We start from the raw sequence: 57671 nt of genomic DNA, 5'->3' as shown, positions 1-57671 counted from the left end.
AGTTTACTAAAGCATTTAGCGAATTGTAATGACAGTGCCGATATTGCTGAACTGTTCCGCGCGCTGTTGACGGATAAAGAACAGCTTGAGATTGCCAACCGTATTCGTATTTTTGACGCTTTAGATCGTGGCATCACCCAACGTGAAATCTCTGAGCAGTTAGGCGTCGGTATCGCAACTGTCTCGCGCGGTGCTAAAGTTATGCAAAGTCATGACGTCAGCGCCCTATTAGCGACACACAGACAAGACTCTTAATATAGTCAATCCACTATATACGACACCATATTATTTGAATTTCTCCTATTTTTAACTGACACATATTTGAACTATTTCGGACTTTGTTATGACCTCTCCTACATTACAGCATAGCCAACCTGCGGCGATTGATATTCCTAGCAAGCCACAGCGTATCAAGCTCACTCAAGATATTGATTTTTTTGCGCTATTTAAACGCATCGAAAGCACTTTTGATACCTGCTATTTACTCGAATCTTTAGGCGAAGACAGCCATATCTCACGTCATCATGCCATTGGTTTTGATCCAGTTATGACCATCGCAGCATTAGACTGCACTACCCTTGCGATTACTGATAACAAAACTACCCAAACCAGCCACTACCAAACTGAAAACCCATATCAGTTACTACGTCAGATTACCCCTCAGCATGTCATCGCTCGCGATCAAAGCGGTGGTCTGGTCGGCTATTTAGGCTATGACAGTGTGAATTTCTTTGAGCCCAGCCTAAATGCCAAGTCTAGCGACGACTTTGAACCATTTAAGTTTGGTGTGTATTTAGATGGCTTGACGCTCGATAAAATGACTGGTGAAATTTTCTACTTCTACTACCCAACCGCGCAGCAAGAAAATCGTATCGAACAGATCAAAGCCTTATTTGATATCGACATTCCAAGCTATGAGAAGCCTACGGTTGAGTTTTTGGGCGATGGTATGAGCCAAGAGGAACATGCCAAAGTAGTAATGAAGGTCAAAGAAGATATTGTCTCTGGGCGTATCTTTCAGTGTGAAGTAGGGTTCAAGTCTAAGTATCGTATCGCGGGCGATAAGATGCCAATTTATGAAAAACTGCGCGCCGTCAATCCTTCACCGCACATGTACTTTATGAAGTTTGCTCAGCAGTGCATCATCGGCGCCTCACCTGAACTGCTATTTCGCTTACGTCAAGGTGAGATGGAAACTTATCCACTCGCAGGTACAGCCAAACGCGGCGTCGATGTGATAGAAGACCGTAAGCTCGCCCGCGCATTGCTCAACGATGACAAAGAAATTGCCGAACACAATATGCTAGTCGATTTACATCGTAATGATATTGGCCGTGTGGCACGATTTGGCACCGTAAAAGTCCGTAGCTTGATGGATATCAAACGCTTCTCACACGTGCAGCATATCTCCTCTGAAATCGTCGGCATCTTACATCCCAATGAAGACATGTTTAGCGCGCTTGCCAGCAACTTCCCCGCCGGCACATTGTCTGGCGCACCAAAAGTTGAAGCCATCAAAGTCATCAATGAGCTAGAGCCCGATGGTCGCGGTGCTTATGGTGGTGCGCTTGGGTCATTCAATTTCAATGGTGATTGTATCTTTGCTATTCCTATTCGCAGCCTCTTTATCAGTGGCGAATCTGCATATGCACAAACCTGTGGCGGCAACGTTTACGACTCCAATCCTGCCGATGAATACTTGGAAATTCAGCGCAAGCTGTCTGCGATGAAAGTGGTATTAGACAGCTTTATGTAGCTGTCATTTGTACCAACCACAATTCGTAAATTGACCACTTTTTACCTAGCTATATTTTTACAAAAGAGTTTATGACCCATGAATGTTTTAATTATCGATAACTACGACTCGTTTACTTTCAATCTTTACCAATATATTGGTGAGATTTTGCAAACCATGGATGGTGATGAAGAAGCAAACGTCATCGTTAAACGCAACAATGAAATTACGCTGGCTGACGTGCAAGCGATGAATCTTGATCGCATCATTATCTCACCAGGCCCTGGTGCACCTGACGACCCCGCCTACTTCGGTATTTGTGCTGAAGTCATCGAAGTGATGGGCAAAACGACGCCGCTATTGGGTGTTTGCTTAGGCATGCAAGGCATCGCTCATGTGTTTGGTGGCGATGTGATACGTGCCAATGTACCGATGCATGGCAAAGTGTCATCAATTAGCCATGATGGTTCAGGTGTCTATCAAGGCCTGCCGCAAGAGATCGAAATCATGCGCTATCACTCATTAATGGTGAAAGCAGATACGTTACCAGATTGCTTAACCATCACCGCTGTAGTGACTAACGATGCCCATGTTGAGCATAGCTTGGCGGAGTCGGCGTTAGCAGGTGATGAAATTATGGGTCTTCAGCATAAAGACTATCCGATTCAAGGCGTACAGTTTCATCCGGAGTCTTTTGCTACTGAAGGTGCCAAGCGCTTGCTCAGTAACTTTTTGATGCAGGTATAAACCGGTCATATTAGGGTGATTATATTTATATCGATAACATTTCTAAGCGACCCCATAATATTTTCGTGATAGACTAAAATAACGAACAAACAAAAGACAGCCCTCAATCGGGTTGTCTTTTCTTATTTCAGTATTGTATTGCGTCAGACCATTCACAAAATTTGAGCAGTGAAGAAAGCGAGTTCAAACGCTACTTTTGGTAGGCTAAACGAGTTGGCACAGCTGACTGTATTTTTTGAGTTTGGTATATCGTCAGCACGCAATATCGATATAAGAAAACCTTATTAGCCATACGTTGGTATGGTTAACGAAGTTGCTACCCTAGCAGTTTTATAGTGATTAGATTGTAGTTACCCAAGAGGCTTGGACAGCCTATAACTTGTAAATCTTGCGACACTCAAATAAAAAAGAGAACGATATGGCGAACATGGATACAGCAGTGCCATCACCAAAATCATGGATAGGCATCATTCAAATTATCACGGCAGCTATTTGCTGGGGAACACTGGGTATATTTTCTACCTACCTTAATCAAATCGGCTTTAGTGGCTGGCAAGTGACCATACTACGGATTGTCACGGCCGCTTTTATTATATTGGCCATGCTCCCAAAATTATGGCCTGATCTGATTAAGCTGCGCCCAAAACACTGGTTAGGACTGGCACTTCAGTCACTAATAGGTGTGCTTAGCATGTCCATCTGCTATTTTTTTGCCGTCAGCTATGTTGGCGCAGGTCCTGCTGTCGCGCTGCTGTACACTGCGCCCGTGTTTAGTTTACTGTTTTCAGCCTTTTTGCTCAATGAGTCTATTACGCGAAAATCAGCACTGCTGTCACTAATGGCTGTGTTTGGCGTGGGCTTGACGATGCTAGGCGAGCAAGCACAAGTCAACTGGGGTATTTTATTGGGCTTGTCAGCAGGCGTGTGCTACTCCTTATATGGCGTACTCGGCAAGCGTGCTATGCATTATGCTCACCCTGCTCCGCTAGTATTTTTCACGTCCATCATCATCAGTGCAGGTGTACTGCTGCTATTGCCAGAGACTTACAATACTTATGAGCAACTATTTAGTCTGCCTCTGCTGACTTGGGGTTATGTCTTAGGGCTATCTTTACTCGGAACTGTGGTGCCTTTTGGGTTGTACATGAAAGCGTTAGAGAAGCTCCCTGCCAGTCGCGCATCAGTGTTTACGATTTTTGAGCCTCTGACAGCCATTGCCCTTGCCATACTATTGCTACATCAGTCACTATCCCTGATTCAGTATGTGGGTGTGGTGCTGATTTTACTGGCAGCTTTGTTTAATGCTGTGCTAAATGGTACTGCCACTCGTGTGCCACGTTGGTTAAGGTTAAAAAAACGACAAAAAGTTTAAGTGCTCTGTCTCATTATTTAACATCACCTGCTATCTACGCTTATAAAAAAAGCCCCAACCATGACATCATGATTGGGGCTTTTTTCGCTTAGAACGTCAGTTGATTGTCATAACGCTATGACTTCTCGATACGCTGTAAAAATGCCTGCGTACGAGGATGCACTGACAACTCAAACATCTGCTCAGGGCTGCCTTCTTCGACCACGTGACCATCTTCGATTAGTACCACATGATCTGCGACATCACGAGCAAAATTAATTTCGTGGGTCACAACAACCATCGTCCAACCTTCAGAGGCCAGTTGCTTCATAGTGCCTAAGACATCTTGAACCAGTTCTGGATCAAGCGCAGAGGTCGGCTCATCGAACAATAGCAACGATGGTTCGATAGCGAGCGCACGAGCAATACCAATACGCTGCTGCTGACCACCAGATAGCTGAAACGGATACAGATCCGCTTTATCTGACAGACCAACCTTCTCCAGCAGTGCCAATGCCTGCGTACGAGCTTGTGCTTTGGTCTGACCCTGTACTACTGTAGGCCCAAGCATTAGGTTCTCAATAGCTGTCTTATGTGGAAACAAGTTATAAGACTGAAATACCATGCCAGACTTACGCTGTAGTGCTAGCAACGTTTTCTTTTTAGGCTTAGTAGCAAAGTCTACTGTCAAGCTACCATCATCAAAAGCAATGACACCTTGATCGGGAATTTCTAGCGCATTGAGACAACGCAAAAACGTCGTCTTACCTGACCCTGATGGCCCTAATATCACCACCACTTTGCCTTTATTGATAGTCAAGTCGATGCCTTTGAGCACCTGATTGCCACCAAAGGCTTTATGAATATTAGTGACTTTGATCATAAAAATTCCTGTTGTACTGGTCTCTATTTGCGACTGTTTATTCTCGCGTGCTTGTTCTAAAGCGCTTGTATGACTAATGGCTATCTAGCTAATAGCTGTGTAGCTAAGAATTATTCAACCATCACTTATTTTGCCACGTAACGATCTAGCCTCGTTTCAAGCTTACCTTGAATAAAGGTCAAGAACAGACAAATACCCCAGTAGATAATCGCCGCCTCAGTATAAACCAGCATAAACTCATAGTTACGTGCTGTGATAATCTGAGCTTGTTTGAATAGCTCAGTCACCAATACAAGTGAGGCCAAAGAGGTGTCTTTTACCAAACTAATAAAAGTATTGGATAACGGTGGTACTGACACCCGAAGCGCTTGCGGCAAAATGACATGGCGGAAGGTCTGTAGATACGTCAAGCCTACCGTCGAGCCTGCTTCCCACTGCCCTTTTGGAATCGACAAAATAGAAGCACGCACCGTCTCCGATGCATAAGCGCCAATATTGAGCGAAAACGCAATAATCGCTGAAGGAAAAGGATCAAGCTTTATACCAATACTTGGCAAACCATAGAAAATAATAAATAGCTGCACCAGCATCGGCGTACCACGAATCGCCGACACATACACGCGCGCAAGCCGATAGATTACCTCATGGAACCAACTGGCACGCGGCACGATACGAATCAATGCTACTGTCAACGCAATGGCCATACCAATCGCAAATGAGATCAATGCTAGCGGTATCGAATAATAGATACCGCCTTTGAGCATCGGCCAAAATGATGAGATGACAATCTGCGCTCGATCAGGACTCATGAATGGCAATACTGCCAATAAGTCTGCGAACCATGATGCTGACATTACAGAAGCTGGCATGATAAAACCTGACATTATTTTTGTTGACTTATATCAGCACCAAAGAACTCTTCGCTAAGCTTGGTGAGCGTGCCATCTGCGGTCAATTCTGCCATCGCGTCATTTAGTTTTGCTACGACTGCATCATCACCTTTAATCAATACTAAACCTGAACCACGCATCTCGCTAGCAGGAGCCGTCAGTTTGATCTCAAGATCTGCATCTGGGAATTTTTTGAGATAGTCCAATACGGCCAAGTTGTCATTCATCGTAAAGTCAGCACGGTCTTGCTTAACCAATTGAATTGCTTGCGCCATACCATCGACAGGAACGATTTCTGCCTCATAACGTTCTGCTAGCTCACCATAGTTACTGCTGAGTGATTGAGCGGTACGCAAACCCTTTAAGTTATCCCATGAGCTATAACGAGTTTCGTTAGTCGGTGCCAATACTACTGCACCTGACCAGCTATAAGGACTGGCTTTGTCATACTTAGCAAGACGTTCAGGCGTGGTCAAACTGACTTGGTTGGCCACCATATCGAAACGTCCTGAATCCAAACCTGCCAACATCGCGTCCCATTGGGTTTCTTTGAATTCAACGTCTACGCCTAGTTTATCCGCAACGGCACGTGTCACTTCGACATCATAACCTGTCAGTTTGCCACTCTCATCATGATACGTGAACGGAGGATAAGTGCCCTCTGTACCGACGTTGATGGTGCCGCCATTATTGATACGCTGTAGCAAATCAGATCCACCAGTCGCAGCGCTGTCAGTCGCAGTAGTATCGGCATCATTAGTAGTAGACTGACCACAAGCGGCAAGGAACATAGTGCTAGCGGCAAGGGCTAAAAGAGTACGACGTTTCATAAGACGTCCTTATAAGAGTGAATGAATAAAGTGAAAACACATACAACCAATAAATAGGGAAAAGCCGATATAAGAGACCAGTACAATGACTGCCCTGCAATATTCGGCTTTGGCTGCTCGATTTGAGGTTATTTCGCCTATTTTTCAATACTGTTTCTGGTTTATTTTTGAATTTTTAACGACTGTTCAATTATTATAGCGCATTCAGTCAATGAAAATTGCTGCTCATTAAATAGCAGCTTACAAACATAGTATCTCAATTTAGACATAAAAAACGTACAAAATCCGTGAGCATGCGAAAGGTAACACCTATAAATCACCTGAAAACTGGTAGCGATCGCCAGCATGCCACATTTTGACAAAGGTGACGACCTGACCAGCCGAATAGGTTTGGCGACACAATACAAGCGTTGGTGACTGCGGTAAGACTTGTAGAAAGTTAGCAATCTCATCAGGTGCGGCCAGCGCTCGGATGGTATAACTACCACGCTCCAGTGGGCTTTTAGCGATTAGATAATCACTGGTATTGACCACACTAAAATCTTGCTCAATGAACGCTGGTACTTTGTTCGCATCCACCCAACGCTCTTCAAACTGTATCGGCTGACCATCCGCAAAGTGAATGATTTTTACTTCATATAGAACGGATGCTTCGCTACTACCATCCTTGCCAAGACCGCCATCAACCTTATTAATACCAAAATCACGCCGTAGTTCATCATCGAGCATGTCGGCCGTAATAGCACGCTTACTCACAACCTCTGCTCGATAGTCGCGATTGGCTGACTTCAAGTCCTGTGCGATATTGCGCACTTCAACAAACGTATGGTTGAACTGCTGCTGCGCGACAAACGTCCCTGACCCTTGCCGACGCTCTAATACCCGCTCCTCGCTCAACTCTTTTAAGGCGCGATTCACCGTCATCCGTGACACACCAAACTCTTCAGCCAGTGCCATTTCTGTCGAAATCGCGTTACCTGCTTGCCATTTACCAGAGTGAATATTGTCTAATATGGCATTTTTTATACGTTGATACGCCGGAATCGTCTTTGTCATGTCCGTTTTTAACCGTCAATTTTTCTAATAAAAGTAGCCACATAATATCACGAGACCGCCATGCAAGCCTTAGTCAATATGTCTAAGCGTTTAGTCTTGATCGAGTTAATAACAAAAATAATGCGGCTATCCATAAAAAATCCTTGCATGAAAAAATAAACTTTGATAATTTGTATATACAACTTTACGGCAGTATCGATAATCTAGCCAGTTTAGCAAGCAGTTGAGTGCACTCTTAGACTGATTGTAAACCACCCACTTTAATTGCCCAATCGACTTAAAAGATTTCACAAGGATTTGACCATGACTACTGATAACAATAGCAACAAACCTACTCGACGCGATGAGAGCCGTAATATCTCTGCGCCTACTGGCTCTACGCTACATTGCAAAAGCTGGCTGACCGAAGCCCCTTATCGCATGCTGCAAAACAACCTGCATCCTGATGTGGCGGAAAACCCAAAAAGCCTAGTCGTCTATGGTGGTATCGGACGCGCAGCACGCAACTGGGAAAGCTACGATCAAATCCTAGAGTCGCTAAAAGAATTAGAAGATGATGAGACGTTATTGGTGCAATCTGGTAAACCAGTAGGCGTGTTTCAAACGCATGAAAATGCACCGCGCGTCTTGATTGCCAATTCCAACCTAGTACCGCGCTGGGCAACGTGGGGGCACTTCAACGAGTTAGATCGCAAAGACTTAATGATGTATGGCCAAATGACCGCCGGTAGCTGGATTTATATCGGTACGCAAGGCATCGTCCAAGGTACTTACGAGACTTTTGTAGAAGCAGGTCGTCAGCATTATGACGGTAGCTGGGCAGGCCGTTGGATTCTGACCGCTGGTCTTGGCGGTATGGGCGGTGCGCAGCCACTAGCCGCGACCTTTGCAGGGGCAACTTCACTAAACATCGAGTGTCAGCAGTCTAGTATCGATTTCCGCTTGCGTACGGGTTATGTCGACAAGCAAGCAGATAACCTCGACCATGCTTACGAGTTAATCAAACAACATACCGATGCGGGTGAAGCCATCTCTATCGCCCTACTTGGCAATGCCGCAGATATCCTGCCTGAGATGGTCAAGCGTGCTAATGCTGGTGGCATGAAGCCTGATTTGGTCACCGATCAAACCTCGGCGCATGATTTGATTAATGGCTATCTGCCAAGTGGCTGGACAGTGGAAGCATGGAAAGCCGCACAAGAAGATTCAGAGCAACACGCAGCACTGACCAAAGCAGCCGCTGAATCTTGCGCCGTACACGTACAGGCGATGCTAGATCTACAAGCAATGGATATCCCAACGACTGATTATGGCAACAATATCCGTCAGGTTGCTTTTGATGAAGGGGTCAAAGATGCCTTTAACTTCCCAGGATTTGTACCCGCTTATATTCGTCCATTGTTCTGTCAAGGTAAAGGCCCATTCCGCTGGGTAGCGTTGTCAGGTGATCCAGAAGATATCTATAAGACCGATCAAAAAATCAAAGAGCTGTTCCCTGAAAACAAACATATTCATCGCTGGTTAGATATGGCAAAAGAGCGTATTCAATTTCAGGGCTTGCCTGCTCGTATCTGCTGGTTAGGATTGGGCGAGCGTGACAAAGCAGGTTTGGCATTTAATGAAATGGTCAAAAATGGTGAGCTAAAAGGTCCTATCGTCATCGGTCGTGACCATTTAGACACAGGCTCTGTTGCCAGTCCAAACCGCGAAACAGAGAGCATGAAAGATGGCTCAGATGCGGTATCTGACTGGGCATTATTGAACGGCATGCTCAATGTGGCAGGTGGTGCCACTTGGGTATCATTGCATCATGGCGGCGGTGTTGGCATGGGCTACTCGCAGCACTCAGGCATGGTCATCGTCGCAGATGGTACCGATGCGGCTGCCAAACGCTTATCACGCGTGTTAGTCAATGACTGCGGCTCAGGGGTTATGCGTCACGCCGATGCAGGTTATGAGTTAGCAATCAAAACAGCGAGAGATTATGGATTGAATCTGCCAATGATCAAATAGTTTACCCCTTGTCCTTATACGCTGTAACTGGGTGTAAGGATATTTTCGGCGTTTTATCAAGGAGGATAATATGATTGAGCAAAATACAACATCTGATCTGCACGATGAAAATCCAACGACATCGTCAAAAAAACTGCTATCAACCCCTATTGCTTTGATACAGCTTATCGTATTCAGTGCCATCGGTTTGGTGATGTTCTTCGTACCATTTACCATTGGTGAAAAAAGCACGATTTTGTTCGATCATGGCGCGACCTATCTAGTCACTCAGCAGCATACCTTGTCCGTGACATTACTGTTTCTACTCATGTTCTACGGTGTGAGTAAGCCTTTTATCGATGGCTCATGGCGTAAAAATATCACTCACATGATTATGACTGCTTTTAACATCATGGGTCTGATACTGGCAGTGATGTATGTGGCTGACGTAGCGCCTGCCTTTATGATGGAAAAGGACATGCTGCCGTTTCTATTTGAAAAATTGGCCTTACCGGTGGGTATGATTGTACCGCTTGGGGCGCTGATATTGGCCTTCTTGGTTGGTTTTGGCTTACTAGAAATGGTTGGTGTGCTTATGCAGCCAATTATGAAACCTATTTGGAAAACCCCAGGTTCATCAGCGATTGATGCCGTTGCTTCCTTTGTCGGTAGCTACTCCATTGGTTTGCTCATCACCAATCGCGTGTACTTGCAAAAGCAATACTCAGCGCGTGAAGCCATTATCATTGCAACTGGGTTTTCAACCGTATCAGCGGCATTCATGGTGATTGTTGCCAAAACGCTTGGATTGATGGAGTTTTGGAATGTGTTCTTTTGGTCTACGCTAGTAATTACCTTTATTGTCACTGCGATTACCGCTCGTATTCCACCTATCAGTCTCTTTGATGATAATGTCGAACGTCCCGCTTTAGATCATAAAGGTGGTACACGGCTGGCTGCAGCATTTGATTTGGGTTTGTCTACTTCACGCCGTGCCACTGACCTCAAACAAATCTTATGGTCTAACTTTCGTGACGGTCTAACGATGGCCGCCGCTATCGTGCCGTCTATCATCGCTGTCGGCTTAACAGGATTGCTATTAGCAAAATATACGCCCGTGTTCGATGCGTTGGGCTTGCTTCTTTATCCCTTTACATGGCTTGGCGGCCTACCGGAACCGCTCGTCGCTGCCAAAGGAATGTCAGCGGGATTGGCTGAGATGTTCTTGCCAGCATTACTACTGAGTGAGGCAGACATATTGACACGCTATGTGGCAGGGGTCATTTCCATTAGCAGTGTGCTGTTCTTCTCAGCCATGATTCCGTGTGTGCTTGCGACCGAGATTCCTGTCTCTGTTGGCAAAATGGTCATCATTTGGTTCGAGCGCGTGATACTCAGTATTTTATTGGCTGCGGCATTCGGACAACTGGCCATGTACTTCAACTGGATTGGCTAAAAAATTCAAACCCGATAATAGCTATTGCGTTGATTAAAAAACACTTCAACAATTTAATTTTAATAAAGACACGAAACAAAAATAATATCACCCATATGGCTTACAACCCTAGGATTACCCCTATGAACGACATCAAACAACTAACCCTACACCCTCGCCAGCTTAGCTTTAAGATACTACGTGATATCTATGAGCAGCCTCTCATATTGACATTACCAGAGAGCGCTTATAAGGCAATAGATGCCTCGCATGAAGATGTACGAACCATCATTGCACGCGACAAAAGCGCTTATGGTATTAATACTGGTTTTGGCCTATTGGCAAAGACGCGTATCAGTGACGACCAACTTGAGCTACTTCAGCGCAACTTGATCGTTTCTCATTCGGTAGGCACTGGTGAAGCTCTTCCTGCAGGCGTAGTACGACTGATTATGGTGATGAAAGTCGCCAGTTTGGCGCAAGGTGTCTCTGGTGTGCGCCGCGAGGTGGTTGATAGTTTACTTGGCTTAATCAACAATCAAATCACACCAAATATTCCAGCCAAAGGGTCGGTCGGCGCATCTGGTGACCTAGCCCCTTTGTCACACATGACACTTGCGATGATGGGCGAAGGAGATGTGTTTGTTGCGGGTAAAAAAGTGCCTGCCGCTGATGCCCTAGCCCAGCATGGACTTGAGCCTATTACTCTTGCAGCCAAAGAAGGCCTTGCACTTATCAACGGTACGCAGGTATCAACCGCGCTAGCTTTACGGGGTTATTTCTTAGCGCGTGATTTACTTGAGACTGCGACCATCGTTGGCTCGATGTCGATTGATGCTGCCAAAGGCTCCGATTCACCGTTTGATGCGCGTATTCACGAAGTACGTGGCCATCATGGTCAAATCGAAATCGCCAAAGCACACCGTCAATTAATCAAAGGCAGTGCTATTCGTGCCTCACATGACGGCGAGCAAGACGATAGAGTGCAAGATCCTTACTGCTTACGCTGTCAGCCGCAAGTCATGGGAGCCTGTCTCGATATCATCAACCAAGCAGGTAAAACGCTATTGATCGAATCTAATGCGGTAACTGACAACCCACTTATCTTTAATAACGAAGATGGCCCTGTCGCCATATCAGGTGGTAACTTCCATGCTGAGCCAGTCGCTTTTGCCGCTGATATTTTAGCCTTGGCAATCGCAGAGATTGGCTCTATGTCTGAGCGCCGTGTGGCCTTGCTGATCGATGCAACGCTATCAGGTGGTCTGCCGCCATTCCTAGTGGATAATGCTGGGGTAAACTCAGGATTTATGATTGCGCATGTAACCGCCGCAGCACTAGCCTCAGAAAATAAATCTATCGCCCATCCTGGTAGTGTCGATAGCATTCCGACCTCGGCTAACCAAGAAGACCATGTGTCTATGGCAACCTATTGCGCTCGCCGTCTTTATGAGATGGCGCAAAACACCGCGACCATCATCGGCATTGAGCTATTGGCTGCTGGTCAAGGTATCGATTTCCATCGTGGACTAGACACCTCAGAGCCGTTGACTGTGGCGCATCGAAAACTACGTGAGAAAGTGACTTTCTATGATAAAGATCGCTACCTCGCCCCTGATATTGAAGCAGCTAAGCAGTTGGTATTAAACGGCACGCTTTCTGAACATTGGCAGTCACTACGCAGCGATTGGTATGAGTCTAAATAAATATTAATGGGCGGAGAACAGCGATGACAATAGCGAGAACAACAGCAACGACTACCACACCCATTAGCCATACACCTGCTGATATGACCCAATGGACAGGACGTGCAGAGCCATTTGAGACTGCGCGTGCCCGCTATTGGTATCAGCTTGCTCAGCCTTACGAGGATCAAAATATTGGGCTAATTGGCTTTGCATGTGATCAAGGCGTCAGACGCAATCAGGGTCGCGTAGGTGCCAGAGCTGCCCCGCCATTGATTCGTCGAGCTTTTGCTACGCTGCCAGTCATCGCTGATTTACAACAACGTTTTGATGGTCAATTATCAACCTTATTGGGTGATGCTGGCGACATTCATTGTGATGATAATGATGGCTTTGCCGAGAGCGCCCTTGAGCAAGCTCAGATCAAGTATGCTGAAGAAGTCAGCACTATCGTCAAACAAGGTGGACTACCCATCGGGCTTGGCGGTGGTCATGCCATTGCTTATGGTAGCTTTTTAGGATTATGGCAGGCCTTAGAAAAGGCAAACGATACAACTATCAGCACAAACACAGCACCTACTATCGGGATTATTAATTTTGATGCTCATCTTGATATTCGTCAGTCTGACGTAGCAACCTCTGGTACACCTTTTCGCCAAATTGCTGAGCATCTTGATGCACATGGTCAGCCTTTTCATTACTGCTGTATCGGTGTCAGTCGATTCTCGAATACCGCGGCGCTTTTTGATCGTGCCGAGCAATTGGGCGTACAGGTCATTAGTGATGAAGACTGTCATTATCAGCCTTGGGATACACTTGCTGAGCGGGTCAAAAGCTTTGTAGATCAGGTCGATATAGTGTATCTGACCATCGATATGGACTGCTTACCTGCCAGTGTCGTTCCAGGTGTGAGCGCACCTGCCGCTTACGGTATTGAGCTGGGTTTCGTTGAGCGTATGGTCAAAACCATCATGGCATCAGGCAAAGTAAAAATGGCAGACATTGCTGAGATCAATCCTACCTTTGATATTGACAGTCGTAGCTGTAAAGTCGCTGCTCGCTTACTGGCCACTATTGTAGAGCAGCACTTACTTAGCGCTTAGATCTTGCCAACAAAGATCATCGACTTCACAAAAATCAGGAGCATATTATGAATGAATCAAAGAACTCCGTATTGAAAAACCCTACAGAACAGACGCTAGACGAGTCTACTATGACATCATTTGATCATATTATTATCAATGCCAATCTTGCGACTTTTTCAGCGCAGCATGGTTTTAATGTCAATAAAGGTGATGCTACAAATGAGCACGCTGATAGCATCCCATACGGTCAGCTACTTCACGCGGCTATCGGTATTAAAAACGGTAAAATTGCTTGGGTTGGCACACACGATCAAATCACTGCTCATTTGCCTAAATATCCAGACCATCAAATCACAGATGTGGATAGAAAATGGATAACCCCAGGGCTTATTGACTGTCATACGCATATCGTCTATGGCGGCAACCGTAGCAATGAGTTCGAAGCGCGTTTGCAAGGCGCTAGCTATCAAGACATTGCAGCACAAGGCGGCGGTATTGTCGCGACGGTCAGTGCTACCCGCGCCGCCAGTATTGAATCGCTATTTGCACAAAGTGAAAAGCGCTTACTCGCGCTTATGAAAGAAGGCGTCACCAGTATCGAAATCAAGTCTGGTTATGGCTTGGAGTTAGACACGGAGCGCAAAATGCTCACGGTCGCTCGTCAGTTAGGAGACAAATACGACATTCATGTGAGCACAACTTACCTAGCGGCGCACGCCCTACCTACTGAGTACAAAGACCGTGCGGACGACTATATTGAGCAAGTTTGCGAGTGGCTGCCAATTCTGTATGCAGAAGGTTTAGTCGATGCGGTCGACGGTTTCTGTGAAAACATCGCCTTTAGCACAGAACAAATCAGACGAGTGTTTGAAGTAGCTCGCTCATTGGATCTACCAGTCAAACTGCACTCTGAGCAGCTGTCTGATATAGGCGGCAGTTCCTTAGTTGCTGAATATAAAGGGCTATCGAGCGACCATCTAGAGCACTTGTCAGAAGAAGACATCAAAAAAATGGCGGCTAGCAATACCGTTGCCGTGATATTGCCAGGGGCATTTTATACGCTACGTGACACTAAGTTGCCGCCGATTGAGGCTTTGCGCAAACACCAAGTTCCTATGGCTATTTCAACCGACTGTAATCCTGGCACTTCACCGTTAACGTCGCTGTTGTTGACCATGAACATGGGCTGTACGTTGTTTTACCTGACGCCCGAAGAAGTACTAGCAGGCGCGACCGTCCATGCAGCTCAAGCTTTAGGACTACCGAATAAAGGTAAAATAGAAGTGGGCTGTGATGCTGATTTGGCACTATGGGATATCGCCCGTCCTGCTGACTTGGCCTATCAGATGGGGTTAAATCCTATCCAATGCATCATGGTTCAAGGTAAATGGCGCGAGACAATATAATCAACCTACCTTGTAATCAACCTACCTTTATTTATCGCCATCAAAAAAGCAACTAGCTGATATGTTCAGCTAATGGCTTTGGTTTGGTCTGTTTGAACGTTGCTATTACAGTTACTATTAACGTTGTTATTAACATTGCTACTAGCGCTTATATTTGTTGGCAAACGTCTCACCTGTATTAGCGTCGATGTTAATACCGACGACCTCATCACCTTTTAATAAATCCACTTTGTAATATAAAGGATGATCACTGTAATCACGGTCTGCTTCAAACTCAACTTCTAATGTCATACCGCCTATTTTCTTCTCAGCGATCCCTATCGCACTCATGACATTTACTTTCACACGGCGCTGTACGTTGTAATCGTTAATATCATCACGACCTAACCGTTCAGTATCAGTGCTGACAACTTCCCCCGTAATAGCATCAACGATCACTTCATAGCTATCGCTAGCCGTGCTAAATTCTATTTCGTATACACCGTTTTCTGTATCATCGTCGTCCTCATCATAATCAGCGCTGATGAGCATACCTGATGCATTTTTGGTTGCGATAGTGATCGCTTGCTTTAAGCCAACCTTGTTACCTTTTGCTGCTTTTACTTCGGTAGATAGATTTGTTTGAGCGGCTATGGCAGTCGTGCTCATGACACCTGCGGTTAATGCGACTGCTAGGCCTGCACCTAAAGTGGTCAACTGCATCTTTTTAGACAGCTTTCCCATGATATTATCTCCTTCACTGATGACTTACTTTTTTAGCCAAGCGCTTACTCTTCATTATCAATAAACGTTGGCTTCGTTATTCGTAGGTACATGTTAGCGAGGTTTTCTACTCACTGTAGGATGAAAAAGTATCAAAGTGTAATTACTTTGTTTGGACACTCAATCTAAATACATCACCTATAGAAACGTTCATTTTCGAGTAGCCATTGCTATTATTTCGATAAAAAAATACTGCGTTTGTCTCAAGAGGACAAACACAGTATTGGTTATTGCAATGATTAGATGAGGCTATGAGTTATATAGTAGCGCCTTAGTTTAAAATACCAAAAGCGACCAACGCATCAGCCACACGTTTGAAACCAACCATATTGGCACCAGCCATATAATCGACATAACCATTGTCAGTTTGACCATATTGTTCTGAAGCGTTCGCAGCACTGTCGTGGATATCTTTCATAATACCTTTTAGACGCTCATCGACTTGCTCAAAGGTTTGATATTGACGGACAGAGTTTTGCGACATTTCAAGCGCAGATACTGCTACCCCGCCAGCATTAGCAGCTTTACCAGGTGCATAATGGACACGGTGCAAACGGATATGATCAATCGCTTCAGCAGTGAGCGGCATATTCGCGCCTTCAACCACGTACTTCACACCATTTTCGACGAACAGTTTGGCATCAGCTTCATTGACTTCGTTTTGAGTAGCACATGGAATCGCAATATCAGCCTTAAACTGCCATGGTTTTTGCTTGGCAAGCCACTCTCCACCATGAACATCAACATACTCTGCTAACGGCTTGTTCTGCTGTTTTTGTTTTTTGAGCCAATCAATTTTTTCTTGATTAAGACCCTTTTCATCATGCAAAGTCCCTTGCGAGTCAGAGACCGTTATGGCAATACCACCAAGTGCATTCACTTTTTCGGCAGCATGGAGTGAGACATTGCCTGCGCCTGATATCAGCACCTTTTTGCCTTTTAGCGTGTCATTTTGGGCGAGAAGCATATTTTCTAAGAAATATACCGCACCATAGCCAGTCGCTTCTGTACGCATCAAGCTACCACCGAAGCCCACGCCTTTACCAGTGATAACACCTGTTGATTCACGTGTTAAATTCTTATACATCGCAAACATGTAGCTGACTTCTCGACCGCCGACACCGATGTCACCAGCAGGCACATCCATGTCTTTGCTCACATAATGATGTAGCTCACGCATGAAGGCGTAGCAAAAACGGCGAATCTCACTGTCCGTTTTACCTTTAGGATCAAAATCTGACCCACCTTTACCGCCACCAATAGGCAAGCCAGTTAGCGCATTTTTAAAGATTTGCTCAAAGCCTAAGAACTTTAGTACCGACTGATTGACGGTAGGATGGAATCTAAGACCCCCTTTATAAGGGCCTAAAGCATTGCAGAACTGCACACGCCAGCCACGATTGACTTGCACGTCGCCTTTATCATCTTCCCAATTGACACGAAAACCAAATACCCGATCAGGCTCCACCAAACGCTCAAATACTTTCAATGCACTATATTCAGGATGAGCATCATATAAAGGTTTAATCGTAATCGCCACTTCTTTTACTGCTTGAATAAACTCTGGCTGATGCGCATAACGTGCTTCGATTTTTTCGATGGCCTGACTGATACTCATACATCTCTTCCTTAGGATAAAACTGGGGATCGTATTTACTTACGTCAATGTCGCTTGATATCACAACGGATAAGAAGATTGCGAACGTTGATGTAAAACTAAAATCGTCCCTACAACACGTTAGCGTTTGTAGAGACAGATGGGATTAAGAAAGCTGACTGAATTCATATATCTATAGAAAATAGATAGGTGTCAACATTTTTCGCCTTATAACTATATACCATCTTTAAGACTTATAAGTCTAGTAAATATCTCTATCATAGAAACATATAAGCGATTTTTGTTAGCTAAATCTAAGCTGCATTGTTTAGCAGAATTTTTAGACATCGATTAATAGCTCTACAGATAGTATTGCTGATCAAAAAATATAAATAATTAGGCCAACTCGTTCATTATCTCCTTACTAGAAGTAATGGATTTCTGTCAAATTCCTTTAGAAACCAAGGATAAAAGGCAAATATTCGATGGTAAACGGCAAAAAATTCCAAAAATGTCGTTTTTTATTGAGCAAATGTATATCAATATCATTAGTAAGGAGTTAGAATACCTTTCTTAAAGCAAGGATATAGTTAACCAGTTTTTTTACTTAAACAATCCACCACTGATCATAGAGAAAGCGATATGCGTACAGACTCATTTCAACAGATATTGGAAGACTTAAACAGCTCATCAGCAGATGTTGAAGCATCTGCCCTAATCTCTAACGATGGTCTGATGATTGCTTCAGCTCTACCAACTGGCGTCGATGAAGATCGTGTGGGTGCTATGTCAGCAGCATTATTATCGTTGGGTGATCGTGCAGGTCGTGAGTTGGCGCGTGGTAGTATCGATCGTATTATGATTCAGGGTGAAAAAGGCTACGTTATTATGACGTCATCGGGAGATGAGGCGGTACTCACTATTATGGCAAAACCAAATGCCAAGCTTGGTTTGATATTTTTAGATATCAAACGTGCCTCAGAAGCCCTTGCAAAGCTCATTTGATTGGCAGTTGCTTATCGAATTTATTAGCTTTTTAATTACTATAAACATAGTCGATTCAATATAATTTGGATACAAAGAAGTCGAGTGAAAGTACTACAAGTAGTAGACTACGCAAGGCTGATACCGTATCCAATTTATGCAGGATTGACTACATAACGACCAATGAAGGAGATGACCATGGGTTCTCCAATCCCTGATGCACACAAGCCTGATATGCCTGCCGAACAGATTACCCTGACTTACCATGATGGCACGTCACGTACTGTCTATGACACGGGTATCGAACGTCCTTATCCAGATGGCAAATTGATTGTATCGCGTACCGATTTGGATGGCATACTGACACACGTCAACGATGCTTTTGTTGAGATTAGCGGTTACCATGTCGATGAATTGATTGGCCAACAGCATTATATTTTGCGCCATCCTGACATGCCAAAAGCGGCTTATAAAGACCTGTGGGACACTGCTGAGTCTGGAAAAAAATGGCATGGCTACGTCAAAAACTTATGCAAAGATGGTAGTCATTATTGGGTCTATGCAACCGTCGTACCTAACGTTCGTCACGGCGAAACTGTAGGCTATACATCCGTACGACGCAAGCCATCACGCAGCAAAATCGAAGCGGCAATGGTGCAATATGCCCAAATGAAACAAAATGAGGAAGGCTAAATCATGACGACACACAATATGTTAATCGCCCCAGATTTTTCGCCTGAGCGTTTTGCAGGCTGGCACATGTTCAATACGTTGATTCAAAAACGTGCCAACTTAAATATGCACTTAAACATCCCTGCATCACATGCTGAGCAAGAGCAAGTCATCAATGCTGGTGACATTCAGGTCATTTACGCCAACCCTTTTGATGCCGCAACCCTAATCCGTGAGCAAGGCTACCGAGCCGTCGCTCGTCCTATCGGCAAGTCTGATGAGATGGTCATTGCGGCAGCAGCCAATAGCGATATCACTCGTTTAGAAGACATTCATGCTGGTGCGACTGTCGCCATGGCAGACAACCGAGATGTCAAACTGATTGGCTTGCGTTTGCTAGAAGCCGTTGATATCGAAGAATCTGATCTGACATGGGATGTCACTGAAACCTATCAGGCAGCTGCCCGTAAAGTCATTAAGGGTGAGGCCCAAGCCGCGTTCTTTTTGGCAGAGATTTTTCATAGCTTTTCGCGGTTGACCAAGACCCAGCTCTCCGTACTTATCGAAAGTGACTTGGCTGACATCAGCCACGTGCTACTTATCAAAGACGGATTCCCTGATGCACAAATCTTTATAGAAGCCATTCTCAATCTGCATAACGATGATGATGGTCAAGAAGCCTTGGCCGAACTTGGTATGCCTCAAGGGTTTGAAGCGATGAATGAAGAAGATGCCGAATTTATGATAGATTTGATGCAGACATTGCTAGACTAATAGTTGGGCTAATTACTGGGCTACATACGCAATAGAAAACAGGTAAGAGCACTACAAGTAAGAGCACTATAAACAGTAGACTGAACGGGCCTGACAATCTATCTGATTTATATGGAATTGACTGTAGTGAATTCAAATAATTTCGATACAAGTAAACCGAGTGTAAGTGATACATTAGTATGCTTAGCGAGGATGACGATGTAGCGGATTTATATGAATTTGACTATATAGCGACCATGACTCAAAGGACACTGTTATGTCTGATTCAGATCTTATTAAAGAAAACGAAATGGAAGCGCGGCGAGTATTCCGCTTATACTCGCGCAAAGTGTTTTTGGCACCCAACAACCGTCACTTTCATGAACAACGCATCAATGCGGCGCTACTATTGACCGAGAGAGAGCCGCTGCAAGGTGCTGTTGCAGACTTCTTTTATGGCTGTTGGTATGACATTCCTTATGATGTAAATAACCTGTTCATTCGTGTCAAAGATCGCCTGCACCCTCATATTCAACAAGGGTTTCGCGACTGTATTGATAAAAAAACATATATTCAACGCAATAGTATGCTTGCGACCCGATGGAGTGTATTGATATCGCCGTCTCTCAATGAGCAAAAACAACGGTTGCGTATCAGTAGCGATGACGCCAAGGAAATCTCCAAAGAAATCACAGCCGAGCTAATGCAAGCACGTACTAATGAGGATTGGGGCACGATTGAGCAAGTCGAAAACGAGTTCTTTGCACACTGCATCGCTCGCAATGATCGCCTTGCTTTCTCATTAGTGTGGTTTCGCTTGGGCAAAAGCGACTGGCAATTCGATGCGCGTTGGAACAACTGTCAGCAGCACCTTGATCAAACTATAGTCAAATCCATATAAATTTTCTACATCGTCATCCTCGCTAAGCATACTAATGTATAACTTACACTCGGCTTCCTTGTATCAAAATTATTTGAATTCAACTATATGAAAACCTAATTTATCGCCACTCTATAACCTTCATCATAATGGTAGCTGCTATGTCTTCTTATTTAAATGCTGATAAAACGTATCTGACTCTAACCCCAGCCGGTATTTTTGAGGCATTTTCACAAGGTGAGCCCACTAAGGAGCAGCTATCACTACAAGACTTGTTATCCTATGCGCAGACGTTACTCGCTGCCGACTGGCTTGAACGCTACTCTGATGAATGGCTGCAAAATTTCATAGAACAAGGTTGGATTGAGAAACTGTCTCTTCTGTTACCAGCGCCCAATCTGCCACTCGATCAGTTTTTACCCTATGTGGTGGCCAGCTTATCGGGCAAACGCCGTGCTGCCATTGGCTCTGATGAAGGGTTTTGCTTAGCACGTATTGGCTACAGTCAAGAAGAAGCAGATATGCTCAGTGTGGCGGCAGCTGATTTTTCAGGGTTTATGCTACGACAAAAGCAACGTGGATGGGCCGTAGAAAGCCAAGCGATCTCTTTCTTTCAGCAGGTCGATCTGCTCATTCCTGAGACCAGTTTTGTATTCTTATGGATTGATGGTTCAGGCTATGTGCTCATTATCGATGGTGAGCCTCTGACGAATAGTCGCGCCTTTGTAGAGCTAGTATGGGCACTCAAAACCTCTGGATTGAGATTTCTTAACTAAGGAGGTTTCCTAACTAGGGCGCGTCCTCATATTTAGCGCATCCTACATTACCTATGCTTTCTACTCTTATTCTAGAACTGCTATTTCGTAATGCTCACATAGTAATGAAAATATACTGAAAACACATTCACGACCTCCGATCCGGAGTAATCTTATACAAAACGTGCTCAGCAAGCCGATGATTAGAATCAAGCATTGGATGATAAAAGTTTTCTTGTGTATTACTCATGCCAATACGCTGCATAATGAGTTGCGAGTGCTCGTTAATAACAGCCGTAAAGGCAACGACTTCATCGAGTCCTAATGTGTCAAATGCAAAATTTAATGAAGCCCGTGCTGCCTCCGTTGCATAACCTTGTCCCCAATAATCTTTGTGTAGTCGCCAAGCAATCTCAATAGTAGCTGCAAAAGGCATATCAGCGTGCGCTTCATTTAAGCCAACCATACCGATAAAGGTATCTGTCTCTTTTAGACTGACCGCCCAAAACCCCCAACCTTTATCTTTAATAAGCTGCGAGCATTTATTAGCTATCGCATCGCTCACTTTCGGTGATAATGGCTTAGGAAAGTATTTCATCACGTCAAGATCAGCATTCATTTCAGCGAATATCGCAAAATCACTTGCTCGCCACTGTCTAAGATATAAGCGTTCTGTTTCTATCATGTTGGTGGTTGGGCTCTCTCATCAGGGCGTATTGAATATTCACATAGGGGCGATATAGCCAAGCCAGAATAAAAGTAGTACATACAGTCATCATGTTCTACTGACCCTAATAGTTCTACTGGCCTTACTGCTATAGTGTCGTGTGTCCATTGTGTTCAGGATCGACCACATCATTTCATGAGGCTATCATGATAACTGAAGCTTTTGTGATAGCTCAAGCTTTTGTAATAATGCTCTCTTCATCAAAGCGTGATTTTGGCAACTCAGCGTTAAAGTCATCTTCACTACGATAACCAAGCGATACGACCGCAACAGCCGTATAGCCCTTGCTACGTAAATCAAACTCTTCATCAAGTGCTTTCAAATCCGCTCCTTCCATAGGAACGGCATCAATACCTAAAGTCGCAGCTCCGAGTAGCAAAGCACCCATGTTGAGATATAGCTGCTCTATCAACCAGTGTGGCTCGTCTTTTTGCTCATAACGGCGAATATCCAAAAACATCTTACGCACTTGGTGCATCTGCTCTTTAAATTTTGGTTCCGCAAAACGGCCATCAGCGTCTTCTTTGTCTAGTATTTCATTCAAAAACTCGTCATCAGCATAGACATGACTACAAAATACGATGACATGTGAAGCGTCTTTTACTTTTGCCGTATTAAATTCATACATGCCCTCAGTGCCTGTTGCGATTCGAGCTTTACCAGCCTCATCATCAGCAATCACAAAATGCCAAGGTTGGATATTAGTGCTCGAAGGACTGAGACGCAAGATATCTTTTAGGCTTTGAAAATCTTCTGCTGAGATTTTTTTGTTGGTATCAAATGCTTTTGTGCTGTAACGCCAGTTCATCGCTTCAGTAATATTTTTCATTTGTGCATCCTGTATAGAATATTAAGTTTTTGTTATTTTCTAAATACTTGGTGTTAGCATGGGTTATAAATCACAACTACCCATGTCGGCAAAGCTACTGTAGAGAAAATCCCATTTCATGGCCATGACAGATTGGTTAAATATTCATACGTTTTGTTATCAGAGGTTGATTTTTGACCGCCTTATCGCAAAAAAGCAGCTATGAATAATAGCAATCCAGTGAGCAAACGAGTCACTCAGAGCGCATTGTATTCACCTGATTGTGCTTTAAATGTTCATTAACGCTTGATGTTTAAAGCATGATTATTACTGAGGCTTCTTGGTCGATAACTATCTCTGAGCAGACACATTTAGATGAGATATATGAGCAATTAGAATCCTTAAATAAAATACAAATAACAATCCCTGCGAGGAAATATGAGCCCATCAGAAAAACCACTCCGAATAGACATCGTCTCAGACGTCGTCTGCCCTTGGTGCGTCGTTGGCTATCGTCAATTGGCAGCAGCACTTGAGCAAACCAACACGGCTCACACTATCCATTGGCACCCGTTTGAGCTAAACCCAAACATGCCAAGCGAGGGTCAAAACCTACGTGAGCACATCATCGAAAAGTATGGCTCGACCAAGCAAGAGTCAGATGCTAGTCAAATCAGAATGGCTGAAGCTGGCTCTGAGGTTGGCTTTGAGTTTAACTTCAATGATGACACGCGCATGCACAACACCTTTGATTTGCATCAGCTGCTACATTTCGCTGATCAGCAAGGCCGTATGCATGAATTAAAACAAGCGTTGTTTGCCGCGCATTTTACCAATAACAGAGATATTTCAGATATCAACGTGCTTGCTGATATTGCAGCAGAGACTGGACTTGATCGTAGTGAAGCGCTAGCAATATTAGAGGGTCAGCTCTTTGCTAAGGAAGTACGAGCAGAAGAACAGCATTGGCAACAGCAAGGCATTCAAAGTGTACCGGCGATTATCTTCAATGAGCGTCATCTTGTTAGCGGTGCTCAAGGGGTCGAAAACTACGTCAGTATATTAGAGCAATTGGCCAGCATGACTGAGTGAATGGGTCTGTAACCATACATATAAAATACTGTAGAAAAAATAGCGCTTAAGAAATGTGTCTACTGAGTTGTTATTGATTTTCTCTAAGACGATTTTATAAGCTTTAAAAAAGGCCGCTTCGAAATCGAAGCGGCCTTTTTATTTTTAAAACCGTATTTTCAGAGCAATATCTAACGTTACTGTCAGATATTGCTCTTGCACAATATTTTTTAGAAATGGATGACCGTACGAATACTCTCACCTTTATGCATCAAGTCAAACGCTTCGTTGATGTCTTCTAGTGGCATAGTATGGGTAATGAAGTCTTGTAGTGGGATTTCACCCGCCAGATAACGCTCAACGTAGCCTGGTAATTCTGAACGACCTTTGACACCGCCAAATGCTGATCCACGCCAGACTCGACCAGTCACTAACTGGAATGGACGAGTAGAGATTTCTTGTCCGGCACCAGCGACACCAATGATGACCGACTCGCCCCAACCTTTGTGACAGCACTCTAGTGCTGAGCGCATGACATCGACATTACCGATGCATTCAAACGAGTAATCAACCCCGCCGTCAGTCAGTTCAACAATCACTTCTTGAATTGGCTTGTCATAGTCTTTTGGATTAATGCAGTCAGTGGCACCCAACTTTTTTGCTAGCTCAAACTTGCTTTCATTGATATCAATCGCGATGATACGGCTGGCTTTTGCCATCGCAGCACCGATGACCGCTGACAGTCCGATACCGCCCATACCAAAGATAGCAACAGTAGCGCCCTCTTCGACTTTTGCCGTATTCATGACTGCACCCATACCGGTAGTCACGCCGCAACCAAGCAAACAAACTTCTTCTAATGGAGCTTCTTTATTGACTTTCGCTAAAGATATTTCTGGTAAAACCGTGTACTCAGAGAAAGTTGAGCAGCCCATATAATGATAGATAGGCTCGCCATCTTTATAAAAGCGCGTGGTGCCATCTGGCATTAAGCCTTTACCTTGGGTTTCACGTACCGCTGAGCATAGATTAGTTTTACCTGATGTACACATTTTACAAACGCCACACTCTGCGGTGTATAAGGGAATGACATGGTCGCCAACTTGGACACTGGTCACGCCTTCGCCGATTTGCTCAACGATACCACCACCTTCATGACCCAAAATTGCTGGGAAGACACCTTCTGGGTCTTCACCAGATAAGGTAAACGCATCGGTATGACAAACACCACTGGCGACGATTTTGACCAATACTTCGCCTTTACGTGGCAGCATGACATCCACTTCTTCGATAGATAGTGGCTGGTTTGGCCCCCACGCGATGGCGGCTTTTGATTTAATAAATTTATCTGACATAAGAATTTCTCTTTTTAATTCGTTATTATTTACAGCCTATAAAAAGCAGGCCAATATTTTTGGGATACTCATTCGAAAATGATTACAATCAGCTAGATTACAACCAACTATTTGAGTAGATGCTTACCATTATAGTTATTTCTAGGGTGATAACAATATGCTATATTTGCAAATATCTTTTACATATTGGTAATAATCATGCGCTGGGATGGTGTTAGCGAGTTCGTTTACGTCGCAGAATACGAGAGTTTTACGCGCGCCGCCAAAGAACTAGGTATCTCAACGGCACAAGTAAGCCGGCAAATAAGCGCGTTAGAAAAACGCCTTAATATTAAACTCCTCTATCGTACAACACGCAAAGTATCATTAACAGAAGAAGGTCGCGTGTTCTATCAGCATTGCCGTAGTGTGCTCGATGGCTTGGATGCTGCTGAGCAGGCTGTCAGTAATTTGCAATCAAAACCGCAAGGCAGGATCAAACTGACTGCCCCTGTCACTTATGGCGAACAACAATTGCTGCCGTTGATCAATGACTTTATGATGCAATATAGCGATATCGAAGTGACGGCTTTTTTGAGTAATCAAAAGATCGATTTGATTGAGGGTGGTTACGACTTAGCGATTCGTATCGGCAAATTAAGCGACTCCACGATGATGGCAAAAAAACTCAGCCATCGCACCAACTTTGTCTGCGCGGCACCCTCTTATCTTGATACATATGGCACACCGCACGCTCTGAGCGAGCTGAGTCAACATAACTGCTTACTTGGCACTCGTGACTACTGGCACTTTATAGATACTGACCCACGTGCTAGTAAGGACGCAGGTAAAGAAAGGAATTTGCGCGTCTCTGGGAGCATTCAATATAATAGTGGTCATAGCCTAGTTGATGCTGCCCTAAAAGGTTTGGGCATCGTCCAGCTACCAGATTATTATGTGCAAAAATACCTAGCATCTAAGGAACTGATAAGCTTGTTGGATAAATATAGAGAGCCTGAAGAAAGCATTTGGGCCATTTATCCGCACAACCGCCAGTTATCACCAAAAATCAGGCTGTTAGTGGACTATCTAGCAGAGCACTTGGCTTAGTAATTGATTAAAGCAGGTTGCAATGCAACTCTTTACTAAGCAGCGTTTATTACGCACAATATTATGACGCATAATAAATAGGTGATGCTACAAACTATTACGGATAACCGACCACCATAAAAAGGATTACTTATGATTAAAATTGTCTCTATCGCCGCTTTGGCTTTGACCATGGCCTCTTGCGCCAGTGTCGAAAATATTTTACATTCACCCAGCGACACGCCCTCGGTGAAAATAACGATGACTGCCACCAATGCCGAAAAAGGCTTGATAACCATGCAAAGTCATCACTCTGTCCAAGAGACTGCTGATAAACTGGCAGCCATTATCGAAAGTAAAGGCATGAAAGTATTTGCGCGCGTCGATCATCAAAAAAATGCACAAGGTGTCGATTTAACCTTAAGACCAACACAAGTTATTATGTTTGGTAACCCGAAAGCGGGTACGTCATTGATGAATTGCGAGCAAAGCGTCGCTATCGATTTGCCACAAAAAATTCTCATCAGTGAAGATGCAGATAAAAAAGTATGGCTATCGTATAACGATCCTCAATACTTAAAAACCCGTCATAATATTAAAGGTTGTGACACCGTTATAGATAACATCTCAAAAGCCCTAAGTGGCGTCAGTACAGCAGCAGTGGCAAAGTAAAAGTCAAAAAATCTAAGCAAAAAAAGGTGAGTTAGCGAAAGCATAACCCACCTTTTTATTTTTTCATGCATTAAGGCATGTCCTCAATTCAAACTATCGTACTCTGCTATTTGTGCATGTAATTCTACTTTTAACTTTTTAGCACACTCGATAATTTTTCTGCGATCAGCAGGGATCGCGCCATACTCAATCGCGGTTTCTCGCATTTGTACAGTGACGTCATAATGCGGATAACTAGCATTACGATGGAACAAACGCTCATCTAATTCAATGAACGCCGCAAACTCATGCAGCTCTTGCAACGTATCAGCCAGCAGGTGGCACCACTTATAACCTTTAAATTCTATCTGCATAAAATCTACATATATTGCCATATAATTGGCTCCTTAATACGTTCTACATATCTGGATAAAACTACCGTTAGCTGGCTTCAGCGATAGGAAATACCCTGTCATAAATCCAGTTATACACAAAAGCATATACCAAATAGAATGTCGCCATGGCAATATCCATTTTAAATGCTTCCCAAAGGCTGATATCCAAATACCAAGCAATCGCTGGCAAGAACAGCACTAACAGACCACCTTCAAATAGCGCGGCATGTAGCACTCGTATGGGAACGGTCTTTTTTACTTCACCACGTAGTTTAAGCATGGCATTATCAAATAAGACATTATAAAAATAATTCCACACGGTCGCGACAATAGAGCCAGCGATCGCTATCACACCCATTGAGTGCAGCTCAAAACCGAACACCCAACTTGCCAGTGGTGCGAAAATAAGTAGGCCAATGATTTCAAACGCTAAGGCGTGGCGAATACGATCTTTAGTGCTACGCATTATTTGTTCCAAACCTATCTATCATTTATCCGCTCACTATTGCTAATAACTGCTACTGGCTAGGGTGTGTCACCAATGGACTTACAACAATTCGTGTAAGTTTTTCCTTAACTGCTTAAGCACTTTCTGGTACTCACTATCACTGATTTCAACAGTGCTTAAGCGTCCATAGCGTAGATGACGATAGTCTTGTTTGATTTGGGTGATTTTATCTTGAATAACTTTGGGGTGATCACTGTCTGTCAATTGGCTGGTATTGCTCGCATCAGTGTCATTTGAGGCACTAGAATCAATAGCCATCGCTAAGCGCTCAAGCCACGCCAACTGACCCTCATCATCAGTACGAGCCAGTGACTTATCTTGCTTACCTATACGCTTCGACAACTGGGCAAGTGGTAAATCTACTGGGTGCCAGCGTTTACGGCGACGTTGCCAAATGATAAACACCAAAATAACCATGACCGTAATGGCACTCGCGGCTAGCCAAATAATTTGTTGCGTGATGGAGCTGATGTTGAACCATTTGAATAGTGAGTCTGCTTGTTTGTCTTGGTCGTAGCCAACGACATCTTTTTGCCAATAGTAGCTCGCTTGGTCTGAGAGACGACGTAAAGTTTGTAGCATTTGATATTGTTGATAGTCAATCTGTGCACCAGCGCCATCACCAAACATCGCAGCGCCTTGTGACTGCGTCATCGCATCCATCCCCTGCTCGACGCGCTCGGGTGCTACAAAAGCAGTCGGATCGACACGTACCCAACCTTGACCCTCAAGCCAAACCTCAGTCCACGCATGTGCATCCATTTGCCGGACTTCCCAAACATTACCACCACGGCTCGGCTCACCACCTTGATAGCCTGCGACGACTCTGGCAGGGATACCTGCCGCCCGCATCATAAAAGTAAAACTTGAAGAGTAATGCTCACAGAACCCCGCCTTGGTCTCAAACAAAAACTCGTCAATACGATTGTTATTCAAGCGCGGCGGCGATAACGTATAGCGAAAATCTGTTTGATTAATCCAGTGCTCGATAGCTGCTATATAGCGCGTAGGGTCTGAGCCTGACTGCGAAAAAAGCTGCTGAGCCAATGCTCTTGCTTTCGGATTCCCATCATTTGGTAGTGCAAGATTCATCCGCCGCGACTCATCCGTAAGGATAGGATCGATACTCATCGGTGAAAACTGCAATACGTCATAGCGCAGCTGCTGAGTGACAGGCTCGTCTTTTAATAACGTGAAATCTGAAGTAATGCTGACATCTTGTTGCTGAGCAAAAGGATAATCGAGACCAAATAGCCAGTTTTGCTGAGTAGGCTCTAAGATTATTTGATAGTTATTTGGTGCAACTTGTGCCTCTTCGGGAATGGTAGCAAACGCATTGTCAATCCAAGCAGGACGTTGCTCTGAAGGTTGCCACTGTCGTTGTTGAGGGTTACGACGCCACGTGACGCCATCAAAATCGCTAAATACCAATCCGCGCCAATAAAGCTGCTGCTGTGGTGGACGGTTATTTTCAAACTCTACCCGAAATGCCAACTCCGTTGATTGTCCTAAGTTAGCAAAGTCACCAGGTGACATGCTGTCGGAGACGCCCGTGGTCGCTTGCTGACCTGATAGCTGTACCGACCATAGCGGTGGTAGCCTAGGGAAAAATAGAAATAGCACCACCAATAATGGCAGCGCACCAATGCCTAATACACCTAAAGTGCGCAGGCGACCATCACCCCGATCATTGCCATCATCGTTTAGCGCAATAAATGTCAGTAATACAATAACTGCCCCAATCACCACCTCTAAAGTAGTGATCAGCCCTTGATCCATCAAAAACAGTGCTGCCAGCACAAATAGCGATAAATTCAATACCACATAGGCGTCACGACGCTTGTACAATTCCCAGAGCTTACTGATGAGACATAGCACTAAAAATGCCACGCCCATATCTAGCCCAAATGCCGTATTGTAGGTTAACCACAATCCCAAAAGACCCAATAAGAAGCCAAGCATTTGCATGCCTTGATAGACACGTTTTAGATGAGCTACTTTTTGGAATCGAGCTTTCACACGGGGCAGCTGGGCGATAATACTCACCACAGCAAAGCCTATGAGCCATAATGGTAAATGGGCAGCATGCGGCAAAATAACAATAACTTGCGCAATTATTATCCAATAATACGCTGGTAGTGCAAGTAGCTTGCGATACCATTTGGTGTTACTGCCTGACTTAGTGCCACTACCTAATGCAACATGAGTAGTGATGTTTTGACCCAAAGCCAACTGCTCGAAGCTTGCAGATTTGATAGAGTCTGCTGTAAAGGTACTGTTAGATGCTTCTACATCTTTACTCGAAGGCAAGCGTTTAGAATTAATCATGGTGCTTTTGCCAACCTTAGCAAGCAATCTTGCGCAAATTCATCACCTTCACCCATCGTTGTAGCAAAGGGTGCATCATTGGGTAAGCACATAGTAAATGGCACGCCTAGCTGACCTAATGTCATCGCACCATACGCCAATTGTGATAGCTTTTGTTCATGTTGTGCGGCAGGCATATCGGCATAGTCTAGCGTCTGCTCATGACCAAGAGGGTCAGCGAAGTGCTTGGTAAGCATTCCTTGACCGCGAGCTACATGCCCCCAAGAGACACGTGCCAGCGACTCACCTTCTATGTAGTTATCGAGCCGTTCAAAGTCATCTTGGCCTTGGCGATATTGCCCACCTATTGGCAAATCCTCTGAGCTTGCAATGGCATACTGCGTTTCCCAATCGAATGCTTCAGGCTTTGGATATACCCAAGCGGTACGGGCAAAATAGACATAAGACCATGCTTTCATAATACCCAAAGGATAAACTGTTTTTATTCTGAGACGTGGTAATTCAAACTGCCCGCGAGCATTGGCCTGGACAGGTAACCGAATGATTTGTTCACTTTGCAACCTTGTGACCAAGACAGAGCTTGGAATGTCCACGCTACTCTTGACCTTATTATCCACATCCTCAAAGCCAAATAATAGCTGCCGTCTGGGTTGCCGGCTCTCACTACGTAGTTGCAAGGTAACCCAGACAGGAGCACCTGCCTCTGCCATGGTGACTTCTAATAAATGCACTTTCAACCCTGAGATATGGGCAAAGGTCACATGAAAACTGATAAGCCAAATACTGATGAGATAAAAACATAACCCCAACACCAGATTATTGCCATAATTGATACCAGCGATAAAGGTGATGATTAATAACACCGCAAACAGCATCCCTTCGCGACTAAAAAAGATATATACGTTGCGCAAATTCAGCGTAGCACTGTCACTTTTGGGTGCACGCGAGGCAAACCAACGGCTTAGTTTTGACTTGATTGGTACGGTTAAGGCTTTTGGCAAAAGACTCATGACTACCCTATCCTTACCATAGAATTGATAATATCGTCAGTAGTAGACGACAATTTTGACAACAGATGCCTTTCGAGTATTTACTCAGAAAGAACACAATTTCTGTTAAGTGATAAGCTTTCAATAGCCATTGATTGATTGATTCATTGATAAATAACTCAACTACTAAAGCCTACGATCAATTAACTAACTTTTACTTAGACGGCTTTCACTCAAAAGGCATTTAGATAACGACTGGCACTTCTGCCAAAATACGTTGTGCGATAGTCTTCGTCATTAGTCCACCCGTCACATGCGCCGGTACAAAGCGTTGACCAAGACGATGATCAGTGACTGCTGCAAACACGGCTTGGACATTTTCAGGGGTCATCTCCATGTGCCCTGATACATAGGCATGAGCCTGTGCTGCACGTTGTAGTGACAACACTCCACGCGGTGATAACCCATGATATTCTTGGCTTGCTCGTGTTTTTGCGACCAGTCTTTGTAGGTAATCCAAGACCACATCTGCGACATAAACCTGCTTGACCCCTTGCTGTGCTAACAACACAGCCTCGGTATCAAATATCGCATCTAAACCCTTCAATAACTCACGGCGATCCTGACCTTTTAGCAGCTCACGCTCAGCAGCTGGTGATGGATAACCCAACGATAGACATAATAAAAATCGATCGAGCTGCGATTCAGGAAGCGGATATACACCAGCTTGCTGCAATGGATTTTGGGTTGCAATCACAAAAAATGGCTGAGGCAAACGATAGGTCTGACCGTCTTGGGTTACCTGTCGCTCTTCCATGGCTTCGAGTAGCGCACTTTGTGTTTTAGGACTGGAACGATTAATCTCATCAGCGAGCAAAAGCTGAGTAAAAATAGGACCGGGACGAAATTCAAATTTCAGCTTACTTTGGTCATAAATGCTCATACCTAAAATATCTGCAGGTAGCATATCGTTGGTGAACTGGACTCGACTAAAACTCAACCCCAATAACTGTGCTAGCCCTTGAGCCAAGGTGGTCTTACCCATACCGGGTAAATCTTGCAATAGTAAATGTCCACCTGCCAGTATGCCGCTAAGTGCCAACTTCACCACTTGAGGTTTGTCTAATACAATCTGATTCAGCTGTATCATTAACTGCGTAATTTTTTGCTGATTAGCGGCGTAGTCGGTGGTTACAATTATCATAGTGAATCATCGGCTTATTTTTTATGGAAATAATGGGTCATATTGAACATTCAGTCATAGAATTGAGATAGACATTATTTGGTCAGTATAAGGTAAAAATCATGTCGTTAGATAAGTCTCAATTTATAGACTCGAATACAGGCTTTCATTATAAATGAGAAGCTACTTTTCTTCGCTTTCAACGACTGGTACTGCCTCACGGAGAGTTGATAGATAGGCAATCACATCAGCACGCTCTTTGGCATCTGGCATCGGATTTGATAGCATCTTTGAGTCTGTCATGACTTTTTGCGCGTCAGCAATATAAGGATCGAGCGTCTCAGCATCCCATACCCATTCTGACTGCTTTAACCCTTTACTATAGGTGTAATCTTTTAGCTGAGCAGCGTGAGCACCATAGATATTCATCAGCTGTGGACCTTTTTTATTGAGTCCAGCATTGAGCTGATGACATTGCCCACAGGCATCTTGATAAATAATAGCACCATTATCTGCATCACCGTCAGTATATAGCGGCAATGTCACAGAAGCACGGTGATCAGGTGGCGTACGATCGCAAGCACTGAGTAATAAAATAGCGGCAAGCAGACTGCTCATTTGATATTTACGAGTGATAGGCATTTTGGCAATCTTTGAGTAGAGGATGTCAGCCATGTGTGAATGACATATATATTGAGACCATGTTAAGAAACACAGAACTCAATCAATCGTCACGTATACATGGCTGCTTATAGAAATACAGCATTATTTATCGGATCTAAACTGATAAATAATACTTGAATGACGGATATGAAGAAAAATATTATGTAGTGTCTAGGTCGCAACTTTCATTATTTTTCTAGGCTCTTCCAAATAATAGCCTTGCAGGTAGCGTGCACCTACGCTCCAAGCGACAGACATGGTCGCGGCATCTTCAATATAAGGCATCAGCACATCAACGTTGACTTCGTTAGTACGTATGATGAGTGATTTGACCGTTTCCAAATTCTCTGCCGAATCAATATCTTCTACGTAGCTACGCGGTAGACGTACCATATCTGGCTGCACAAAACTGGCAATTTCTATGGATTTGGCAGAAGAGCCAAAGTTATTAATACCCATCTGACAACCGGCTTGACTAAGCGCTGCAAACTGAGTTTTCGCGACCGTCAAATGATCTGCAATGTCTTTTTCATTAAATTGTAAGGTAAGCACGCCTGCTGCACCGCCCACGGCTTTTATCAGCTGGCTAGCCACGCTAGACAGTTTTTTATCTATTAATGAAGCACTCGTCAATTGCACTAGCAGCTTAGCTTCAGGATGTGTTTTACGTACATCGTTTACTTTTCTACAGGCATTAATCAATACCCAGCGATCCATCTTTTCGAGCAGCTTATGTTTTTTGGCGACCGCCATAAACTGGTCAGGTGTCAGCACTGTGTTCTCAGCATCTGACAATGGCAGGCGTAAATATACTTCAAAGAAGTCGCTGCGATCGTTATTAATATCATATATTGGCTGGAATGTTAGCTCAAAACGATTATTGGTAATAGCCTCGATTAATGATTCAGCCAGCGCATGATCATCACTATTAGCATGTTCACTTGGATCGTATAAATGATAAGTGGCCCCGTTATTGGCTGTTTCCATCATAATCTGGTTGATAGCGTCCATCGCACGCTCAAGCAATACGCTTGGCTCTGCTGTATTTTTTTCGATTTTGACAATACCGATACTAACCGTGGTACTGGTCGTGCGTTTATCCACTTCAATGAGCATACCATTAATACGCGAGCCGATTTGCTCAGCCAGCGTTTTAAGCTCTGCTGTTGTTTTGTCTTCTACAATGATGGTAAAAGCCGTATCACTAAAACGGCTTACATGCCCATCTACTACTAGCTCATCTAGCGCATAAGCGACCTGCTTGACAGTTGCATCTAGTCCTTGCAAGCCTAAACTGCTTCGAATCTTACCAATATTATCGAGTTGGACATATAATAATCCTGCCGTCAGCTCTCCTTGGCGAGCTTGCTGATATATTACTGCCATTTTCTCTTCAAAGCCGCGTCGATTGTTAATACCTGTCAAGCTGTCTTTACATTCAGCCGCTGCCAAACGTTTGGCCACCTCAGCGCTGTTACTGTTGTTTTGTTGGATGATGACCTGAGTAACTGGCTCACCCTCTAGGGTCGCAGCTGCCAGTTGTAGTTTTGCTTCAAAAGTACTCCCATCCGTCCGTAGACTTTCAAACTTAAACTCTACTTCTTGACGGTTTCCTTTCGCGAATTGACGTAAGAATTGCTTGAAGCCCTTAACGTTATCACCGCCTGCAATCAAATCAATAATAGGCACACCGATGGCATCATTCATCGATGCAAACCCAAAAAGCTGAAGATAAGGGTCATTGGCGAAGATATGAATGCCTTGGTCTATGTAAGCCACTGCACTTTTAGAGTTTTTGATTAATACATTGGCACGCTGCTCTGCTTCAGAGAGTACATGACGCAATGTTTTTAGCTCGCGGCGACTACGCAGATTATCATGTTGTAAACAGATAGACATCACAACGGCCATTTCTTCGTCTACTTTAAGCGCCTTGACCATTGTACCGCTAATAATATTGGGCAGCCCCTCATTATTATGGGCGGTCGCTACCATCTCCTCATTTGATAAGCAGATCATAGGTAGGTCAATGTTTTGTTCTTGGACGATACCTACTACATCCGTAAAATTCATATCGTAAGCATTACCAAATACCAAGACATCCCATGGCTGCCGCAGCAATTTTAATAATTCTTCTTTATCATCTAAAAACCCTAAATTCACACTGTCATAATAACAGCCTAATAAGTGCACAAGACGTTCAGCATAGAGCTGATCATCATCGATGACTAATAGATTTAAGATAGATTGAGTACGCATAATAAGCCTTTTAAACTTTGTGATCTTATTTTTATATGTTGCTGTCAATACCCTACATCTGTTCCGGAGATCAACCTAGCACAGAATGCACTATGGGGAATAGGCTTAGCTATCTTTATGATACTGGCATGCTTTTAGGATTAAGATGATATACTTTTTAGCCAAAGATATTTTATAAGAAATAGCAATAATATCGAACATTATAGACAATAATTTTAATGATTGCTGACTAACTTATCATTATCTAACGTGCTGATCTACTTTAATTATTGAAGCCGAAATCAAGTAAACAAAGTCTATTCAATTCTGTATTTACATTACTACTTTTCTATTTTTGACAATCCTTTCAAAAGGCTACAACTGCACCACTTCATACTGACTAAATTCATCAGTAATCAGTAGCCGCTTTCCCAAACGTAACAAAGTTTGTTTGGTGTTGATACGCATGATGACCCTGTCATCTGTCTGGAAGTAAGACGTTGGTACTATCAGAGTTCCCGTGGTTTGCAGATGCTCTTCCCGACCAAGGATGAATGCTGGTACAAAATGTTGACTGCGTGTTGCTGTGCCTTCTAAACGCAGACCACAAGCCACTAATTGATGTCCCAATATTTGCCAATCAACCTCTGGATTTTCAATATCAAGGCTCAGCCAGCGCACGACACCAAGTGACCAATCGGGCGGTGTGATGGTGTCAGCACGACAGACTAACAGAAGACTCATAACATGTAATGGCGGTGGTGCTGTCATAGCGACATCATCGTCAGTAGTCACTGCATATATACTCTCTTTACCATGGTTTTCTTCTAAATTTTCTTCATCTATCTTGGTTACTTTATCTAATAATTTCAGTGTGCGAAATAGTGATAAATCATCATTACGGTCGAATATTTCATTGGCTAGTATATCGCTATCATTTTGTTTTTTACTAACGGTATCGTAACGAGGTTGATACTCATCTGGCAATTCATTTTTAGCAATCAAGCTTGCAAAACTTTGTGAATGACCCACGCAGTAATGGATTTTATTAAAACCAGTCACCAAAACAGCCTCTTTTTCTGTATAGCGTTTCGGTGCTACCGATAGTGGCAACTTTAGATAACGATAACGAATCGTCGCTGCTATGTTTTGGAGTAAGTAACTCTCTAACCCTGCATTGCCGTCCCTAACTAATGCTTGGCTACGCGAGTTAAAATACTCGAGCATTGGATCCAACTCTATAAATAAGCAGTGATAGCGATCTTCGTATGGATTGATTATAGAATTGGCAGTGAGATAAGAAGGCGGCTTATTACTTTGTAAATCTACGTATATCCGAGTATCAGTTTGTGGTTCTATCGTCGCAATAATATGCTCAGCCCATACTGGCAACAAACGTTGTACTAGCAAGATATTAGGACGACGCATCGCACGTACGTTTAATAAGCTGTGTAAACAAATTTGACAGTACAAGCGATGTATATTATCCGCACGTTGGACATCAATCACTTTACTTAAATCAATCTCAGTGGCATGATACTGATAGGCAAGATAGTAAAGCTGATTGATTTTGGCCCATAAATAAGGAGAGGGTTTTTGATAGCAAAGCGCTTCTGCAAACAGGAGTCTTTGATACATCATCAACGTCTGATAGATAACGATAGCAAGTGTCAGTGATGAAGACTTGTCACCATTGAAATAACGTTGCCAACCATTACTTGCCGTGTATTTATGCTGGCTGTTTAATAGCGATATTTTATGCCGTATAACTCTGTCATAGACCATAATGATGAGATAATACAGTGACTTTATCTGATTCACATAACCCAATTGAACGCTATTAAACCCTTTTGGCTCATAAATACAATGCTGCCGCAATGCAGCAATTAATTTGTCTGAGGCACCTATCACAGTAGCCATTAACTTAAGACGTTGCTGCTCATCTATATTAGCCACGCGCAGTACCGTCAGTATTTTTTCTAGTTGCTCAACCTGCTGTACCTGCGTTTGCGAAGGCAAATTTGCCAATAGTTTGAGCAAGTAACTCTCTTGACCATTTGCCGCTCGAATCGATAATGGCGGTAGTGGCTCTGTAGACGATAAATACTCTTGAAACGTCGATAAAGTTATCATCATTTTTCCTAGTAACTCTGAGTAACTTAGTAAAAGGCAACTATCTAGCCATACCACTTATAATAATAAAATAATGAAAAGTAACCACTACTCTCAAAAATTGACAGGATAAGATCTTAGCAGTCATAAAGACATCCAATACCTATTTGTCAGCATGCAAACCTTCAAATAAAACACTCTTTGTTTACTATTTTTTAATACCCTATAGTGCCTACATTAATTTACATTGTAAATGTTAATTGGCACCTTAAAAGGTTTGTTCGGTAGCTCTCTTACCAATTTTGGTACAAGATAGCCTGGTAATGCGGCCAGTAATGACCAGTAAAGCTCGATTGACGACCGCTCGTCTTTATCAAAATGTGCGGCGCCTGCGACCTTGTCTAATACATGCAAGTAATAAGGTAACACGCCACATGAGAACAAACGTTGACTTAATTGCGTTTGAGTCTCAACACTATCATTAATACCTTTTAATAAAACCGCTTGGTTTAGTAAAGTCACGCCAGCGGACCTCGCACGTTGCAAATATTCTGATGTTAAGGTATCTATCTCATTGGCATGATTGCAGTGAATCACCATGACAATATGACATCGACTTTGAGACAATCTGGTCAATAACGCATCATCTAGACGCGCTGGAATGACCAGTGGTAAGCGAGTATGCAGTCGAATAGTAGTCAGCTGTGGCAGCGACTCTAGCGTATCCAACCATGCAAACAAACGCCTATTCGTCACATTCAATGGATCACCACCGCTCAAAATCACCTCATTGACCTCAGGATGCTCAGTAATATAGCTAATGATATTTTCTTTGGCATCGGCCGTTGGCATATTGGCGCTGTAGTCGAAGTGCTGACGAAAGCAATAACGGCAATGAATAGCACAAGCGCCTGTAATGGTCAGCAATACTCTGGACTGATACTTATGAAGCATACCTTTTACTGGGTTTTGTGTATTCTCGTGTAAAGGGTCTGCTACATAGCCTGTCACCTTGATTTGCTCTTGTTGATCTGGCAAGACTTGTTTTAATAAAGGATCGTTACTATCCCCAACGGTCATTTTTGCCACAAAACCCCGTGGTACCCGCAGCTCAAAATGCTTAGGCATATAGACACTGGTACGTAGGGATTCGAGCTGCAAAATACTTAATAGCTCATCAATAGAAGTAATGGCTTCGGATAATTGCGTTTGCCAGTTTTTTTGTGTGATTAAATGGTTTATCATGACAGCCTATTACCTGTACCCAAAAGCCGATATTATACGCTCTTAGAGTGTGCCCTATCAAAGTATACCAACTGCCCGTTCTACACTAGGCTTAATAGCAGGTTTTGTACAGTAAGCCCCAAACCCTTATTATTTATATCATCATATTTACCATCCCTAGGAGTCTCTTGTGGCAAATTTTTCTACTAATGAATTTAAAGCTGGTCTAAAAGTCATGCTGGATGGCAACCCTTGTTCTATTCTTGAGAATGAGTTTGTCAAACCAGGTAAAGGTCAAGCTTTTAACCGCGTCAAACTACGCAATCTTCGTAGCGGTAAAGTGTTAGAACAGACATTTAAATCAGGTGACAGCTTAGAAGCTGCTGATGTGATGGATACTGAAATGAACTATCTGTATAACGATGGCGAGTTTTGGCATTTTATGGATCCAGAAAGTTTTGAGCAGATCCAAGCTGATAAAACAGCGATGGGCGACTCAATACAGTGGCTAAAAGAAAACAGCAATGCATCATGCACCATCACTTTATTCAACGGTGCACCTCTATCAGTAACACCGCCTAACTTCGTTGAGCTGCAGATCACTGAAACGGATCCTGGTGTGCGTGGTGATACATCAGGTGGTGGTGGTAAACCAGCTAAGCTAGAGACAGGCGCTGTCGTACGTGTACCTCTATTTGTACAGCAAGGTGAAGTCGTACGTGTCGATACTCGTACTGGTGACTATCAAACTCGCGTTAACTAATAACACGTAAAAATAATAGGCAATCTATATTATTTTGAGTATGTCATAAAAAAGCTGAATCTCTCATTAAGGGATTCAGCTTTTTTGTACTTATAACAATGAGAGAAATAATAATATAGCAATCTCAACAACTATTTCTCATACAGCTACTCTGCTGATTGTTTTTGTATCAACCAATACTGTACCAATGCATTCAACTGCTCTTGTTTAAATGGCTTAGTGCAATAGTCTTGCATACCAACTTTTAGATATTTTTCGCGTTCGCCATCCATCGCATTGGCCGTCAAAGCAATAATAGGTGGTAATGATTGTGAATCATACATTTCATGCAATTTGATGGTCGCCTGCACCCCATCTAAAATAGGCATATGATGGTCCATCAAGATAACATCATAACGCTCAGGTGACAGCGCAAATGCTTCAATGGCTTGCTGCCCATCAGAGACATGCGTCACAGTGTGACCGCTATTGGTTAGCGCTTTTTTCGCGATAATCGCATTGACGGTGTCATCTTCAACCAACAGTATATGACCAGCACGCTCTTGCGTCGGCTTGATCATAGTAAAGTCATTCGTCTCTTGCCATCTTTGATAGTCTTTTTTATCAATAGTAGGTAAAGGTAATAAAACACTAAACGTGGTGCCAACACCTACTTCGCTACTGACATTAATATGGCCACCCATCAAATCAACCAAAGATTTACAAACGGAGAGCCCGAGGCCCGTACCGCCATAGAGACGATGTGTGAATTGATTTGCTTGATCATACGCATTAAATATTGCGTCCAACGACTCTTCTTTAATGCCAACACCCGTATCTGTGACTTCGATACATACTGTCATCCCTCCAGGAGAGCTATTGTCTGTACTCGTCTTCGTCTGGTGAACAGCAACTTTATCTAACGTGCTATTGGGAGTTGTTTGAGAATGGTGTTCCTCTGTACCATGAACTTTAATATTATCGCACTGGCAATCGTGTACATGCTTAACATCTATACTAACTTGACCACCTTCACGGGTGAACTTGATCGCATTATTAACAATGTTCGCAATTATTTGTTTGAGACGTACTGGATCTCCTTCGACATAAGGCGATAAGGACTCGGTATAATTGTAGTTTAAAACCAATTTTCGCTGATGTGCTTTGACAGAGAAGAGGCTCACCACTTCATTGCATAATTCAGATAAATTGACCGGAATATGATCAATCGTCATTTTCCCAGATTCAACTTTCGACAAATCTAAAATACCATTGATAATCGCCATCAAATGCTCGTTGGAAACTTTGATATTGTCGACACAATCTTGCTGTTCTTTGCTAAGTTTGGTATCACCTAGCATCTCTACCATACCAATAATACCGTTCATCGGCGTGCGAATCTCATGGCTCATATTGGCCAGAAAACTCGACTTCATCTCATTAGCATGTTTAGCATCACGCTGCTTATCTTGTAGCTGCAAAGCATCGGCTGCCATCATCGCAAATTGAGCCAACACCTGTGCTTGTTCCTCATCAAAATCATGCTTAGGCTCTGTATCCATCAAACATAAAGAGCCCAAACGATAACTTTTATTGTCTTCAATGAGGATAATTGGTGCACCAGCATAAAACTTTAAACAAGGGGGTTCTGTCACCAATGGATTTTCGCTAAATCGGCTGTCAGCTGTCAAGTCGGGGACTACGAATACCTCATCCGAGAGCACCGTGTAATTACAAATAGCGACATCACGCGTTGTTTGACAGACACCGTCAAGCCCGTAAGAAGATTTCAGATACTGTGTCTCTTCATCCATAAAGCTGATAGTAATCATGGATACATCAAAAAACCGTTTTGCGAGATTAACCAAGCGCTCAAATGCAGGCTCGTTATTATCATTTAATACTTTGTATTTTCTGAGCTTATGGATACGTTCTACTTCATCCGCTGCTACTGGATAGCTGTGTTTCGGTGCATTAGATATAGACAAAATAGACTCCATTAAATAAGATCAGACGCTCTGTTTGATACTCGTCTGTTTTATTAATAATTGCAAAGCTTCACTCACCATAATCATCGCGACGACTGATGTAACGACAACTGCCGAGCCATAACCACCACAGTGCAACCCGCCTGTTTGACAGCTTTTATCTACCCGTGGTGGCTCTGTCGAATAAACACATTTAATACCGAACTTTTCTTTTAAAGCGCTATTGATGCCTTTTTCATGGCGCAGTTTATTGCGTAATTTGGCAAGTAGCGGGTCTTGATAGCTGTCCTTTAGGTCACTCACCTTAATTTGGCTAGGGTCTATCTTGCCACCTGCACCGCCTGCACAGACCAGTTTTAGTTTATTAAAACGACAATGTAGCGCAATGGCCAGCTTAGCACTCATGTCATCTACACAATCCAAAATAACGATAGGTTTGCCTTGCTCTGCAGCCGCTTTTGCTTCTTCACGACTGGGTAATAGAGCAGCTACATTTTCTACTGTCAAAAAATCATCAATTAAATTGAGCGTAACTTTTGGATTAATCTCATGAACACGAGTTGCCATTGCCACAATTTTACTTTGACCGAAAGTACTATCTAATGCAGGTAGTTGCCGATTGACATTGGAAGCAACCAACACATCCAGATCAATCAAGGTAATAGTACCCACTGCCGTCCGAGCCAGAGCTTCGGCTACCCAAGAGCCAACACCCCCTACGCCTATAACATAGACATGGGCAGCCGCGAAAGTGTCAACTGCTGAGGTACCATAGAGTGTTCGTGTACCTTGAAAACGACGCTCATATTGATCATCCTCTACAGTCGCTTCTTCTACTATAGAGTGTTCAGTGGTGACAAACTCTGCCTCTGTTGGCTCAAATTGTTGTGTTTCATTCATAACGGATTAAATGCTCTTTTAAATTATTTTATCTATAGGTGCTTCAGTTATTTACTACTGAATTATTTACTATTGTACAAGTTAGCAGTAAATAATAATGGCCTACAATAGGTATAACTATACTAAAGGATAAGCCCATGTCTTATGTAAAGCGCTGCAACTGTTGTGCCATAATTGTTCAGCAAGTCTGTCTGGCGACACATTGAGCAACTCACTTAAGCTTGATAATACCCATGGCAAGTTAGCCGGTACGTTACGATCATGTGACTGCTTATCAGCACAACTATTGTCTGACATCTGACACTGAATAGGCGTCATGTCTGGACAATCTGTCTCTATAACCAAACATTCTATACCGTAAGTCTCCACAGCAGCATGAATGGCACGCCGCAGTTTTTTGGCATTTGGGTTGGTAATCTGACCAGTAACACCTAACTTAAATCCTAACCTCACAAATGCCTTTGCCTCTTGTTCACCACCGCTGAAACTATGTGCGATACCACCTAATTGGTGTGCATCATAATCGTGTGCCTTTAGTATTGCCAGTGCTTCTGCATGTGCTTTTCGGATATGTAGCATCACTGGCAACTTATGAAGCACTGCTATGTCCAATTGCGCCTTAAAAAACTGTTTTTGTTTGTCAAATACCTCAGGCTCTCTCATAGATTCCGTGAAAGTATCCAATCCAATCTCACCGATTGCTATTGGCCGCTGCTCAGCAATCATATGCACCATATTTTTTAGATGATCTTCACTGTGCTCTTTAATATAAAAAGGATGTAAGCCTATCGCAGTATGAGTCTCAATCTGTGACAAATTTGCGCTATCGACATCTTTGGCAGTCAACGGTACCAGCTTGTTCAATAGCTGTTCAGTATTATACATCCTCTCAAAATACTGATATGAATACCCCACCAACACGAGATGACGTACACCGCGCTTATAAGCTTGCTGTACTAGCAATTCCCTATCGCTATCAAATACTGGGGCATCAAAGTGAGTATGGGTATCGATGAGAGGATAAGTCTTGGGTAATGTCTGTTTAGATATCATATAGTCAATCCTCTATAAATTGGATACGGTGTCAGTCTCGCTTAGTCTACTAATTGTAGTACTTTCACTCGCCTTCCTTGTATCCAAATTATATTGAACCGATTATAAATGGAACTGTAAGGATCATTAATATACTCCAAAATCAACGTTTCTTAATTGAGCGTTATATCGTTCGGCATTTTATAGATATCATTAATAATTAGAATAACTTATATTAAAAGTATTTAATTTGATCTTTATTTCATTACTTTGCCGTTATTAACATTCTGAACACTGTTAATATTACTATCAGATTTTGCATTATTTTTGTTTGAGAGGTCCATATCAGACTTTCGACTACTACGCCGAGGTAGAAGCAACAAAGCTGTCGCAATAATTCCCAAAGAAATCCATTTTTTTACTTTTATACTTTCTGTCACTTTATCTACCCTATACCTTTATATCATTATCCATCTATTTTATCAGCAATTGTTCATAATGAATATTTATCAACACGTAGCTGCTTTATTATACTTGGATAAGATAAGTCCTATGTTTATCTATGTTATGAATACGCAATCTAATGTATAGCTCTACTCTCTGAGAACACCGCTGCTACTGTTGGTATTAATTGGGCTAACAAACCATCAACGCCTTAATAGTACTAAAGATATGGCGTGCGGAAGACATAAAAAAGCCAGTAGCTCCTTACCAAATAATGGCAAGAAAGATACTGGCTTTCATCTAATGTAGTCGATTCAATTTAAAAGTACTACTAGGTAACCGAGTGTAGATGTATGTTAAATACTTCAAGTGGGGTTAACGCAGTAATATTTTCATAATGGAATAACTATAATCAGCGATATCGCTATCAAACTTAATAAGAAAACTTATTAGTTAATACAACATTAAATAGCAAAATCTTCGATATCACGACCTGCTGCTAATGCTTCAACCAACCACGTAGGCTTGCGACCACGACCAGTCCAAGTTTCTTCGTTGTTGTCAGTATTGCGGTATTTAATACTGCGTTTCTTCTCTAGGGTTTCACCCGCTTTCAAAATTTCTTCGATAGAAGCATGGCTTTCTTCTGCAATTTCCTCGAACTTTACATAAGCATCATACAGACGCTGATGTTGTTTTTTAGCAATAAGCTGCTGAGCATTTTCAGTAATTGCTCGTAGCTCGTCGACGTTTAGATTCTCTAAATCAATTGCGTTATTTTTGCTCATAGTAAATCCAACTGTAAAATAAAAGGTACAACCTTAATAGAGATAATATTCGCTATTAAGAACCGAGATGACTTATTCATTATCCGATAAAGTCATGAATGTCATAAATAGATATTCTTTGTAATAAAAATATGGTTAGCCAATATATCTATGGGCGGAGACAATATAAACAAAAAGTAATGCTATCACAATAGCAGGCTGTCATATCTTATATATCAAAAGTCAACGAATAGTAAAATTTGGTAAATGAATAAGTTTTAAGAATTCAAATGCTCTTTTATAAATCAATATTTGTTTATATATTTCATTGAATAACTGCTTATAAAGTGCCCTTCAAAGCTAATTGGTCGCATACTTAATAAACATAAATCCATATATTGATATAGATCTTGAGTTTTGAAAATTATTTTTAAATTTGTAATATTCAAACAAAAACTTTACTCAGTTAGTCGCGTTGGTCACTAAGCTCATTCATCAATTCACGGGCTGATTCAGCGCTTAATAAGTACGGATTAAAATCAACAGTGGTAGAGTATTTTAAATAAATAGCAGCGTTTTTTTCAGTCGGTGTGGCGTAATTCATAGACCATTTGGACCATGTTCTATACTTTAATTCACGTGTTTCAATAATTTGTAAATCATAATGGCGTTGATCAGCGATTAAGCTATACAATAGACGATTAATTTGCGCTCTTGGACCTTCTACTGTCTGCAAAAAATAATCTTTATTAAATGTCAGCATGCCAGTGATACCGTTGGCGGCATTATTCACCTGTGCTTGCTTCAATATTTCATTGAAATCTTTAGCTGACACGCCTGGATTGGCACGGCTCGCATATGTCATGCTCATTAAAATGGGCGCATCTTCCATTATTGATGTCATATCGTATCTCTTATAATAAATTTATAGGGTCTGATAGCTTCTCTAAACATCAATCAACTCAAAGAAAACCAAGGTTTCTTCTTTTTAGAAGCATCAATTTCTTCTTGCTCTTGAAGTTCTGATAACGTATCAATCAGCATCATAATTTGATTGGTATTCATCAAATACGGATTAAACTGATTGCCTGTCGAAAACTTGAGTGCCAGCCCCTTGTTTTCATCACTTGGGATTAAATATTTCATTGACCACTTGCTCCAATGACGCTGCTCAACTTCACGGCACTCGATGACTTGTAGTGCATAATGTCGATCGTCTTCGACCAACTTTCTAAGCAACTCATTGATAACAGGTCTCGCCCCTTCAATACTTTGCAAAAAGTAATTGTGGTTAAACACCAAAGCACCCGTAATACCATTGCGCTCATTATTTTGCTGCGCTTGAGTAAGAATACGTGTCACTTCACCAGTAGGATTGTCGTTGTTATAACGGCTAATATAAGTTAAACGTAAAATAACATGCTCACCATGACGCATTTTTAGACGATCTAATTCCGATAGCTCAGCTGATTCCACAAGAAACTCCAATTAGTTTGCTAGATTTTTCAACAATGACAGCACCGTTATTTTTCATAACTAAATATTTGTCATATCCGTTTTTTACTACATAAATACCGTCAACATTAACGTTGAATTCTTTTGATAAAATCATTCATACCACGTGATAAATTACCACTATCCGTATTCTGTATTTCTTTTGCTAAGATCAATAATTGCGTACTACTACCACATTGCTCTAAACTTAATAAATAACCCCAGGCTTCTACAGGTGGTGCATTCTTTTCAATATAGGTGGCTAAATCAGATTTTATCGTTTCATAGTTAGCACTAGATGGCTTAGTTTTGAACATACTACTGATTGATTTTTTTTCTGACTCTTTTACGTTAGTGGTGCTTTTATTATTGAACGTATTATTGAACTCTATTTCAGACTTCTCATCAAAGACAGGTACTGCTGGTTGAGACTGCGTAATGACAGGTACGGCTGTCGTCGTCTGAGCAGGCGTGGGCACTTCTGTCTCAGCACTGCCAGCCACTGCTATCTCAATACACTCAAGGCTCAAAAGCAGCTCAAATAGCGGTGTAATACCACCAAACTCAGCAAACATCTTGCTACTATCGAGTGTATTAAGATAGCTCTGATACGTGCGTCTGCCATCAATCATAATGAGTAATGTTCTGGCTTCTCGCGGCAATACACCTAGACTCTGAGATTTAATCTCTTCTCTACCTAAATCACTTTTTCGAAACACATCACCATAATTCATTATGTATACTCAATACTAGCAGTGAGGTGGGCATTCTTATTTTAAGATGCCGACCAAGTAAGTTTTTATGTTTTAAACCATTAGATGGCCAAACCCTGACTTTTCATTTGCTAATAAAAATCACTTTAAACGAAAGCCGAACGTTTAATATCGTATAAATCATTGATTCAAGTGGATTATATCAACCTGTCCAATAGACTGTTAGCATTAATTTGATTTAATAGAACAGACGGTTGATATAGGATATGAAAGGTAGCTTTTATCGTTTTCAACATATAAATTGACGAAATAATAAGCGAAATAAACCTTATAAATTTAATTATTCTAACCAATACCTATTCGATTATTAACCTTTTTGAATACTCAACAACCAATTATTGAATTTTTATTATTTTGAAAATGAGAGTTTTTAATACCATTAGTATAACCAGAAACAGACAAACGTTTTATTTCATTTGGTAATTAACACTTACAGTTGATTCGATTTAAAAGCATATTTAATTTAATATAACTTGGACACTAGGAGGTCGAGTGAAAATGCTACAAATAGTAGACTAAGCGAGACTGAAACCGTATCCAGTTTATAGAGGATTGAATATGCTACAAAGCAACCGAGTCTAGATAGATATTCAATACTTCGAGCGACGTTAACGCAGTAACATTTTTATAGCGGAATGACTATATATAGATAAAGACAGTCTAATTAATTCCCATATGGCTTTTAGCAATATAATAAAACGACTTTTTCAAATTATTTATCGTCACATACAAGAAACCCCGCTATTAACGGGGTTTCTAGAACATATATTTTACATTAAAGTCTAAGGTGCATCCTAGAACGGGATATCGTCGTCTACAGGGCCATCTGGCATTGCAGTGGGCTTAGATTGAGCAGGTTTCTGCGCAGGTTGATTAAACTGGTTTTGCTGAGCAGGTGCGCCTTGATTGTTATTGAAGCTGTTCTGACCACCACTAGCTTGGTTGTAGCCACCTTGTTGAGCAGGCTGGTTGTTTGCTTGTTGCTGACCGAAGTTGTTTTGATTGCTTTGACCACCTTGATTGCTATAGCCCTGATTTGAGCCACCTTGATTGCCATAGCTACTGCCCTGACCTTGATTCTGAGCACCAAAGCTATCCCCACTTTGACCACCACCACCAGTTGCACCATCTAGCATTTGCATTTGCTCAGCGCGAATCTCGGTGATATAACGGTCTTGACCATTGGGATCTTGATATTTACGTGTGCGCAAGCTGCCTTCAATATAAACTTTGCTGCCTTTACGCAGGTATTGTGCCGCAATTTCACCTAAACGGTTAAAGAGTGCAATACGATGCCATTCAGTGGCTTCTCTTTTTTCACCGCTTTGTTTGTCTGTCCATTGTTCTGATGTCGCAACCGAGATATTGGTCACGCCGCCACCATTACTAAATTGACGTGCCTCAGGGTCTGCTCCAAGGTTACCGATGATGATAACTTTATTAACTCCGCGCATGATACCGTCCTTTTGCTTATGAATAATTTGATGAATCTTTCTAATTTTTCGTTAATAGTATCGATTAATACTATTAGTATTATGATTTTACTTTAACCAATTTTGGTTTAAATATCTACAGACTATCTACTAAAGGCGACACCTTATGTCGCCTAGATATATTTGTTCTAAATACATTTATCGCAGTCTCCACTATCAAAAGACAGTAATAGTGCTATTTTGCCACTTTAATCAGTGGATTAACACCATCAACTTTCATTGACTGTTAGTATAGCGTGGCGACCTATTACTCTACTTAACGTCAGAGCGATGACGATGCATACTCAAAGTGACACTACCCAACTCTACGCCGAATTTTTTCATCACTGAACGATTCAGCATGACATCTTCATTGATAAGATACATCCAATCGTCAAAATTAACTTTGTAGGTCTTGTCTTCAACGGGCAATTCTAATAAATAATTCCAATGGAGCGTATTACCAACGACCTCCCCTGTTGCCTCACCGATGACATCACCTGCTGTACCTTTCCAACTACCGTCATCTTGCTTGGTCAATCGCCATATACGCTGCGATTTTGACCCATCTGCCCACGAGAATTTCTCATCTAAAACGATAACATCGTCACCCTCGTGAGTGGCATCGATATCGACATAAAAACGTTTCTTAACCTCACCATTTCGGCCTTGAAACATCCCCCAACCATCAATCTGACCTGAGAAAAACTCATGCATATCGAGCGTTGGCGTAGTATTTTGATAGGCTTGAATATTTTGGGTTGCACAGCCAGAGATGAATAAAGTAGCAGACAGCCCTGCACCTACCACGACCTTAGCTACTGATCGAGGCATCAAAGATAAAGAAGTAGATGATTTGGCTGTTTGAGGAGCACCTTTACCAATAACAGCCCCACTAGACAGCATCGTAAACTTACTCATATTAATTCCTTTTAAATAGAGATAGATTTAAGTAAAGAGGTTTAGATTGCACCTCATAATAGTGGCGGTCTATACAGTTGTTGTCTACTCTGTTTTTGACTAATCAGACCTTTTCGACAAACCTAATACCATTATGTATGGCCTATCAGATATCTAACGGACTCTGTGCCAAGCTTGATAGTTGCTGCCTTGAATCGTCCGTCAGCTGGGTTTTATCCAATTTAAGATAAGCCACTTTTTCTTTTGCCATCACGACTAGCTCATCGACACCATCTACTGCTAGCATTTGGCGTGACCAGTCTTGCATATTGACATTTTTAGGAATACTAACGGTCGTGCTTGATAGGTATGGTGGCTGCGCAATCGGTATAATAAGCAGCAAAGCCACGCCCATAATGACCGCCAACATACCCCATGCCAAGAGGCTAGGCTGACTCAATAATAGCCCACCCATTGCCCCACCCACAAATGCACCAAAAAACTGGCTAGATGAGCTTATTCCCATGGCCGTCGCTTTATTGGCCACTGGCGCGCGCTTAGAAATCCACGAAGGAATGGTCGCCTCAATGAGATTAAAGCCCATAAAATACAGTAATAAGCCGAGTATAATACCAATACCAGCCTGACTGCCAAGTGCGAGTATGGCTAAAGCTGCAGTTATTAACGCCAATGCACCCAAAAATACCTGACGCATTTTGCGTTTCTTTTCAGCGATGATAATAAAAGGTATCGCTACCGCAAAACCAATAAACAATAACGGCAAATAAACCAAGCCCTGCTGGCGTACCGATAATCCCATCACTTCATTGAGCTGATGCGGCAAAATAACAAATATCGCAGTCATAGTCAGATGTAGTGCAAAGATACCGATATGTAAGCGATTTAAATCACCAATTTTGAGTACTGTCGCTAATTGCTCACCGATCGATTTATTGTCTAGATTATGCTTAAGCACCCTTAGTGGCGTCGGTACTATCATTAATAGCAACATTGCCAAAACAGCAAAGCCTGCGGTGAGCCAGAACAGCCCAGAGATGCCAAGCGAACCAACCAACAGCGGGCCAAAGGCAAAGGCAAGCATAATGGAGGTCGCAATGGTCAAACCCATCGTAGCCATCGCTTTGGTACGCATCTCCTCACGAGTCACATCGGCTAGTAATGCCATCAACACAGCAGAGACCGCACCACTACCCGCCAGCGCCCGACCGATAATGACCTCATAGATATCTGTCGCATTGGCCGCGATGATACCGCCGATAGCAAATAAGATTAAACCTAAAAATATAATAGGTTTACGTGGAAATTTGTCAGCAGCAAGGCTCATCGGTATCTGAAAAATAGCCTGCCCAAGCCCATAAATACCAACTGCCAAACCAATCAAAAATGGCGTCGCATGCACATAATTGTTACCGTATACAGAAAATACCGGGACAATCATAAACAAACCAACCATCCGTAAGGCAAAGATACCACCGACCCCGAGGATTGCCCGTTTTTCTACGCTATTCATACTCGCCTCACTGGTTGATCATTAGCTAGTTTATCACTGCTGCTTTTATCGAGTCATCAGCCTATAAATCAAGCCCACTAGTATAAGACATTCGTCATTTGGTTGCCGAAATTTTTACTTTTTGCGCCCAGACTTAACGGTAAATGTGATGCCATATTTTTGTTACTAAGTGCATCTAATAGCAACCGTACCTTGAATAATGCCACTATCATGACAATAAAGTAAGACGGTGCAAACATTACCAGAGCAGCACTTTTAGCTTGTACAGAATTGACCATATAACGAATACCTCTCATAAAATGACATTGTTTGGCAAAATCTATAACAAACCTTACCTGTTACTCACTGCTGATTTGATTTAGATTTACTTATCAAAGTAAAAACTTAAAATCAGAAACTAAAGCAAGAACACACCGACTGTCGTTTACATCGTTTCGTTTATATCGCTCTATGAAGTTATCAACACCTTTATAGAGCGATATGAATGACAGCACTATCCACAATTTTAATAAACCACTTCGACTTCATTGACGCTTTTAACGTTTAGACATTTTTTTAAATACCATTTTAGCAAATAGGAAACCTATCACCGATGGCACATGACCATATCGCAATACGCGGCGCACGTACGCACAATTTAAAAAACATTGATTTAGACATACCACGAGATAAATTCGTGGTCATCACCGGTTTATCAGGTTCTGGTAAATCATCATTGGCATTCGATACTTTGTATGCTGAAGGGCAGCGCCGTTACGTCGAGAGCTTATCGGCTTATGCACGTCAATTCCTATCACAGATGGAAAAGCCTGACGTTGATAGTATTGAGGGTCTATCCCCTGCGATTGCTATCGAGCAAAAATCAACCAACCATAACCCGCGCTCTACGGTCGGTACGATTACCGAGATTTATGATTATTTGCGTCTGCTGTATGCGCGTATTGGTACGCCGTATTGTCCTGAGCATGGCGAGCCAATGGTTGCACAGTCGGTTACCGAAATGGTCGATCAAGTCATGGCTTTGCCAGATGACACCAAGATTATGATTTTGGCACCTGTCATTCGTGAGCGTAAAGGTGAGCATACGGTCTTGCTAGAGCAGCTCATTGGCCAAGGCTTTGTGCGTGTGCGTGTCGACGGCGATGTGTATGACACCGATGAGCTACCAACACTCGATAAAAAGAAAAAACACACCATCGAAGTCGTGGTTGACCGCTTCAAAGTACGTGATGACTTGGGCAACCGCGTTGCAGAAAGCTTAGAGACTGCCCTACGCTTAGGTCAAAGTCTGGTCACGCTGCATTTTATGGATGGTAATCCAAAAGAAGGCGGTGATGACAACCAAGTCATGTCAGCCAAGCATTCTTGTCCTGTGTGTGATCGCGCTGTCTCTGAGCTTGAGCCACGCATGTTCAGTTTTAACAACCCATACGGCGCTTGCCCAAGCTGTGACGGTCTCGGTAAACGTCAGTATTTCTCTGCTGAGAAACTGATTACCCATCACGAAAAATCGCTTAACCAAGGCGCTATAAATGGTTGGGATAAGCGTCATGCTTATTACTTCGGTCTATTATCGACTGTGTGCAATCATTTTAAAATTGACATGGATGCGCCGTGGCAAGACCTGCCAAAAGAGCAGCAAGACCTCATTATGAATGGCTCTGGTAAAGAAAAGCTAACCTTTAACTTTACCGATGAGCGCGGTCGTAAAACCAATAAGACCGTACCATTTGAAGGCGTGCTTCCTTATCTAGAACGTCGTTATGCTAAGACGCAAAGCAATCTCGTCCGTGACGAGCTGGCCAAATACTTAGCTGATACGACTTGTAATGTCTGTGATGGTGCGCGCTTGAATGAAATCTCACGCAATGTCCGTGTTGATGATCAAACCATTGCTCAAATCGTCAAACTGTCTATCGGTGATGCCGCAGAATATTATAAAACGCTAAAGATTGGCGGTCATAAAGGTGAAGTCGCAGAAAAAATCTTTAAAGAGATCAATGAGCGTCTGAATTTCCTAGTGAGTGTCGGACTAGATTACTTATCTCTTGCCCGCTCTGCTGAAACGCTATCGGGCGGTGAAGCGCAGCGTATTCGTCTTGCTAGCCAAATTGGTGCCGGCCTGATGGGCGTGATGTATGTACTCGATGAGCCCTCTATTGGACTCCATCAACGTGACAATGATCGCCTGCTCAAAACCCTAACGCGCTTGCGTGATTTGGGTAATACGGTACTGGTCGTTGAGCATGATGAAGATGCGATTCGCCAAGCGGATCACGTCATCGATATCGGTATCGGCGCAGGTATACATGGCGGTCATGTCATTGCTCAAGGTACGGTCGATGACATCATGGCAAATAAGGACTCGCTGACTGGACAATACATGTCTGGTAAAAAGAGAATCGAGATTCCAACCGTTCGTCATCAGCCAAAAATGATAGATGTGGAAGTCAAAGGAAAAGCCAAACCGAAAAAAGTACCGATGACGATTGAGCTAAAAGGTGCCTCAGGCAACAACCTACATGATGTGGATTTGACCATTCCCATTGGCATTATGACTTGCGTGACTGGCGTATCGGGTTCGGGCAAATCAACCTTGATCAACCGTACGCTGATGCCATTGGCCGCGACTCAGTTAAACAATGCCTCAACACTGATTGCCGACAAGTTCGAAAGCATTAGCGGTCTTGAGCATCTAGACAAAATGGTCGATATCGATCAAAGCCCAATTGGTCGTACACCTCGCTCAAACCCAGCGACTTATACAGGCGTGTTTACCCCAGTACGTGAGATGTTTGCACAAACGCAAGAAGCGCGTGCCCGTGGTTATAAAGCTGGTCGCTTTAGCTTCAACGTAAAAGGTGGACGCTGTGAGATGTGTCAAGGTGATGGCCTCATCAAAGTTGAGATGCATTTCTTACCAGACATGTATGTCCCTTGTGATACTTGTGAAGGCAAGCGCTATAATCGCGAGACCTTAGAGATTCACTATAAAGGCAAAACCATCGCTGACGTGCTCGATATGACCGTTGAAGATGCGACTGAGTTCTTCTCAGCCATTCCAGCGATTTATCGTCGCCTGCAAGCATTGATGGATGTTGGTCTGAGCTATATCCGTCTCGGACAGTCTGCGCCCACGTTATCAGGTGGTGAAGCACAGCGAGTCAAGCTAGCTCGTGAGCTTGCTAAACGTGATACAGGACAGACGCTCTATATCTTAGATGAGCCAACCACTGGTTTGCATTTCCATGATATCGATAAGCTGCTCAACATCTTGCATGCCCTACGTGATAAAGGTAATACCATCGTGGTCATCGAGCATAACTTGGATGTCATTAAAACGGCGGATTGGGTGATTGATCTTGGCCCTGAAGGCGGTAAAGGTGGCGGCATGATCATCGCTGAAGGTACGCCTGAGGAAGTGGCGGAAGTCAAAGAATCTTACACAGGTATATTCTTAAAGCCGATGCTTGAACAAGGCATGAAAGAAGTAAGCTGATACCAGTTAATGAACTATTGATAAAAGGCCACTCTACTGAATAGGGTGGCTTTTTTTGTTGGGTACTATTTTGTTGGGTACTATTTTGTTGGGTACTGTTTTGTTAGATACTGTTTTGTTAGATACTGTTTTGTTAGATACTGTTTTGTTAGATACTGTTTTGTTAGATACTGTTTTGTTAGATACTGTTTTGTTAGGTACTGTTTTGTTAGGTACTATTTTATTGAATACTATAAAGCGCTACTCAGTCCATGAGTTGCAAGCCTTAATGATCTATGTGTGTGTAAAATTTCGACCTGTACAGCTACATTGCGTTACCTTTCTTAATATTTATTAAAGATACTTAAACTTTGATTGTATTAATATTTAAATGGTACAACATCATGCGCAAATGCATACGATATAGAAATAACTGGTTGAGAACGATATAGCGTGCATGAATCGACGCTATTCCCTTTAATACAACCTTTAAAAAATTTAAGGACTTTCCATGAAAAAATTACTATTTATTGTCTTAGCCTCTACTGTTGGCGTTGCTGCCTGTGCATCAAGCGGAACATCAAATAGCAGCCACAATCACAAAAAACCAGCGATGTCAGCTGACATGAAACAAGCAATGGATGATTGTGCTAAGAGAACTGGCGTAAAAATGACTAAAGACAGCCGCCCAAGTAAAAGCGATATGAAGAAACTAGAATCATGTATGACTGCAAAAGGGTATAAAAAACCAGAAGGACATGGTCAAGGTCATTCTCACTAACTAGTATTTTTATATAGTCGATGATGAAAAGCCACTCTCTAGTGAGTGGCTTTTTTGTTGAAAGTCATAAAATACTCTCTGTTCAGCTAATGTTTCTTGATGACAGCCACAACTCGGACAAGTTAATCTCGCTTAAAGTATCGCGTCTACATCTGTACTCGGTTGCCTTGCATCTCTTTTAAACTGAATCAACTACACGATCATTGGGTATTACAATCTTCGCCCAACATATAAATTTCAGAGGAAGAAATGGGTCCTGATATAAGTGATGGCATCATTACTAATATAGATAGTATCTTATACAAAGCCTATATTCGGGATGCCTATGAAGATACCGTTTTTTACTACGATTTAAGTAAATATACAGGCAAGGACGTATTGCTAGTAGGTACTCAAGTCACATACTATAAACTTTATTATAAAACCCCAGTTGCTGTTGGCTTACTTACTAAAAAAGAAATATGTCATACTGGACTGTTCAAGAGTGATGATAGAAAAAAACATCATTCAAGTCATTATGAACAGGGATTTGAGATGTCCACTTATAAGACTTTACTTCTCGGTATATGTTTTTTATTAGGTATCGTTATAGGCTTACTGAACTTGTTTTGATTTCAATAGATAGGCTGATGCTGGAAATTGGAGGCATATATGACTGCAAAAGGGTATAAAAAACCTGAAGGTTAAGGCCGTACGAAATAATTAGTACTTCAAATAATCAGTGATAGAAGGCTACTCTTTATAGGGTGGCCTTTTTTGTTGGCTGTGACAAATAAAGTAGACTTTAGATGCTATATTTTGTTTTTCAGAATTTTAATCGCTTTTAAAATCTTCTCACGATTTTTGGCGACTTTAAGCCATTTGGGTAAACGGCTGGCTAATGAGCTATTCATCCACGTATCACTATCTGGATTACATTGCCTGTGTTTTGCTGATACGAAATCTTCCAAATATTCTAAATGGCGGCTATTGAACGCCCATAGGCTCGCACCAGCACAGTCAGTTTGCAACCATAGATTAGCACCAAAATAACTATCCGTTGGATTTTCCGCACCCCAATAAAAGGTTCTTTGTTCAGCTAATTTTGCTTGATTATGGCCACAACTTGGACAACTCAATCGAGCCTCATCATTATGTAGGGTAACGACAGCTTTAGATCGACATCTTGGGCAGTACACCAGCGTGGGATCATCTTTAGTAGGCGTGCTAATAGACAGCCTATTTTCTTCATTTTCTTGAAACCGTTGTTCATTCATAGTGTTACCATGATGATAAAATTGAATATAACGTACCCTATTTAACTATAAAAAATATTAGTAGGATGTTGGTATGGAAAAATTGGTGCCGTATGGCTAATGCTTATGCATCATAAAAGAGAGTGAGCCTAACTTAGCGCAGCAGCTATAGATAATGAGCTTTCCTAAACTGTCGCGATTCAAATAAGTAACAATGAGTCTATAGTCTTATGAATTTCAATACACATTTAGAAAGAAATAAATTGGCTGTTATTAACGCTCTCAGTAGTGACAAATCAGTATTGATTGGTGAGTTTATTACTATTCTAAAAAACTCGGCTTCTTTATTAAAAATAGATAATTTTAGTTTTTGGATTGATGAATTGCAAAACATCGACCATTCAGAAATCCCAATGACAAAGCATGCAGTCGTTGATGCTCAAAAATCATGGAGTGAATATAGTTATAGTAGAACAACCTTTGAAAATATATTGTTAGATACATGTGAAAAATTATTTACCTATTGGCAGGAAGATGACCTCTGTAGCACGCAGGGTCAGTTCTACTACTACAAAGATAAGAATACAAATCTAGTTTTCAAGGAAAGTGTGTTTGGCTGTATTGAATATGCTGATAGAGCTATGAAGAAGAGTACTGATACTCAATTTGGTATCGCATTGATTTCAGATTTACATGGAGTCGTTATAGTTAATAATTTATATTAGTGAATCATATTCTGAGCAACCCTATGAAATCTCATCAAGAAATATTAGTACAGTGTTGGTATGACAAAACAGATATAGAGTCAATTATTCAATGGGCTGATACATTCGTTAAAAATAACGACCATATTCCTGAAGAAGTGTTTGAAATTTTTTATGCGCCAAAACATCATGTTGAAGATATTTTTTTCAGACTAACTGTAGCTACGGAACCAGGTTTTTTACCGCAATCATTGAGTGCAGAAATCTTAGCGGCTAAATATCTGATCAACTTAATTAAAAGATATTTAAATGATGAAATTACTCCTCTAGATATCTGTAGAGTAATTAATAATATTGATTGCGATTTTATGGATGCTCCAAGAGATTTACCTGATAACGTTGCCTACTACCCTTGTTGGCTTGGCGATTTATACAATAGCTGTGATTGGTGTGATGAGACGTGGACAAACGACAGTGCGCCTCACTTAAAACAAGATTTGGAGAATCAATTGCCTCATATTACTGAGTGGATTGAAAGTCAACGCTCACCTAAATGAACTCCCTCTCAACATTTATCAGCCGTACATCTACCGTACGCTCGCCGCTCTCACA

Annotated in this window: 52 protein-coding genes (1 of these 52 only partly in view); 23 read left to right on the top strand and 29 right to left on the bottom strand. The window is 42.4% G+C overall.

Annotated features, from left to right (window positions below; genetic code table 11):
• The 4 genes from I6E83_RS10455 to I6E83_RS10440 form a co-directional block, all read left to right on the top strand.
• On the top strand, positions 1-255 hold the 3' portion of the coding sequence (locus tag I6E83_RS10455; protein WP_197101745.1) for a Trp family transcriptional regulator. The gene continues 21 nt to the left of window position 1, outside the view; only the last 255 of its 276 coding nucleotides appear in the window; its start codon lies beyond the left edge, outside the window; its stop codon occupies positions 253-255.
• Between the two features lie 88 nt (positions 256-343).
• Positions 344-1756 (top strand): anthranilate synthase component I family protein, encoded by a 1413-nt coding sequence (locus tag I6E83_RS10450; RefSeq protein WP_197101743.1) that lies wholly within the window; start codon positions 344-346, stop codon positions 1754-1756.
• A gap of 78 nt (positions 1757-1834) precedes the next feature.
• Positions 1835-2482, top strand: a complete 648-nt coding sequence (locus tag I6E83_RS10445; RefSeq protein ID WP_197101741.1) for an anthranilate synthase component II — start codon at positions 1835-1837, stop codon at positions 2480-2482.
• A gap of 418 nt (positions 2483-2900) precedes the next feature.
• Positions 2901-3854 carry a DMT family transporter gene (locus tag I6E83_RS10440; protein ID WP_197101739.1) on the top strand — a complete coding sequence of 318 codons (954 nt, stop codon included), beginning with the start codon at positions 2901-2903 and terminating at the stop codon, positions 3852-3854.
• Positions 3855-3969: 115 nt separating this feature from the next.
• Here the strand turns inward: I6E83_RS10440 and I6E83_RS10435 are convergent, their stop codons facing one another.
• The 4 genes from I6E83_RS10435 to I6E83_RS14855 all read right to left on the bottom strand — a co-directional run bounded on the left by I6E83_RS10435 (position 3970) and on the right by I6E83_RS14855 (position 7492).
• Positions 3970-4716: an amino acid ABC transporter ATP-binding protein gene (locus tag I6E83_RS10435; protein WP_110923194.1), complete on the bottom strand. Its 747-nt coding sequence runs from the start codon at positions 4714-4716 to the stop codon at positions 3970-3972.
• 125 nt (positions 4717-4841) lie between these two features.
• A complete protein-coding gene (locus I6E83_RS10430; RefSeq protein WP_181416279.1) occupies positions 4842-5525 on the bottom strand; it encodes an amino acid ABC transporter permease in 684 nt (227 codons plus the stop codon).
• A 74-nt stretch (positions 5526-5599) separates the two neighbouring features.
• Positions 5600-6436 carry an amino acid ABC transporter substrate-binding protein gene (locus I6E83_RS10425; RefSeq protein WP_110923195.1) on the bottom strand — a complete coding sequence of 279 codons (837 nt, stop codon included), beginning with the start codon at positions 6434-6436 and terminating at the stop codon, positions 5600-5602.
• 309 nt (positions 6437-6745) lie between these two features.
• Positions 6746-7492 (bottom strand): UTRA domain-containing protein, encoded by a 747-nt coding sequence (locus tag I6E83_RS14855; RefSeq protein ID WP_197101737.1) that lies wholly within the window; start codon positions 7490-7492, stop codon positions 6746-6748.
• Between the two features lie 303 nt (positions 7493-7795).
• On the opposite strand from I6E83_RS14855, the gene hutU reads away from it, so the two are divergent.
• The 5 genes from hutU to hutI all read left to right on the top strand — a co-directional run bounded on the left by hutU (position 7796) and on the right by hutI (position 15095).
• Complete coding sequence (hutU, locus tag I6E83_RS10415; protein ID WP_197101735.1) at positions 7796-9505, top strand: urocanate hydratase; 1710 nt, start codon at positions 7796-7798, stop codon at positions 9503-9505.
• Positions 9506-9575: 70 nt separating this feature from the next.
• Positions 9576-10940, top strand: a complete 1365-nt coding sequence (locus tag I6E83_RS10410) for a YjiH family protein (RefSeq protein WP_197101733.1) — start codon at positions 9576-9578, stop codon at positions 10938-10940.
• A gap of 122 nt (positions 10941-11062) precedes the next feature.
• Positions 11063-12625: a histidine ammonia-lyase gene (gene hutH / locus I6E83_RS10405; RefSeq protein WP_197101731.1), complete on the top strand. Its 1563-nt coding sequence runs from the start codon at positions 11063-11065 to the stop codon at positions 12623-12625.
• 23 nt (positions 12626-12648) lie between these two features.
• Positions 12649-13707, top strand: coding sequence for a formimidoylglutamase (hutG, locus tag I6E83_RS10400; protein WP_197101729.1), 1059 nt, complete (start codon positions 12649-12651; stop codon positions 13705-13707).
• Positions 13708-13817: 110 nt separating this feature from the next.
• On the top strand, positions 13818-15095 hold the full coding sequence (gene hutI / locus I6E83_RS10395; RefSeq protein WP_413787062.1) for an imidazolonepropionase: 1278 nt from the start codon (positions 13818-13820) through the stop codon (positions 15093-15095).
• Between the two features lie 141 nt (positions 15096-15236).
• Here hutI and I6E83_RS10390 read toward each other — a convergent pair whose 3' ends face one another.
• Both I6E83_RS10390 and gdhA read right to left on the bottom strand, forming a co-directional pair.
• A complete protein-coding gene (locus tag I6E83_RS10390) occupies positions 15237-15818 on the bottom strand; it encodes a PepSY domain-containing protein (protein ID WP_197101725.1) in 582 nt (193 codons plus the stop codon).
• A 310-nt stretch (positions 15819-16128) separates the two neighbouring features.
• Positions 16129-17475, bottom strand: coding sequence for an NADP-specific glutamate dehydrogenase (gene gdhA / locus I6E83_RS10385; RefSeq protein ID WP_197101723.1), 1347 nt, complete (start codon positions 17473-17475; stop codon positions 16129-16131).
• A 621-nt stretch (positions 17476-18096) separates the two neighbouring features.
• Here gdhA and I6E83_RS10380 point away from each other — a divergent pair.
• The 5 genes from I6E83_RS10380 to I6E83_RS10360 all read left to right on the top strand — a co-directional run bounded on the left by I6E83_RS10380 (position 18097) and on the right by I6E83_RS10360 (position 21519).
• Complete coding sequence (locus tag I6E83_RS10380; protein ID WP_010201036.1) at positions 18097-18459, top strand: roadblock/LC7 domain-containing protein; 363 nt, start codon at positions 18097-18099, stop codon at positions 18457-18459.
• Positions 18460-18636: 177 nt separating this feature from the next.
• Positions 18637-19131: a PAS domain-containing protein gene (locus I6E83_RS10375; RefSeq protein WP_197101721.1), complete on the top strand. Its 495-nt coding sequence runs from the start codon at positions 18637-18639 to the stop codon at positions 19129-19131.
• 3 nt (positions 19132-19134) lie between these two features.
• A complete protein-coding gene (locus I6E83_RS10370; RefSeq protein WP_197101719.1) occupies positions 19135-19884 on the top strand; it encodes a PhnD/SsuA/transferrin family substrate-binding protein in 750 nt (249 codons plus the stop codon).
• 256 nt (positions 19885-20140) lie between these two features.
• Positions 20141-20764, top strand: coding sequence for a hypothetical protein (locus I6E83_RS10365; protein ID WP_197101717.1), 624 nt, complete (start codon positions 20141-20143; stop codon positions 20762-20764).
• Positions 20765-20904: 140 nt separating this feature from the next.
• Positions 20905-21519: a hypothetical protein gene (locus I6E83_RS10360; RefSeq protein ID WP_197101715.1), complete on the top strand. Its 615-nt coding sequence runs from the start codon at positions 20905-20907 to the stop codon at positions 21517-21519.
• A gap of 127 nt (positions 21520-21646) precedes the next feature.
• Here I6E83_RS10360 and I6E83_RS10355 read toward each other — a convergent pair whose 3' ends face one another.
• Entirely contained in the window at positions 21647-22183 is a 537-nt protein-coding gene (locus tag I6E83_RS10355; protein ID WP_197101713.1) for a GNAT family N-acetyltransferase, read from the bottom strand.
• Between the two features lie 214 nt (positions 22184-22397).
• Positions 22398-23054: an oxygen-insensitive NAD(P)H nitroreductase gene (gene nfsB, locus I6E83_RS10350; RefSeq protein WP_197101711.1), complete on the bottom strand. Its 657-nt coding sequence runs from the start codon at positions 23052-23054 to the stop codon at positions 22398-22400.
• Between the two features lie 417 nt (positions 23055-23471).
• Here nfsB and I6E83_RS10345 point away from each other — a divergent pair, with 417 nt between their 5' ends.
• The gene (locus I6E83_RS10345; RefSeq protein WP_197101709.1) at positions 23472-24125 is read left to right on the top strand and encodes a DsbA family protein; all 654 of its coding nucleotides are present in this window, start codon (positions 23472-23474) and stop codon (positions 24123-24125) included.
• 209 nt (positions 24126-24334) lie between these two features.
• On the opposite strand, the gene I6E83_RS10340 is transcribed toward I6E83_RS10345, so the two are convergent.
• A complete protein-coding gene (locus tag I6E83_RS10340) occupies positions 24335-25459 on the bottom strand; it encodes an S-(hydroxymethyl)glutathione dehydrogenase/class III alcohol dehydrogenase (RefSeq protein WP_197101708.1) in 1125 nt (374 codons plus the stop codon).
• A gap of 198 nt (positions 25460-25657) precedes the next feature.
• Between I6E83_RS10340 and I6E83_RS10335 the strand changes: the two genes are divergently transcribed.
• Both I6E83_RS10335 and I6E83_RS10330 read left to right on the top strand, forming a co-directional pair.
• Positions 25658-26548, top strand: a complete 891-nt coding sequence (locus I6E83_RS10335) for a LysR family transcriptional regulator (protein WP_197101706.1) — start codon at positions 25658-25660, stop codon at positions 26546-26548.
• Between the two features lie 132 nt (positions 26549-26680).
• A complete protein-coding gene (locus tag I6E83_RS10330; RefSeq protein ID WP_197101704.1) occupies positions 26681-27199 on the top strand; it encodes a DUF302 domain-containing protein in 519 nt (172 codons plus the stop codon).
• Positions 27200-27282: 83 nt separating this feature from the next.
• On the opposite strand, the gene I6E83_RS10325 is transcribed toward I6E83_RS10330, so the two are convergent.
• The 9 genes from I6E83_RS10325 to epmB form a co-directional block, all read right to left on the bottom strand.
• Positions 27283-27573, bottom strand: a complete 291-nt coding sequence (locus tag I6E83_RS10325; RefSeq protein ID WP_197101701.1) for a DUF4031 domain-containing protein — start codon at positions 27571-27573, stop codon at positions 27283-27285.
• A 46-nt stretch (positions 27574-27619) separates the two neighbouring features.
• A complete protein-coding gene (locus I6E83_RS10320) occupies positions 27620-28039 on the bottom strand; it encodes a PACE efflux transporter (RefSeq protein ID WP_197101699.1) in 420 nt (139 codons plus the stop codon).
• 81 nt (positions 28040-28120) lie between these two features.
• Positions 28121-30409: a transglutaminaseTgpA domain-containing protein gene (locus tag I6E83_RS10315; protein ID WP_197101697.1), complete on the bottom strand. Its 2289-nt coding sequence runs from the start codon at positions 30407-30409 to the stop codon at positions 28121-28123.
• Positions 30406-31419: a hypothetical protein gene (locus I6E83_RS10310; RefSeq protein ID WP_197101695.1), complete on the bottom strand. Its 1014-nt coding sequence runs from the start codon at positions 31417-31419 to the stop codon at positions 30406-30408. The genes I6E83_RS10315 and I6E83_RS10310 overlap by 4 nt, the downstream gene beginning before the upstream one ends.
• 223 nt (positions 31420-31642) lie before the next feature.
• Positions 31643-32602, bottom strand: coding sequence for an AAA family ATPase (locus I6E83_RS10305; RefSeq protein ID WP_227680908.1), 960 nt, complete (start codon positions 32600-32602; stop codon positions 31643-31645).
• A gap of 162 nt (positions 32603-32764) precedes the next feature.
• The gene (locus I6E83_RS10300) at positions 32765-33256 is read right to left on the bottom strand and encodes a c-type cytochrome (protein WP_227680907.1); all 492 of its coding nucleotides are present in this window, start codon (positions 33254-33256) and stop codon (positions 32765-32767) included.
• A gap of 159 nt (positions 33257-33415) precedes the next feature.
• A complete protein-coding gene (locus I6E83_RS10295) occupies positions 33416-35503 on the bottom strand; it encodes an EAL domain-containing protein (RefSeq protein WP_197101693.1) in 2088 nt (695 codons plus the stop codon).
• A gap of 354 nt (positions 35504-35857) precedes the next feature.
• A complete protein-coding gene (locus I6E83_RS10290) occupies positions 35858-37615 on the bottom strand; it encodes a hypothetical protein (RefSeq protein WP_197101691.1) in 1758 nt (585 codons plus the stop codon).
• A 216-nt stretch (positions 37616-37831) separates the two neighbouring features.
• Positions 37832-38839 (bottom strand): EF-P beta-lysylation protein EpmB, encoded by a 1008-nt coding sequence (gene epmB / locus I6E83_RS10285; protein WP_197101689.1) that lies wholly within the window; start codon positions 38837-38839, stop codon positions 37832-37834.
• Between the two features lie 169 nt (positions 38840-39008).
• On the opposite strand from epmB, the gene efp reads away from it, so the two are divergent.
• Positions 39009-39581, top strand: a complete 573-nt coding sequence (gene efp / locus I6E83_RS10280; protein WP_110923222.1) for an elongation factor P — start codon at positions 39009-39011, stop codon at positions 39579-39581.
• A gap of 146 nt (positions 39582-39727) precedes the next feature.
• Here the strand turns inward: efp and I6E83_RS10275 are convergent, their stop codons facing one another.
• The 10 genes from I6E83_RS10275 to I6E83_RS10230 form a co-directional block, all read right to left on the bottom strand.
• Positions 39728-41548 (bottom strand): GAF domain-containing hybrid sensor histidine kinase/response regulator, encoded by a 1821-nt coding sequence (locus I6E83_RS10275; RefSeq protein ID WP_227680906.1) that lies wholly within the window; start codon positions 41546-41548, stop codon positions 39728-39730.
• A 21-nt stretch (positions 41549-41569) separates the two neighbouring features.
• Positions 41570-42448, bottom strand: coding sequence for a ThiF family adenylyltransferase (locus tag I6E83_RS10270; protein WP_197101684.1), 879 nt, complete (start codon positions 42446-42448; stop codon positions 41570-41572).
• A gap of 117 nt (positions 42449-42565) precedes the next feature.
• Positions 42566-43501 (bottom strand): TatD family hydrolase, encoded by a 936-nt coding sequence (locus tag I6E83_RS10265; RefSeq protein ID WP_197101682.1) that lies wholly within the window; start codon positions 43499-43501, stop codon positions 42566-42568.
• 887 nt (positions 43502-44388) lie between these two features.
• The gene (locus I6E83_RS10260; protein WP_197101680.1) at positions 44389-44712 is read right to left on the bottom strand and encodes an H-NS family nucleoid-associated regulatory protein; all 324 of its coding nucleotides are present in this window, start codon (positions 44710-44712) and stop codon (positions 44389-44391) included.
• Between the two features lie 445 nt (positions 44713-45157).
• Complete coding sequence (locus I6E83_RS10255) at positions 45158-45595, bottom strand: BLUF domain-containing protein (RefSeq protein ID WP_110923227.1); 438 nt, start codon at positions 45593-45595, stop codon at positions 45158-45160.
• 53 nt (positions 45596-45648) lie between these two features.
• A complete protein-coding gene (locus I6E83_RS10250; RefSeq protein WP_320158391.1) occupies positions 45649-46167 on the bottom strand; it encodes a BLUF domain-containing protein in 519 nt (172 codons plus the stop codon).
• A gap of 107 nt (positions 46168-46274) precedes the next feature.
• Entirely contained in the window at positions 46275-46919 is a 645-nt protein-coding gene (locus I6E83_RS10245; RefSeq protein WP_197101678.1) for a hypothetical protein, read from the bottom strand.
• A gap of 833 nt (positions 46920-47752) precedes the next feature.
• On the bottom strand, positions 47753-48412 hold the full coding sequence (gene ssb / locus I6E83_RS10240; protein ID WP_197101676.1) for a single-stranded DNA-binding protein: 660 nt from the start codon (positions 48410-48412) through the stop codon (positions 47753-47755).
• 291 nt (positions 48413-48703) lie between these two features.
• Positions 48704-49351 (bottom strand): DUF3833 domain-containing protein, encoded by a 648-nt coding sequence (locus tag I6E83_RS10235; protein WP_197101674.1) that lies wholly within the window; start codon positions 49349-49351, stop codon positions 48704-48706.
• 145 nt (positions 49352-49496) lie between these two features.
• Positions 49497-50861 carry an MFS transporter gene (locus tag I6E83_RS10230; RefSeq protein WP_197101672.1) on the bottom strand — a complete coding sequence of 455 codons (1365 nt, stop codon included), beginning with the start codon at positions 50859-50861 and terminating at the stop codon, positions 49497-49499.
• A 592-nt stretch (positions 50862-51453) separates the two neighbouring features.
• Here I6E83_RS10230 and uvrA point away from each other — a divergent pair.
• The 3 genes from uvrA (at position 51454) to I6E83_RS10215 (ending at position 55732) form a co-directional block, all read left to right on the top strand.
• Positions 51454-54360, top strand: a complete 2907-nt coding sequence (uvrA, locus tag I6E83_RS10225; protein WP_197101670.1) for an excinuclease ABC subunit UvrA — start codon at positions 51454-51456, stop codon at positions 54358-54360.
• A gap of 490 nt (positions 54361-54850) precedes the next feature.
• Positions 54851-55120, top strand: a complete 270-nt coding sequence (locus I6E83_RS10220; protein ID WP_197101668.1) for a hypothetical protein — start codon at positions 54851-54853, stop codon at positions 55118-55120.
• A 249-nt stretch (positions 55121-55369) separates the two neighbouring features.
• Positions 55370-55732 (top strand): hypothetical protein, encoded by a 363-nt coding sequence (locus tag I6E83_RS10215; RefSeq protein ID WP_197101666.1) that lies wholly within the window; start codon positions 55370-55372, stop codon positions 55730-55732.
• 179 nt (positions 55733-55911) lie between these two features.
• Here the strand turns inward: I6E83_RS10215 and I6E83_RS10210 are convergent, their stop codons facing one another.
• Positions 55912-56376 (bottom strand): hypothetical protein, encoded by a 465-nt coding sequence (locus I6E83_RS10210; protein ID WP_197101664.1) that lies wholly within the window; start codon positions 56374-56376, stop codon positions 55912-55914.
• Between the two features lie 209 nt (positions 56377-56585).
• Between I6E83_RS10210 and I6E83_RS10205 the strand changes: the two genes are divergently transcribed.
• On the top strand, positions 56586-57080 hold the full coding sequence (locus tag I6E83_RS10205; protein WP_197101662.1) for a hypothetical protein: 495 nt from the start codon (positions 56586-56588) through the stop codon (positions 57078-57080).
• Positions 57081-57103: 23 nt separating this feature from the next.
• Positions 57104-57616, top strand: a complete 513-nt coding sequence (locus I6E83_RS10200) for a hypothetical protein (protein WP_197101660.1) — start codon at positions 57104-57106, stop codon at positions 57614-57616.
• Positions 57617-57671: the final 55 nt, after the last annotated feature.

Origin of the sequence: Psychrobacter sp. SZ93C1 (assembly GCF_015864635.1) — a bacterium.
Taxonomy (GTDB): domain Bacteria; phylum Pseudomonadota; class Gammaproteobacteria; order Pseudomonadales; family Moraxellaceae; genus Psychrobacter; species Psychrobacter fozii.
This window is presented reverse-complemented; position numbering and strand designations above follow the sequence as displayed.

Excerpts from the sequence above, each read along its gene's own strand:
- I6E83_RS10450 (WP_197101743.1), top strand. The coding sequence starts at position 344 with ATGACCTCTCCTACATTACAGCATAGCCAACCTGCGGCGATTGATATT.
- I6E83_RS10445 (WP_197101741.1), top strand. The coding sequence starts at position 1,835 with ATGAATGTTTTAATTATCGATAACTACGACTCGTTTACTTTCAATCTT.
- I6E83_RS10440 (WP_197101739.1), top strand. The coding sequence starts at position 2,901 with ATGGCGAACATGGATACAGCAGTGCCATCACCAAAATCATGGATAGGC.
- I6E83_RS10435 (WP_110923194.1), bottom strand. The coding sequence starts at position 4,716 with ATGATCAAAGTCACTAATATTCATAAAGCCTTTGGTGGCAATCAGGTG.
- I6E83_RS10430 (WP_181416279.1), bottom strand. The coding sequence starts at position 5,525 with ATGAGTCCTGATCGAGCGCAGATTGTCATCTCATCATTTTGGCCGATG.
- I6E83_RS10425 (WP_110923195.1), bottom strand. The coding sequence starts at position 6,436 with ATGAAACGTCGTACTCTTTTAGCCCTTGCCGCTAGCACTATGTTCCTT.
- I6E83_RS14855 (WP_197101737.1), bottom strand. The coding sequence starts at position 7,492 with ATGACAAAGACGATTCCGGCGTATCAACGTATAAAAAATGCCATATTA.
- hutU (WP_197101735.1), top strand. The coding sequence starts at position 7,796 with ATGACTACTGATAACAATAGCAACAAACCTACTCGACGCGATGAGAGC.
- I6E83_RS10410 (WP_197101733.1), top strand. The coding sequence starts at position 9,576 with ATGATTGAGCAAAATACAACATCTGATCTGCACGATGAAAATCCAACG.
- hutH (WP_197101731.1), top strand. The coding sequence starts at position 11,063 with ATGAACGACATCAAACAACTAACCCTACACCCTCGCCAGCTTAGCTTT.
- hutG (WP_197101729.1), top strand. The coding sequence starts at position 12,649 with ATGACAATAGCGAGAACAACAGCAACGACTACCACACCCATTAGCCAT.
- hutI (WP_413787062.1), top strand. The coding sequence starts at position 13,818 with ATGACATCATTTGATCATATTATTATCAATGCCAATCTTGCGACTTTT.
- I6E83_RS10390 (WP_197101725.1), bottom strand. The coding sequence starts at position 15,818 with ATGGGAAAGCTGTCTAAAAAGATGCAGTTGACCACTTTAGGTGCAGGC.
- gdhA (WP_197101723.1), bottom strand. The coding sequence starts at position 17,475 with ATGAGTATCAGTCAGGCCATCGAAAAAATCGAAGCACGTTATGCGCAT.
- I6E83_RS10380 (WP_010201036.1), top strand. The coding sequence starts at position 18,097 with ATGCGTACAGACTCATTTCAACAGATATTGGAAGACTTAAACAGCTCA.
- I6E83_RS10375 (WP_197101721.1), top strand. The coding sequence starts at position 18,637 with ATGGGTTCTCCAATCCCTGATGCACACAAGCCTGATATGCCTGCCGAA.
- I6E83_RS10370 (WP_197101719.1), top strand. The coding sequence starts at position 19,135 with ATGACGACACACAATATGTTAATCGCCCCAGATTTTTCGCCTGAGCGT.
- I6E83_RS10365 (WP_197101717.1), top strand. The coding sequence starts at position 20,141 with ATGTCTGATTCAGATCTTATTAAAGAAAACGAAATGGAAGCGCGGCGA.
- I6E83_RS10360 (WP_197101715.1), top strand. The coding sequence starts at position 20,905 with ATGTCTTCTTATTTAAATGCTGATAAAACGTATCTGACTCTAACCCCA.
- I6E83_RS10355 (WP_197101713.1), bottom strand. The coding sequence starts at position 22,183 with ATGATAGAAACAGAACGCTTATATCTTAGACAGTGGCGAGCAAGTGAT.
- nfsB (WP_197101711.1), bottom strand. The coding sequence starts at position 23,054 with ATGAAAAATATTACTGAAGCGATGAACTGGCGTTACAGCACAAAAGCA.
- I6E83_RS10345 (WP_197101709.1), top strand. The coding sequence starts at position 23,472 with ATGAGCCCATCAGAAAAACCACTCCGAATAGACATCGTCTCAGACGTC.
- I6E83_RS10340 (WP_197101708.1), bottom strand. The coding sequence starts at position 25,459 with ATGTCAGATAAATTTATTAAATCAAAAGCCGCCATCGCGTGGGGGCCA.
- I6E83_RS10335 (WP_197101706.1), top strand. The coding sequence starts at position 25,658 with ATGCGCTGGGATGGTGTTAGCGAGTTCGTTTACGTCGCAGAATACGAG.
- I6E83_RS10330 (WP_197101704.1), top strand. The coding sequence starts at position 26,681 with ATGATTAAAATTGTCTCTATCGCCGCTTTGGCTTTGACCATGGCCTCT.
- I6E83_RS10325 (WP_197101701.1), bottom strand. The coding sequence starts at position 27,573 with ATGGCAATATATGTAGATTTTATGCAGATAGAATTTAAAGGTTATAAG.
- I6E83_RS10320 (WP_197101699.1), bottom strand. The coding sequence starts at position 28,039 with ATGCGTAGCACTAAAGATCGTATTCGCCACGCCTTAGCGTTTGAAATC.
- I6E83_RS10315 (WP_197101697.1), bottom strand. The coding sequence starts at position 30,409 with ATGATTAATTCTAAACGCTTGCCTTCGAGTAAAGATGTAGAAGCATCT.
- I6E83_RS10310 (WP_197101695.1), bottom strand. The coding sequence starts at position 31,419 with ATGAGTCTTTTGCCAAAAGCCTTAACCGTACCAATCAAGTCAAAACTA.
- I6E83_RS10305 (WP_227680908.1), bottom strand. The coding sequence starts at position 32,602 with ATGATAATTGTAACCACCGACTACGCCGCTAATCAGCAAAAAATTACG.
- I6E83_RS10300 (WP_227680907.1), bottom strand. The coding sequence starts at position 33,256 with ATGGCTGACATCCTCTACTCAAAGATTGCCAAAATGCCTATCACTCGT.
- I6E83_RS10295 (WP_197101693.1), bottom strand. The coding sequence starts at position 35,503 with ATGCGTACTCAATCTATCTTAAATCTATTAGTCATCGATGATGATCAG.
- I6E83_RS10290 (WP_197101691.1), bottom strand. The coding sequence starts at position 37,615 with ATGATAACTTTATCGACGTTTCAAGAGTATTTATCGTCTACAGAGCCA.
- epmB (WP_197101689.1), bottom strand. The coding sequence starts at position 38,839 with ATGATAAACCATTTAATCACACAAAAAAACTGGCAAACGCAATTATCC.
- I6E83_RS10270 (WP_197101684.1), bottom strand. The coding sequence starts at position 42,448 with ATGAATGAAACACAACAATTTGAGCCAACAGAGGCAGAGTTTGTCACC.
- I6E83_RS10265 (WP_197101682.1), bottom strand. The coding sequence starts at position 43,501 with ATGATATCTAAACAGACATTACCCAAGACTTATCCTCTCATCGATACC.
- I6E83_RS10260 (WP_197101680.1), bottom strand. The coding sequence starts at position 44,712 with ATGAGCAAAAATAACGCAATTGATTTAGAGAATCTAAACGTCGACGAG.
- I6E83_RS10255 (WP_110923227.1), bottom strand. The coding sequence starts at position 45,595 with ATGACATCAATAATGGAAGATGCGCCCATTTTAATGAGCATGACATAT.
- I6E83_RS10245 (WP_197101678.1), bottom strand. The coding sequence starts at position 46,919 with ATGAATTATGGTGATGTGTTTCGAAAAAGTGATTTAGGTAGAGAAGAG.
- ssb (WP_197101676.1), bottom strand. The coding sequence starts at position 48,412 with ATGCGCGGAGTTAATAAAGTTATCATCATCGGTAACCTTGGAGCAGAC.
- I6E83_RS10235 (WP_197101674.1), bottom strand. The coding sequence starts at position 49,351 with ATGAGTAAGTTTACGATGCTGTCTAGTGGGGCTGTTATTGGTAAAGGT.
- I6E83_RS10230 (WP_197101672.1), bottom strand. The coding sequence starts at position 50,861 with ATGAATAGCGTAGAAAAACGGGCAATCCTCGGGGTCGGTGGTATCTTT.
- uvrA (WP_197101670.1), top strand. The coding sequence starts at position 51,454 with ATGGCACATGACCATATCGCAATACGCGGCGCACGTACGCACAATTTA.
- I6E83_RS10220 (WP_197101668.1), top strand. The coding sequence starts at position 54,851 with ATGAAAAAATTACTATTTATTGTCTTAGCCTCTACTGTTGGCGTTGCT.
- I6E83_RS10215 (WP_197101666.1), top strand. The coding sequence starts at position 55,370 with ATGGGTCCTGATATAAGTGATGGCATCATTACTAATATAGATAGTATC.
- I6E83_RS10210 (WP_197101664.1), bottom strand. The coding sequence starts at position 56,376 with ATGAATGAACAACGGTTTCAAGAAAATGAAGAAAATAGGCTGTCTATT.
- I6E83_RS10205 (WP_197101662.1), top strand. The coding sequence starts at position 56,586 with ATGAATTTCAATACACATTTAGAAAGAAATAAATTGGCTGTTATTAAC.
- I6E83_RS10200 (WP_197101660.1), top strand. The coding sequence starts at position 57,104 with ATGAAATCTCATCAAGAAATATTAGTACAGTGTTGGTATGACAAAACA.